The sequence below is a fragment of the Planococcus sp. TJ-307 genome (genome assembly GCF_058268435.1).
In genome coordinates this window covers 56,697-114,367 of sequence record NZ_JBZDOJ010000005.1, presented here as the reverse complement: position 1 = coordinate 114,367, position 57,671 = coordinate 56,697, and the positions used below count along the sequence as shown (strand labels likewise).

Below are 57,671 nucleotides of genomic sequence, written 5' to 3'. Positions count from 1 at the left end.
TCCTACGGGAGCAGTGGCGAAGCAAAGCGACAGAGCGACACGAGCTGGAGCCACTGGACTGAGCGCAGCGAGGGAAGCGGCAGAAGCCGTGCCCGTGGAAAGCGTCCGCCTAAAGCGAAATGAAAACCTAAAGACTTTTTTGACAAATTGTGAAAATAGAAACAGTAGCCTCTATTTTATTTTTTCAAGTTGTAGAAAGTTTTTAGACCTAAGTATTGGCCTGTTTCAAATAGCTGATCTTCGATGCGCAACAACTGGTTGTATTTCGCAACGCGGTCCGTACGTGATGGAGCGCCTGTTTTGATTTGTCCAGCATTTGTTGCAACAGCGATATCGGCAATTGTCACATCTTCAGACTCGCCTGAACGGTGGCTGATGACAGCTGTATAGCCGGCACGTTTCGCCATTTCAATCGCATCGAAAGTTTCAGTCAATGTACCAATTTGGTTTACTTTGATCAGGATCGAGTTGCCGATGCCTTCTTCGATTCCTTGCGCCAATTTCTTCGTGTTGGTAACGAAAAGATCGTCTCCAACTAATTGAACGCGGTCACCGATTCGTTCAGTTAATAATTTATGTCCAGCCCAGTCGTTTTCATCCAATCCATCTTCGATTGAAATGATTGGGTATTTGTTGCAAAGCTCTTCGTACCAGTCAACCATTTCGGCAGAAGTTTTCACCGTGTTGTCGCCTGGCAAGTTGTAGACGCCTTTTTCTTTGTCGTAGATTTCAGAAGAAGCAACATCCATTGCAAGCAATACGTCTGTTCCCGCTTTGTAGCCAGCTTTTTCAATCGCTTCTAAAATTGTAGTCAATGCTTCTTCGTTAGATCCCAAGTTCGGAGCAAATCCGCCTTCGTCTCCGACTGAAGTGTTGTAGCCTTTTTCTTTCAAGACAGCTTTTAAGTTATGGAAAATTTCTGCGCCCATTTGAACCGCTTCACGGAACGATTTTGCGCCAACTGGCATTACCATGAATTCCTGGATGTCCACGTTGTTGTCAGCATGTTCGCCGCCGTTTAAGATGTTCATCATTGGAACCGGCAATTGTTTTGCGTTAAAGCCGCCCAAGTATTGGTAAAGTGGAACGTCCAAGTAGTCAGCGGCAGCGTGTGCCACGGCCAATGAAACGCCCAAAATTGCGTTTGCGCCTAAACGGCCTTTGTTTTCTGTTCCGTCCAATTCGATCATTGCGTTGTCGATGGATACTTGGTCAAGGACCGAGTATTTTTCTTCTATTGCTTCTGCAATTTCAGTATCAACAAATTCTACAGCCTTTAATACGCCTTTACCAAGGTAGCGGCTCTTGTCGCCATCGCGAAGCTCAACTGCTTCGTGTTCGCCTGTAGACGCGCCTGAAGGTACGATTGCACGGCCAAATGCGCCGCTTTCTGTGAATACCTCAACTTCGATTGTCGGGTTTCCTCGTGAATCTAAAATTTCGCGTGCTTGAATTTGTGTAATAATTGGCAATTAAAACAGCTCCCTTTTAATATAATGGTTTTCCAGTCATTTCGACTGGTTGTTCAACATTTAGCATTTTTAAAATTGTTGGTGCCAAATCGGCAAGAATGCCGTCGGTGCGCAGTACGTGATCTGACTTTGTCAGGATCACCGGTACTTGGTTGGTCGTATGTGCCGTCATTGGCAAGCCGTCAACTGTGCGAACTTCATCTGCGTTGCCGTGGTCAGCTGTAATCACTGCTGAGCCTCCCTGGGCGTGCAGCGCGTCTACAATGCGGCCCAAACATTCATCCACTACTTCAATGGCACGAATGGTTGGTTCCAGCAAGCCGCTGTGCCCGACCATATCCGGATTGGCAAAATTCAAGATGATGGCATCGTGTGCCCCTGCTTCAATTTGCTCTACCAGACGGTCGGTCACTTCGTAAGCACTCATTTCAGGCTGTAAATCATATGTCGCAACTTTTGGCGACGCCACAAGAATGCGGTCTTCTCCAGGAAAGACGTTTTCACGCCCTCCACTCATGAAGAAAGTCACGTGCGGATATTTTTCTGTTTCGGCAATCCGCAGCTGTGTCAATCCATTGGCTGAGATCACTTCTCCAATAGTGTTCTCCAAGTTCAGCGTTTCAAATGCGACGCGTGTCGGCAAATCCTCACTGTATGAAGTAAAAGTAACGTAAGTTAAATTTACTGGGTGTTTGGCACTTAGCGGAAAGCCGGTAAAATCTTCCCGAATAAACGCAGATGTTAATTGGATCGAACGGTCCGGCCGGAAGTTGAAGAAAATAAGCGAATCGTCCGAATCGATCGTTGCTACCGGTTTGCCGTCTTCAACGATTGCAAATGGTACGACAAATTCGTCAGCCACATCCAGATCATACGAATGTGTGATGCCGGCATTTGCAGAAGGAGCCGTTTGGCCAATCCCATCAACCAGCACACGGTACGCCAGATCGGCGCGTTCCCAGCGTTGGTCGCGGTCCATCGCATAATAACGGCCGCTGATCGATGCAAATTTACCAATACCGATTTCGTTCATTTTTTGCTCGGCTTCTTCTACGTATTTGAGTGCCGTCCGTGGCCCTACATCTCGGCCATCCAGGAAACCATGTACGTATACCTCTGTTAATCCCTGCTGCTTAGCCAATCTCAGCAAAGCAAAAAGGTGCTCGTAATGGCTATGGACCCCGCCATCAGACAGTAAGCCCAAAATATGAAGCGCTTTGCCGCGGCTTTTTGCATTGGCGATCGCTTCAAGAAACGCAGGGTTCTCATAAAAGTCGCCTTCACGAATTGCTTTATTGATGCGTGTCAGGTTTTGATAGACCACTCGTCCGGCACCAATATTCAAATGCCCTACTTCCGAGTTGCCCATTTGCCCGTCCGGCAAGCCAACCGCTTCACCTGAAGCCGTCAACCTTGCGTGTGGGTAAGTATTCCATAACCGATCAAAATTAGGTTTTTTTGCTTGTGCAACGGCATTACCGAAAGTCTCTTCACGGCAGCCAAATCCATCTAAAATGATGAGTGCCGCTGGATGTTCGGTTTTACGCATGTGAACCCGCCTCCAACAATTTGACAAAAGAATCAGCTTCTAAGCTTGCGCCTCCAACTAATGCTCCATCAATATGCTCCATGCCCATTAGTTCAACAATATTGGCTGGTTTTACGCTGCCGCCGTACTGTACGCGAAGCTCTTCAGCTGCTTGATCGTTATACAATGCTGCCACTTTTTTGCGGACAATGCCACAGACTTCGTTAGCGTCTTCAGCAGTAGCAGTTTTGCCAGTTCCGATTGCCCAGATAGGCTCATAAGCAATAACCAATTGAGCAATTTGTTCTTCACTCAGACCGGCAATGCCTTTTTCTACTTGTGCTTCAACAACCGAACCGGTTTCTCCACTTTCGCGATGCTCAAGTGTTTCACCGACACAAAGAATCGGCACTAGACCATGGTTGAAAGCAGCTTTGACTTTTTTGTTTGCAGACTCATCGGTTTCATTGAAATACTGGCGGCGCTCTGAATGGCCGATAATTACGTATTTCACGCCAATGTCTGTCAATTGGACAGGACTGATTTCTCCAGTAAATGCACCTTCATCTTCTTCGGACATTGTTTGTGCGCCGATTTGAAGCGGGCTGTTTTCTGCAGAAGCAACTAGCTGTGTTAGGAAGATCGCAGGAGCACAAATGACTGCATCCAATTTTTCAGCATCCGGCACTAATCCATTTACTTCTTCGACAAATTGTTTTGCCTCTGTTGCTGTTTTGTACATTTTCCAGTTTCCTGCAATAATTGGTTTTCTCACAAAAGCACTCCCTTTCAAGTAATCGTCTTATTTATCTGTTAATGCACTGACACCCGGCAAGTCTTTGCCTTCCATGAACTCTAAGGAAGCGCCGCCGCCTGTAGAGATGTGATCCATTTTATCGGCCACATGGAATTTTTCAACTGCCGCAGCAGAATCTCCGCCGCCAATTACGGTGTAGCCTTCAGTTTCAGCCATTGCTTGCGCAACAGATTTTGTACCATTTTCAAACGAAGGCATTTCAAAAACGCCCATTGGTCCGTTCCAAATGATCAATTTCGAGTTTTTAATAACGTCTGCATACAACTCCACAGTTTCAGGACCGATATCCAATCCTTCCCAATCTGACGGGATTTCCTGGATGTTGACACTTTTCTTCTCTGCATCATTAGAAAAGTCATTGGCGACGATCGCATCAACCGGCAAATAAAGTTTTACGCCTTTTTGCTCTGCTTTTTCAATGAATGATTTAGCCAAGTCCAGTTTGTCATCTTCCACCAGCGAATTCCCGATTTCAAAGCCTTGCGCTTTGATAAAGGTATAGGAAAGTCCGCCGCCAATCAGCAAGTTATCAACCTTATCCAATAAATGGTCAATGACACCGATTTTATCTTTTACTTTCGCTCCACCGATAATTGCCGTAAACGGACGATCAGGTTCTGACAACGCTTTGCCCAATACATCCAGCTCTTTTTCCAGCAATAAGCCTGACACGGACGGCAAGTGGCTGGCAATACCGGCTGTTGAAGCATGTGCACGGTGAGCTGCACCGAACGCATCGTTAACGAACACATCGGCAAGATTGGCAAATGCTTTTGCCAGCTCTTCGTCATTTTTTTCTTCTCCCGGATGGAAACGGACGTTTTCAAGTAAGACAATGTCGCCTTCTTGCATCGCTGAAATTTCGTTTTCAACATTCTCGCCAATCGACTCATCCAGGCTCTTTACTTCTTTATGTAACAATTCGCCTAACCGGACGCCTGTCGCAGCGAGTCTCATGTCTTCGTTGACTTCACCTTTAGGGCGACCCAAATGGCTGGCCAAAATAACTTTTGCGCCTTGTTCGATCAAGTATTCGATTGTCGGCACGGCTGCACGGATTCTTGTGTCGTCCGTCACTTTGCCATCTTCCATCGGCACGTTGAAATCAACACGGCAAAATACGCGTTTTCCTTTCAAATCCAAATCTTTCATGGTCATTTTCTGCTGCATGAAAATACCTCCTATTTGTATTCAAAAAAATAAGGGACGGGGTATGTCCCCGCCCCTTTTACCCTCTTTTATTATAGGGGTTCATTGGTAATTAAGCTATGATTTTGGAATTACAATCCTGTTTTGTACATGTGCAATGCAAGGTCGATACAACGTGCTGAGTAGCCAGACTCGTTATCGTACCAAGCCAAAACTTTAACCATGTTATCGCCAAGTGCCATTGTTGACAAACCGTCAACTGTTGAAGAGGCAGAGTTGCCGTTATAGTCTTTAGAAACTAATGGAAGGTCGCTGTATTCCAAGTAACCTTTCAATTCGTTTTCAGTTGCATCTTTTAATGCATTGTTAACATCTTCAACTGTAACTTTTTGCTCAAGGTCTACTACCAAGTCAATTAGAGATACGTTTGAAGTTGGTACGCGGATTGCCATACCGTCAATTTTGCCTTCTAGTTCAGGCAATACTTGTGATACTGCTACTGCTGCTCCAGTTGTTGTTGGAATCATAGATTCTGCAGCTGCACGTGCACGGCGGTAATCTTTGTGCGGTGAATCCAAAAGAATCTGGTCATTTGTATAAGAGTGAATCGTTGTCATCATAGCGTGCTTGATGCCAAAACGGTCATTCAATACTTTAGAAATTCCAGCTAAGCCGTTTGTTGTACAAGATGCGTTTGAAATAACATGGTGTTCTTTCGGGTCGTACGACTCATGGTTAACACCCATAACAAGTGTTTTCATGCCGCTTTTGCCTGGTGCTGAAACGATAACTTTTTTAGCTCCAGCTTCGATGTGTTTTGAAGCAGATTCGTTATCTGTGAAGAATCCAGTAGATTCAACAACGATGTCTACGCCAAGATCTTTCCATGGAAGGTTTGAAGGGTCTTTTTCAGAGAATACACGGATTGTTTTGCCGTTAACCACAATGTTATCGCCTTCTGCTGAAACTTCAGCATCCAATGTTCCGTGGATTGAATCGTATTTTAGTAAGTGAGCAAGCATTTTAGCGTCAGTCAAGTCGTTTACTGCGACAACTTCCACTTCTTCGTTTGCCATTGCCCCACGAAATACGATGCGTCCAATACGTCCAAATCCGTTAATTGCTAATTTTAAAGTCATTTACAATTCCTCCAATTTTTTAGTCAATTCGATAATCTTTCTTGCGGCACCCTCGTCTGTGACCAACACTGTCGGGTTTGGTGCGTTTTTGAAATAAGATAAAATCGCTCTTGCTTTGGAACTCCCACCGGCAACTGCTAAGATCGTTGAAGCTTTTTGCACCTGTTCCCATTGAATGCCCGCTGTGCGAATACGATAAACAATTTTTCCATCTTTATCGAAATAATAGCCGAAAGCCTCACTTACCGCTCCACCTGAACGTATCTTTTCTGCTTCTTCCAGAGAAGAGTGGCGGCGAACCGTCATTTCTTCTGCGTTGCCTATGCCATGGACCACTACATCTGTTTGGTCGTACAAGTCCATCATTTCCTTGATCAACGGCTCTTTCATCATCATTTCGAAAGCTTCAGCACTTAAATGATCAGGCAAGTAAAGAGTTTTAAACGAACCGCCAGTTTTTTCGGCAAAAGCGGCTGCAATCGTATTGGCTTGATGCAAGACATCTTCACCTAAGCCGCCGCGGGCTGCAATAAATTGAAGCGCCCGCTTCGGTTTGCCGATTGACAGTTCTTTTGAGATGGCCGCCAGTGTACTGCCGCCAGTGACGGCGATTTTTTCATAACGGCTAAACATCATTTCCAGAAGACGGGCTGCTTCTTTGCCAATATGGAATTTTACTGCTGGAATCTCGTCGCTGTCCTGTGGCAAAATAACCACTTTCGAGATGTTTAAGACTTTTTGCAGCTCTGCTTCCATATCTGTCAATCCAGACATTTCACGAACGAAATCTTTCAGGTTCTCCAGCACTTCCAGTCCTTGCGAAGTAATAGTCATGCCTGCTGTCTTCATTTCAATCAATTGCTGCTTGCGCAGCAAATCGGTTTCTTTCCTGATCTCGCGCTCTGTTGCACCGGCAACTTCACTTAAGGTTCGCCTGCCGATTGGTTGTTCTAAATAAATTGTCTGTAAAATCTGGTATCGCTTTTTCAGGAGTTCGGACATTTCCGGCATCAGTTTTCGCTGAGCGACAGATAATGCATCCATGTGTTCACTCCGTTCTAGCTGGACGTTTTTTGTCCCATTAAATAATTTTGTGTCCCACTAAACTCATTCTACCTAATCCGTCTTTTAATTGCAAATAAAAAGAAGCGTTAACGTTCTAACGCTTCCAACAATTCTACATAACCAATATTGCCGTATAACAATACCGTGTTGTCTTTCTCCAGCACCGGAATCATGAGCATGTATTTCTCATGCAGTGCCTCGTCGCTTTCAATGTCCACTTCCTTATAGGTTATGGGGAAATCTTCATTGACAAGTTCGATCATTAACTTTGCTTCATCGCAAAGCGGGCAGTTGGAACGCGTATATAATGTAAACATCGGTTTGCCTTCTTTCTATAAACAGGATAGGTTTTCAAGCACTCGCTATATAATTGAGGCTATTCATTCAGCTTATCCATAAAAATCTTTCCGTTCAACTTATACTGCCTAGCCCACTAAATTGGCAATAAAAAAACAGCCCCTTTAGCCGGTTAAGGCAAAGGGGCTGCATTATGTTTAGGATGCCCTCGGAAGGAATCGAACCTCCATCTCAAGAACCGGAATCTTACGTGTGATCCATTACACTACGAGGGCGTTTTCGCTATTAGCGACTTTTCTATTATACGAAACCTTTTTAAGTTAATCAAGCTTATTTTTTTGATTCGTTAGATTTGACCTTCATTGACCATGATGTGTATGATAATAGTACAGCTGAGAGAACTTTCAGCATTGTTTGCAAACCACTTAATCGAGGAGGAACTTTTCATGAACTTAATTCCTACAGTAATTGAACAAACTAGCCGAGGCGAACGTGCTTATGATATTTATTCGCGTTTGTTGAAAGACCGCGTCATTATGCTAGGCAGCGGTATTGATGATAATGTTGCCAACTCAATTGTTGCACAGCTCCTGTTCCTTGAAGCAGAAGATCCAGATAAAGATATTTCGATTTACATCAACAGCCCAGGCGGCAGCATCACAGCTGGTATGGCGATTTACGACACGATGCAGTTTATCCGTCCAGATGTTCAAACAATCTGCATCGGCATGGCCGCTTCAATGGGCGCGTTCCTATTGGCAGCTGGAACAAAAGGCAAACGCCTGGCACTTCCGAATGCCGAAGTCATGATTCACCAACCTCTTGGCGGTGCTCAAGGCCAAGCAACTGAAATTGAAATTGCGGCGAAACGCATTCTTCACCTTCGCGAGAAGTTGAACCAAATTCTTTCTGAACGCACAGGTCAGCCGATCGATGTCATTTCTAAAGACACTGACCGTGATAACTTCATGACAGCTGAACGCGCGCTTGAATACGGCTTGATTGACCAAGTCATCACACGTAGCAAGCTTCCTGAAAACCACAAAAAAGACGTTTAAAACAAAAACTCACAGCCTTTGGGCTGTGAGTTTTTTTATGGTACAAAAGCTTTCTTTTTACGATTCTTGTTCAATAATTTCTGATAAAGATTGGACTGCTTTTTCCTCATCCAACCCATCTGCCGAAATTATCACTTCTGTTCCTTTACCAATTGCCAGGCTCATGATGCCCATGATGCTTTTGGCATTTACTTTTTTATGGTCTTTCTCTAAATAGACATCCGCAGTGTACCGGTTTGCTTCTTGAACAAATAACGCGGCTTGCCTTGCTTGAAGACCTGTTTTTAATAGCACTTTTACTTGTTTTTCAACCATGCTTATCCTCATCCTCCTCTGAAACTTAACTCTCTTATATATGAAAGAACAGCCAGCAGTTAGCGGCCGATCATTTCTCCCTTTCTCAGTGACGCTGCAATTTCATCAATTTTTCGCAGCCGGTGATTGACACCTGACTTGCTGACCGATCCACCCGACACCATTTCACCCAACTCTTTAAGCGTCACGTCTTGATACTCTACCCGAAGTCGGGCAACTTCACGCAAGCGTTCAGGCAATTGGTCGATTCCAATTGCACTATCGATAAAGCGGATATTTTCAACTTGCCGCAATGCTGCATCAATGGTTTTATTCAAGTTAGCGGTTTCACAGTTGACGAGACGGTTTACACTGTTTCGCATGTCTCGGATGATTCGGACATCTTCAAATTTCAATAAAGCCGAATGCGCGCCAGTAATGCTCAGGAAGTCGGCAATTTTTTCTGCTTCTTTAAGATAAGTGACAAAGCCTTTTTTCCGTTCAATAGTTTTGCTGTTTAAATGGAAAACATTCATCAAGTCGACCAAAGAGTCGGCATGATCTTTGTAGAGAGAGTAGATTTCTAGATGGTACGATGAGGTTTCAGGATTGTTGACAGATCCGCCCGCTAAAAAAGCCCCTCGCAAATAAGAGCGTTTGCAGCAGTTTTTCTCGATGAGGCTTTGGACGATCTGGTGCTGAAATTGAAAACCTTCCGTCAGAATTTCCAAGTCTTCCAGTACATGCTTGGCCCCTTCACGGATTCGGCAAATGTAGATGTTGTTCTTTTTTAACCGCATTTTTTTCCGGACAAGCAATTCCACCGGATACGCTTTGTAAAAACGTTTCAACAGCGTGTAAATACGCCGGGCGATTGCTGCATTCTCGGTTTGGATGTCGAGGCTCAATTGCCGATTGGAAAATGACAAGGTGCCGTTCATTCGTATCATTGCGGAAAGCTCTGCTTTTCCACAGCAATCATCCACTTCGATTTGCGTCATTTCTTTTTTTGTTTCAGATGCAAAAGACAAAATTCGTTCCTCCTTTCAAAGCATTAAAAGTAAAGATGCTTCGAATCTTCACCAGCACGGCCGCCCGCGTATTCAAATAACCATTCGGCTACTTTCAAAGGCTCGTGCCGGACAATTTCTCCAAAAATATTGGCGATATCTTTTCTATACACTTCAAGACCCATTTGTTTTAATCGCTCTTCATCGTATTCAACCGGGGATGCCAGCTCTTTTTTGTAGCGTTCGGCTACAATCGGTGGCATTTGGACTCTATCGAGCAGAATCGCATCGAGAAAATTTTCACCGACATGATCGTAAATCGCCTGAACATGGTCTGAAGCGGTATATTTATACGTTTCGCCTGCCTGTGTCATTAAGTTGCAAATGTAAATTTTCTTTGCGTTGGCAGCCACTACTGCTTTTTTTATATCTTTCACTAATAGGTTAGGTAAAATGCTGGTATATAAGGAACCTGGACCCACTACAATAACGTCTGCACTTTCAATCGCCGCTATTGTTGCAGGCAAGGTTTTTACGTCATGAGGTTCTATAAACACCCGTTTAATCGGCTGGAGATAGGCTGGAATTTTGGATTCCCCTTTGATGATGGTGCCGTCTTCCAGTTCAGCATTCAGGGTGACAATTTGATTGGCTGCCGGCAATACGGTTCCATTGACGCTTAGTACCCGGCTCATTTCACGGACAGCATGGGAAAAATCCCCTGTAATGTCTGTCAAAGCAGCAAGCATTAAATTCCCAAGGGAATGCCCATCGAGATCCAAGGATTGCTTAAAACGGTATTGGAACATTTCTGCAACCAAAGGTTCTGTATCCGATAATGCAGCTAGTACATTTCGGATATCTCCCGGAGGCGGAATATCCAAATCATTTCTTAAGCGGCCCGAACTTCCGCCGTCGTCTGCCACGGTGACGATTGCAGTCAAGTCCAACGGATATAACTTCAATCCACGCAAGAGTGTGGAAAGTCCGGTACCTCCGCCCAAAATAACAATGCGTTTCAGGTGCTGGTTGCGTTCCATGCACTCATTCCTTTCTTATTTTGACATCCCTGTGCGTCACGATGACTTTATTGTTCTCAGCCAGCAGCTTACCGTAATATTCAGCCAGTGTCACAGATCGATGTTGGCCACCCGTACAACCGAAAGCAATGACGAGCTGTGCTTTTCCTTCATTCTTATACTGTGGAATCATAAATTGCAGAAGATCCGTTAATTTTTCAAGAAGCGTTTGCGTTTCCTGCCATTTCAAGACGTAGCTGGATACTCGCTCATCAAGGCCGGACAACGGATTCAACTCGGGAATGTAATAAGGATTCGGCAAAAAGCGCACATCAAACACCAAATCGGCATCGATTGGCATGCCATGCTTAAATCCAAAAGACATCACGTTGACCGTGAAAACATTGCTTGTCTTGGTTGTAAAATCAGCGTTGATCCGCTCTTTCAACTGACGAGGTGTCATATCGGACGTATTGTAAATGTATTTTGCCCGGCCTTGAAGATCGCTCAGCATATCGCGTTCTTTTTTTATGCCGCCCAGCACCAAACCGCCTGGCGACAAAGGATGGGATCTTCTCGTTTCTTTGTACCGGCTCACCAAGGTTTGATTTTCCGCATCCAAAAACAGAACGGTGATGGAGACGTTCGGTTCTTGCGACAAATGGTCAATGGCATCTACGAGGCTGTCAAAAAAGTCTCCGCCGCGCAAATCCATAACTGCCGCTACCCGCTTCATCGATTTCCCGGAATCTCTCATCAATTTGATAAAAGTAGGCAGCAAAGCCGGAGGTAAGTTGTCGATTGTGAAAAACCCAAGATCTTCGAAGCTTTGGATCGCCACGGTTTTCCCTGCGCCTGACATGCCTGTAATGATGATTAATTCTGTTTCTTCTTGACGGTTATCCATTCTGATGATTCACCTCTTCGTTTGATGATTGGATGGTTTCTTTGATCAGCTGAAACTCAGGTGTGTAATAAAAAGTACCGTATTGAATGCCTTGTTGGTTCACTGCAAACTGAAGATTGGTTCGGTCGCCTTCTGCCATTGGCAAGAATGCCAGCTCTTCCACTGGATGCCATTCCAGCAATCCTTCATTTGTTTCTTCAAATAGATCTCCAGTCAGATTGTTTGCTGCAAATGTAAACAGCATCCATTCGTCCACAATTTTTTCCTGTTCCTGGATCATCATTGTATAGATGCCTTTTAAATGTGTGCCAATTGGCGTGGCATTTGTTTCTTCTTGAAATTCCCGAACAGCCGCTTCGTAAATAGACTCTCCGGACTCCATTTTTCCGCCGGGAGCAACATACCAGTCGCGGCGGGGTTTCTTTAATAATAAAACTTGTCTATCTTTAATAACTAATAAATTCGCGATTCGCTGCACATTCGACACTCCGCATCTATTGTAAACTTACTCCATTATACATCTATCCTGGTGTGCCATGCAAAAAAATGCAAAAAAGAGGCCGTCTTCCGAGTTGCTCGAAAAACGGCCATCAAAATTTCTTTATAAAAAGGGGGTCAACTTACTCTTCTTACTATAGCCCCTATTCATGACAAGCGCGTTACAAAATGATTAAGAAACAATTAAGCTTGTGCTTTCGTTGCTATTTTTTCAACTAGCTCTTCGATATAATGCTGTGCAGCCTGTGCTGCGATGCTGCCGTCACCTGTCGCTGTAACCACTTGGCGCAAGGTTTTTTCACGAACATCGCCCGCGGCATAAATTCCAGGTACTTTCGTCTCCATTTTTTCATTGGTGACAATATAGCCTTCGTCATTCAAAATGCCCAAATCAGTAAACGGCTTTGTTAATGGCAGCATGCCGATGTAGATGAAGACGCCGTCTGCTTTGAATTCTGTTTCTTTTTCATCTTCTGTCGATACCAGTGTAACACTGCCAACTTTGCCATTTCCATCATCGTGAATTTCCTTGACTGTATTACTCCAGATAAAGTCGATTTTGTCATTGGCAAATGCGCGGTCCTGAATGATTTTCTGTGCACGGAGTTCATCGCGTCTATGGACGATTGTGACTTTGTCTGCGAAACGGGTCAGGTAAACCCCTTCTTCAACTGCAGAGTCTCCGCCGCCGACAACAACCAATTCTTTCTTTTTAAAGAAAGCTCCATCACATACGGCACAATAGCTGACACCGCGGCCGCCCAGTTCTGTTTCACCAGGAATGCCCATTTTTTTGTACTCTGCGCCTGTTGTAACGATAATGGCGCGTGTTTTGTATTCTTTAGATCCGGCTTTGATGGTTTTGAATTCTTCACCGTCAATAACTTCGGTTACGTCCCCATATGCGTATTCAGCACCAAACTTTTTCGCATGTTCGAACATTTTTGTTGAAAGGTCCGGCCCCAAAATGTGTTCAAAGCCTGGATAGTTTTCAATTTCTTCTGTATTGGCCATTTGGCCGCCTGGAATGCCGCGTTCTAACATTAGCGTTGTTAAGTTTGCACGAGATGTATAAACAGCGGCAGTCATGCCTGCTGGTCCTGCTCCAATAATTACTACGTCATATATTGTTTCTGTTTCAGTCATAATGATAGACCTCCTATTTCTCAGTAGCTAAATCGTATAAGATTCCGGCTAAAGCTTCAACTTTTATGCCTGTGAATCCGGATCTGCCAAATATCCAGTCATCTCCTTAACGTACTTGGTTAAAGTCGAGACCGATATGCCAAAGCTGTCTGCTAATTCTTTTTTGGTCGTTTTTTCATTTTTTGCAGATTGAATCATATACTCTGCTGCTGAAGCTAAAGCAGCCGGATTTTTAAATGGATAATTTCGGCTAAATGCTTTTTCGACAAGCAGAAACCACAGCTGGAAAACATCGGCTTGCTGTTTCGTCACCATGCCATGCCGGACATAAAGGCGTTCTGCCGTTTCCATCGCCCTCATAAATGCTTGTTCAGTTGGAACTTCTTTTTTAAATGGATGACCGAGGGCATACCCCAGCAGAAAGGTTTCCAAAACAGAAGGCTGATCAGATTCCAGCCAATTTGGATGCGAGATAATTTCCTGTTTGTGCGCTGATTTGCCAAGCAGGAACAAGCCGAACAAACGCTCACTTTTTTTCTTGTGATCCAGTTTTTTCACTAAATAATCCCGGTCGTGTTCCAACGCATCGGCGTGAGGCATTGCCGAATGATCACTCCATGGCTCATAGCCATCTTTGCCGGGATCCATCTTTTTCAATTGATCCCAAGCTTGACGGGACGCTTCTTCATGCCCTGAATGGTACGCAGCGTGCGACAGCCAGAAATAAAAAGCAGGATCTCCATCAAAGCCACGTTTTTGAAGGCTTTTTAGCCAACGATAGGCTTCTTTGTATTTGCCGACCAACGCAAACGTCGCACCCAATTTATAGCGATGCTCAAAGACATAAGGCTGAATCTTTTTCAGCAGATCCAGGACGTCATCCAATTCTGCATTTTTTTCATAGTAATGAAAGACTGCCAAGTTGCAGAGTGCATGCAAATTGCCGGTATTTTTTCGCAGCACATCGTGAAGCAGCGCTTTCGCCATTTCCGCTTCGCCAATATAAAAGTATGCCAAGGCCAGGTTGTTGTAGGCTCCCCAGAAATCCGGCTTTTCTTCAACCAGCTTTTCGAGCCTTTCGATGGCGCCGGCAAAATCACCTTGCTCCATCATTTTGCGGGCTTTTTCCTGGCGGTAATAGTATTCGCTGTTTTGCGCTTCCCCATCATCGTCAAAAAGCTGCCAGTCTTCCTGTTCTGCAAAATCGACAATTTCCATTGCTTCTGCCGAATATTTGCCTTGGGTTTCATAAATCAAGTATTTTTTGGCGTATTTCCGTGCATCCCAAAACAAGCCCATGTGTGCATGGACTTCTGCGAGGAAAAACAGGATGTCCGGTTCTTTCGAATCCAGTTCATGTGCTGTATGCAGCATGTCCATTGCCTGTTCAAACTCATGCATTTCCATCAAGACAATGCCATACTGCGTCAGAATAAGCGGGTCTTTCGGACTCAGTTCTGATGCGCGGCGCAAATACTTGTGGGCTCTTGGATAATTTTCCCGCTGAAGTTCTTTCAGCGCTTTTCTGTAATAATATTCCCCGGTTGGAATAAAAGACAGCACGTTCTTATAATTTGTTTTTTTATTCTCCAAAATATGCCTCCGAAAAAGTAAAAGGAACGATCGAAATCGCTCCTATACTCAAATGTGCTGTAATTATAGCATATTTCCTTATTATTTACTTGTCGTTTTTTGTAGCATGGCGCTCTTTTAACACATCTACCACTTGGCTAAACTCCACTTTTTGTTCCTGCAGGAGCACCAATGTGTGGTAGAACAAATCGGCTGTTTCCATGGCCAGTTCTTTGGCATCCCGATTTTTTGCGGCAATGATTACTTCAGACGCTTCTTCGCCTACTTTTTTGCAGATTTTGTCTACGCCTTCTTCGAACAGGTATGTGGTATACGCGCCTTCAGGCATTTCCTCTTCACGTGTTTTGATCAGGGAGGTCAATTGACCGAACATGTCTCCTGGAGATTCGTTGCGTTCTCCGTGAATGGTTTCAAAGAAGCAGCTGTCTTTGCCGGTATGGCAAGCCGGTCCGTTTGGAATCACTTCGTAGATCAGGGAATCGCCGTCACAGTCCAAGCGCACAGCGGTTACTTGTTGGGTGTTGCCACTTGTTGCACCTTTGTTCCACAATTCGCTGCGGCTTCTTGAATACAACCAAGTTTCGTTTGTCTCCATAGTTTTTTTCACAGCTTCTTCATTGGCATAAGCTAGCGTCAGCACTTCTTTTGTTTCAGCATTTTGGATAATGACAGGAATCAGCCCGTCTTGGTCGTATTGGATCGTTGTCATCGGACATTCACTCCTTCTTTACGCAAGTATTCTTTTACTTCAGCTACACTGGTTTCTTTATAATGAAAAATCGATGCAGCCAAAGCAGCATCAGCATCAACTGTTTTAAACACTTCACTAAAATGCTCTTTGTTCCCTGCCCCGCCGCTGGCAATAACCGGCACTTCTACCACTTCGCGCACAGCTTGCGTCAGCTCGAGATCAAAGCCGTCTTTCGAACCGTCTTTGTCCATGCTCGTCAACAGCAGTTCCCCGGCTCCAAGCTCCACGCTTTTTTTCGCCCATTCAATGGCATTCCATTCGGTCTTGTTGCGGCCGCCATGTGTATAAACGTCCCAGCTATCGTTGTTTTTCTTGGCGTCAATGGCCACTACGATGCATTGCGAGCCAAAAAAGTCCGCGCCTTCTTTGATCAGCTCTGGCCGGTCAAGAGCTGCGGTATTCAAGGAAACTTTATCTGCGCCGGCACGCAGCATGCGTTTCATATCCTCCAGGCTGCGGATTCCGCCGCCCACTGTAAAAGGAATCGAAAGTTCCGTGGCCACGATTTTGACCACTTCAACCATGGTTTCTTTGCCTTCATGAGAAGCGGAAATGTCTAAAAACACCAATTCGTCCGCTCCTTGCTTGTCGTAAAAACGCGCCAGTTCTACAGGATCTCCTGCGTCACGCAGCGAGACAAAGCTGACGCCTTTGACGACACGCCCTTCTTTAACATCCAAACACGGAATAATGCGTTTTGTCAGCATGACAGGGCCTCCTCCAAGGTAAAGCGTTTTTCATATAGGGCTTTCCCTATGATAACACCCGCAATATTGCTGTGGGTAGAGGCTTGTTTGACATTCTGTACATCTTCCAGCGACCCGATGCCGCCTGAGACGATCACTTGTGCATGTTCAGAGTCAGCTAACGCTTTGTTCGCTTCGATATTTGGTCCGGCTAATGTGCCGTCTGTCGCTATATCTGTATAAATGAAATGCTTCGCGCCCTTAGAAGCAAAGTAATTTGCCACTTCGGTCGCAGCCTGCCCGGAAGTCTCGATCCATCCTTCGGTTGCGGCCATGCCGTTTTTGGCATCAATGCCGATTACGATGCGGTCAGCGCCGAACTCCTCGATAAATGATACTGCCAGTTCCGGATTGCGGATTGCCAGGCTGCCGATGATGACACGCGCAACGCCGTTCGATAAGTAATGCTCGATGTCTTCACGTGTCCGAATGCCTCCGCCTACTTGCACGTTAACACCTAGTTTGGCGGCTTCGATGACCACTTGATCATTGATGCGCACGCCGTCTTTAGCACCATCCAAATCGACCATATGTATCCACTGTGCACCGGCTTCAACGAATTTCTTTGCCATATCTACTGGTGAATCACCATAAATGGTTTCCTGGGCGTAATCTCCCTGGAATAGGCGCACACATTTTCCATCCCGCAAGTCAATGGCGGGATAAATCTGAAACTTAGTCATTGAGGTTCCTCCTGACATTTGCAATCCACTGCTCTAATAAATAATGGCCAAAATCACCGGATTTTTCCGGATGAAATTGCATGCCCGTAATCAGTCCGTTCCCAACTACTCCTGGAACGTCGTGATTGCCGTAGCTTGCCGTAGCTAGCACTTCTTGCTCTTTTGTATTGACCGCCAAAAAGGAATGGACAAAATAAACATGTGTATCACTTAATACACTGTCCAGCCAATAAGGCACATGTGAAAATTCGAGGCGGTTCCAGCCCATATGCGGAATGCGGTGCGCGCCTTTTTCAAAGCGGCGGATTTCTCCCGTCAACAAACCCAGCCCTTTAGTTGGTTTTACTTCAGAGCTGTCTTCGTATAATAGTTGCATGCCGAGGCAAATGCCTAAAAGCGGAATATTTTTCTCTGGAAGCGATTGGATAAATTCAGATAAGCTTTTTTGGTTCAACAGCTCCATTGCATCCGGGAAAGCACCGACGCCCGGAAGAAGAATTGCTTCTGCTTCCAATAAGACAGCTGGATCGTCCGAGATGATCACCGTACATTCCAGTTTTTTTAGCGCCTGTTCAACGCTGAATAAATTGCCCATGCCATAATCGATAATGCCAATGATCATGTTAACAGCCCCTTTGTCGATGGCACTCCTTTAACCCGTGGATCGATGCTTGTTGCTTCATCAAGCGCCCGGGCCAATGCCTTGAACACCGCTTCAATAATGTGATGCGTATTTTTCCCGTAATGGACGATGACATGAACATTCATGCGTGATTCAAGCGCAAACTTCCACAGAAACTCATGGACCAGCTCAGTATCAAAAGTTCCAACTTTTTCATTTGGAAGCTCGCAGCGGAATTCCAGATGCGGACGGTTGGAACAGTCAATGACTACTTGTGCCAGCGCGTCGTCCATTGGCACAAATGCGTTGCCGTAACGGCGGATGCCTTTTTTGTCGCCAAGCGCCTCTTTGACTGCCTGGCCGAGCACGATGCCGATGTCTTCAGTCGTGTGGTGATCGTCAATATGCGTATCGCCATCTGCTTGGATGTCGCCATCAAACAAGCCATGCTTGATGAACAAATCCAGCATGTGGTCCATGAACGGAACACCGGTATCAATTACTGACTTGCCTTCTCCATCCAAGGAAAAGTTGATTGCTATTTTGGTTTCATTGGTATTTCGTTTGATTTCAGCTGTTCTCATTGGTTACTCCCCTTTTCCCACGACCGCGATTCGACTGCACGCGCATGGCCTTCTAAGCCTTCTAGGCGTGCCAGACGAGCGATTTTTTCTTTGTTATTATTCCAAGCCTGTTCGCTGTAGCGGACAATGCTCGTGCGTTTTACAAAATCATACACAGATAACGCACTAGAGAAACGCGCCGTACTGTTGGTTGGCAAGACGTGATTGGTGCCCGCAAAATAATCACCAATCGGTTCAGACGAATAGCGGCCGATAAAAATGGCTCCCGCGTGGCGAATTTTGTCTGCCACTGCTTCCGCGTCTTCTGTCATAATTTCCAAATGTTCCGGAGCCAATTGGTTCGCAGCCTCGATCAGCTCTTCCAGTGTCTCGCCCAAATAAATCATGCTGTGGTCTGCAATTGCGGGACTGGCAATGGCTTGTCGCGGCAAAGCGGCCAATTGGCGATCTACTTCTTTAGAAACAGCGTCAGCCAAGTTTTGGCTGGTCGTCAATAACACCGCACTGGCCATTGGATCGTGTTCCGCTTGTGACAATAAATCCGCTGCCACTTCGTCTGCATAGGCGGAATCATCGGCAATGATGGCAATTTCACTGGGTCCGGCAATCATATCAATGGCAACGTCGCCATTCACTTCACGTTTTGCTAAAGCCACAAAAATATTGCCAGGGCCGGTAATTTTATCAACGGGCTCGATAGATTCTGTGCCATAGGCCAACGCCGCAATCGCTTGTGCCCCACCCGATTTATAAACTTCCGTGATGCCCAAAATATGAGCCGAAGCCAAAACGCCATCTGATAATGCACCATCTTTGCCTGGAGGCGAGATGAGCACAATGCGTGAGACGCCTGCCACTTGAGCTGGAATAACATTCATCAGTACGGACGATGGATAAGCTGCGGTCCCGCCCGGCACGTACAGCCCAGCAGATTCGATAGCCGTGACGCGTTGAGCCACATAAGATCCATCTTCGCTGTCTTGCCGGTAGCCTTGCTGTTGCTGGCTTTCGTGGTAGCGGCGGATATTTGCTGCCGCTTCCGTCAAATCTTCCAGCAGTTGGCCGTCAAAGCGCTCGACCGCCTGTGCAATTTCTTCCTGCGCTACACGCAAAGAAGACAGTTTGGCGCCGTCCCATTTTTCTGTGTAGCGGAACATCGCCTGGTCTCCATGATCCCGTACGTCCTGGATAATGTCCCTAACTGCCGCAATTTGCTGGCCGGTTCCTTCTGCAATTGTTCTTCTGATGGAAATTCCGGCAGATAAACGGGTGACGTTCATAAGCTCGCCTGCTTTCTTAGTTTTTCCACCAATTCCGTGATGCGCTGCTGCTTCAAACGGTAACTTACCGGATTGGCAATTAGGCGCGATGTAATATCAACAATTTTTTCATATTCGACCAAGCCATTTTCTTTTAAAGTTTTTCCAGTTGACACAATATCCACAATGCGATCAGCCAAACCAATCATCGGTGCCAATTCAATTGAACCGTTCAACTCAATAATTTCGACCTGTTCGCCTTTGCCTCTGTAATACTGCGAAGCTACTTTTGGATATTTCGTTGCTACACGCGGCGTCACTTCATTCATTGGTGTATCCGGCATACCGGCTGTCGCAATATAACAGCGGCTGATGCCAAGATCCAGCAGTTCGTAGACATCCCGCTCGTGCTCGAGCATAACATCTTTACCGGCAATTCCGATATCTGCCACCCCGTGTTCAACATAAGCAGGGACGTCCATTGGCTTGGACAAGATAAAGCGAATGTTTTCATTTGGTGCTTCCACAATCAGCTTGCGTGAGTCGTCCAGTTCTTTTGGCAAGTCATAGCCGGCCTTAACCAGTAGCTCATAAGCTTCTTCAAATATTCTTCCTTTTGGCATTGCAATCGTTAATGCATCCATTAGTTGGCACCTTCCAATCGTAAAACATTACTGAACAGTCCACTGAATTTTTCGACCGCCAAAACGGCTGGCGCAAATTGCAATGTGACGCGGATTCCTTGCTCGCGAAGCTGTTGAGCTCGATCAAATGCATTGTCTTCATTTTGCTCATCAAACAGGATGAGTGTATGAGCTTCTTCTTCTGGTGCAGCAGAAATGATTTCCAACAACCGGTCAACGCGCAGGCCAAATCCTGTGGCACCGACCTGCAAACCAAATTGTTTCATCAGCCCGTCATAGCGCCCGCCATTTCCAAGCGGAAACCCACTACCTGCTCCGTATACTTCAAACACCAAGCCGGTGTAATAAGTCATATGGCTGTTAAAGGACAAATCGTAAGTTACCGCATCCGACAGTCCGCTGCGATCCAGTATTTTTTTTAATTTTTTCATGTCTTCAAACAAAGAATTTTGTTTGGCATTGTGAGGATCGATCCATTGCTGCCACTCTTCAACTGTAGACGTGGACATTAATCCAATAAACGATTCACGGCGTGATGGTTCAATCGGCAATTGATGAGCTAAGCTTTCAAAGCCAACACTGTTTTTCGAAACAAAAGCGGCGTGCACGTTCTCGATTTGCTCTTGGTTTAAGCCAAAATCCTTCAGAATCAGCTGCAGCAATTGTGTATGGCCAATTACAAACCGGCTGGATTTGATATCCAGGTTTTTTAAGATGTTCCATGCCAAAATAATGACTTCTGCATCAGCGTATAAAGAATCGTCGCCAATCAGCTCGACGCCCATCTGCTCAAATTCAGCTGGACGGCCGCCTTCCCGTTTTTGGGCACGAAAAACATTTGAATAGTACCCAAGCCGTACCGGCATTTTTTCTTTCAGCAGCTTTGACGCTGCAATGCGCGCGATGGGTGACGTCATATCGGGGCGCAGCACCAAAGTCTCTCCCTGGCTGTCCAATAATTTGAACAAGGCATTATCATCGATTGCCGAGATTTTGCCGATCGTTTCGTAGTATTCCAAAGTTGGAGTCTGCAGCAAATCGTAACCCGCTTGTTGAATAATAGAGGTTCCGCTTGCCCGCAGCTCCGCCTTCTTTTTTGCGATGAATGGAAAATCGTCTCTCATGCCTAATGGTTTTTCGAACATTTGTATCGTCATTTTATAAAACTCCCTAATATTGGTTATTTTACTTTAGTTCGCTAATGTGGTGAAGTAATATTATTTTAGCGCATTTTTCCATCCATCGTCAAGGGATATACTCGAAAAAATCCTGAAAGCAAGGACTGCTTTCAGGATTTTGCTTGGCGCTCTGCCATTTGTTCAGCTGTAAAGATGATGCTCATCGGATTTCCACCGACAAACGCCCCAGCTGGCACATCTTTATGGACGAGCGTGGCAGCGGAAACAATGGCGCCGTTTCCGATGGTGATGCCGGGCAAAATCGTGGTGTTTGCTCCGATCATGACGCCGTCTCCGATGACCACGTCGCCGAGCCGGTATTCATCTATTAAGTATTCGTGTGCAAGAATCGTTGTATTATAGCCAATAACCGAATTTTTACCGATTGTGATTCGCTCCGGAAACATGACGTCCGGCATAACCATCAACGCAAAAGAAGAATGCTCTCCGATTTTCATTTTAAGAAAAACTTTATACATCCAATTTTTCATCGGCAAAAATGGGGTATAGCGAGCCGTTTGAATCACCGCAAAATTTTTGGCTACTTTCCAAAAAGGAACAGTTTTATAAATGTGCCAAAGCGAATTGGGACCTTCTACAAAATGACGTTGAGTGTTTCTCATTCCGCTTCCACTTTCGTCAGTTCCAGCAAATCACTAATGTGTTGAAGCATAAAATCCGGATTAAAACTGGCTAAAAAATCTTCTCCTTTTGCGGTCCAAGCAACACCAGCTGTCCGGACGCCGGCATTTTTTCCGCCTTCGATATCATGCGAATTGTCGCCAATCATCAAGGCTTCATCATGTGATGCCCCCAATTGTTCTAATGCCAAATGCAAAGGCTCCGGATCGGGTTTGGGATTGCTGACATGATCCAGGCCCACCAACACGTCAAAAACATCGCTGACGCCCATCAAATCCAGTCCGTGGCGAATGGTTTCGCTTCTCTTTGTCGACACAATTGCCATTTTCAAGCCTTGTGCTTTTAACAGGCGAAGCGTTTCGACTACGCCAACGTATTCTTCTACCAGTTCATCGTGCATGGCACGGTTAAGGGTACGATACTGAACAGTCAGCTCTTCCACCCGTTCCGGATCAATCGCGGTAAATGTCTGCTCCAGCGATGGGCCAATAAAATGCAGCGCATCTTCGCGTCCAAAACGTCCTGGATAATGTTCGCCCAAAACGGACAGAAAAGTCTGGATGATTAATTCATTGGTATCCAGCAAAGTTCCATCAAAATCGAATAATAACGTATTGATCTGTTTTACCGTCACGTAGAAACCACTTCCTTTTGTTTGTCTTCCGCTTTACGCCACATATAAGAAATAAAGATGGTCAATACCAAAGCGGTGATGACACGAATCGCCAGCAATGGCCATATTGGAATGCCCAATGGAATAAAAATAAGTGTATCTTCTACAATGGCATGGCAGGCGACAAGGAAAATGAACACCAATGTGGCATCTCTTTTACTGACACCATCTTCCTGAACTGCCTGGATCATCACACCTGCTCCCATTGCGAGTCCAAAAACCAAACCGGAAGCAAGGGTTACGGAAGCATTTTTTTCTACTCCCAGCAAGCGGGTCAACGGCCCCATCCAGTTGGATATCTTTTGCAAATAGTGTTTGTCTTTTAAAATTTGGATGATGAGCATTAATGGAATAACGATCATGGCCAATTGCAGGACGCCAAACGAAGCTTTTTCCAGCCCGATCAGCAAAATGCCCAACCAGCTTTCAGGTGCAGCCGCCACTTCAGGCGCGAAGCCATATTGCGCGACTTCACCGCCGCCTTTCCATAATAAATTAATAATAATTCCAGATAGTGCCGCAAGACCAAAACGCACCACCAGCACTACCCAAAGCTTGACGCCCACTTTCAGCGCTACACCGGTTTCAATGAAAATATTATGTGAAAAGGACAGCATCACGGCCAGTATAAAAACTTCCTTGACGGTTAATTCCAGTGACAAAATGCCGGCGATTCCAGCATAGAGATTCAGCGCATTGCCGAGCACCAGCGGAATTGCAGCATCGCCGCTTAAACCGAACAAGCCCATGATCGGTGCCACTAGATCGATGATAAACGGCAAAACCGGTGTGTATTGAAGCATCGTGACAAGCAAGGTAATGGGAAAAATGATTTTCCCCAGTGACCAAGTCGTTTTCAGCCCCGCTTTTAATCCATTTTTCAATGTCGACATCTGATCGCTCTTTTCTTCGTTATTTGTCTTTGTAATGCGGTGGGTTTTTGATTGCCACCCGGCGGTACACAATAAATACTACGGCAATAATGATTGCAAGAACCGATACCAGCTGAGCGGCGCGAAGTTCGCCAACCACATAGAGGCTGTCTGTCCGCATGCCTTCGATAAAGAAGCGGCCGACCGAATACCAGATCATATAGAAGAAAAACATTTCGCCGCGTACTAAATTGACTCTCCGGAGCAGCAGCAGAATGATAATCCCTACCAGGCTCCACATAGATTCGTATAAAAAGGTCGGATGGTAGTAAGCTCCATCTATGTACATGTGATTAATAATCCAATCAGGAATAAACAAATTCTCAAGGAATGTACGTGACACTTCTCCGCCATGTGCTTCCTGGTTGATGAAATTGCCCCATCTGCCAATTGCTTGGCCAATCAAAATGCTGGGCGCCAAAATATCTGCTACTTTCAAAAATGGTGTATTGCGTTTTTTGGTAAACACATACGCAACAATTACTGATGCGATCAATGCCCCGTGAATCGCGATGCCGCCATTCCAAATGGCAATGACTTCACCGAGATTGTTCTTGTAGCTGTCCCACTCAAATGCGACATAATAAATGCGGGCGCCGACAATGGCCAGCGGCACCGCCCAAATCAGCAAATCTGTTAAGTATTCAGGATGCAGTCCCCGTTTAACCATTTCACGCTGCCCCACCAAAAAGGCAATGACAATGCCGGCAGCGATGATGACGCCGTACCACCGAACCGAAAGCGGTCCGAGTGAAAAAGCGATTGGATCTATTGTAGCAAGTAAAGAAAACATCTGGTGCACCTTCCCATTCGCTTAGTTTGTATCTTGTGCAATGACATCATTCAGACGATTTGAAAACTCTTCAGCCGCGTTGATGCCCATTCGTTTAAGGCGATAGTTCATCGCAGCAACTTCGATGATGACAGATAAATTTCGCCCAGGGCGAACAGGAATTGTCAGCTTCGTCAAATGCGTGTCGATAATTTTCATCTTCTCTTCTTCCAGTCCAAGACGATCGTATGTTTTTTCCTGATCCCAAATCTCCAGGTCAATCACCAAGGAAATCCGCTTGAAAGTGCGGATTGCGCTCGCACCGAACAACGTCATAATATCGATAATGCCAACGCCTCGAATTTCAAGCAAATGCTCAATCAGTTGAGGAGAATGGCCAACCAATGTGTTCTCCCCTTCTTGATGAATCTCCACACAGTCATCCGCTACAAGACGGTGGCCTTTTTTGACAAGTTCCAGCGCTGTCTCACTTTTGCCGACTCCGCTTTTTCCTGTTAACAAAACGCCTACACCATAAATATCAACCAGCACGCCATGGACGGCTGTTGTTGGGGCCAATTGGCTCTCGAGAAAATTCGTCAGCAAACTGGAAAAACGAGTTGTTGACATTGGAGTCGTCATAACCGGAACATGGCGGTTGCTTGAAGCGATCACCAATTCTTCCGGAACCGGTACACCATGTGAAACGATGATGGCCGGTGTATCATCCGTACATAATTTCATCATGCGATCCAGACGTTCTTCCGGCAATAACATGGAAAAAAAAGAAAGCTCGGTTTTGCCGAGCAGCTGCACACGGTTCGCCGGGTAATGAGTAAAATATCCGGCCATTTCCAAACCAGGTCTTGATATATCGCTGATGGGAATGTGGCGGCCAATGCCTTCATCTCCACTGATTAAATCCAGTTCAAACTTTTCCATCACTTGCTTTGTTGTTACTTGTCCCATTTGTTACCCCTCATTCCTTATCCACACATTATTTCGAATTTTCGTCGAAGTTGTTCTTTTTGCATGCGGTTTGCTCTTATTTTAACATGGAAAAAATAAAATTGAAGATTTTTGTCCCCTTTCCTGATCCCAGCATCTATATACATCCCAAAAGGAGGTTTTCGAAATGAAGATTATGATCGACGCTGGACATGGACCAGATACGCCCGGAAAGCGATCACCGGATGGCAGACTAAGGGAATTCCATTTTAATTCAGCCGTAGCGGATGAAGTCAAAAAACGCCTCGTACTGGATGGCCATACTGTCTTGTTCAGCCATCAAAGCGATCAAGACGTTCCGCTGCATGAACGGACAGCTTTGACAAACCGGTTAAAAGCAGATTTGTTTGTTTCCATTCATGCCAATGCCCATGGCCAGACGTTCACTACCGCCAATGGCTTGGAAACGTTTATTTACAGCCATCCCCAGGCAGCAACCCGCAAGCTTGCGGAGTCGATCCAACGTTCGTTGGTGCTGGCAACCGGACGAAAAGACCGCGGAGTCAAACAAGGTGACTTTGCTGTTCTTCGCGACACGCACATGCCGGCCATCTTAGTAGAATGCGGTTTTATGACGCATAAACAGGAAGTGGAACTCCTCAAATCTGCTGCATACCGCAAACGCTGCGCCCTTGGCATCTGCTTTGGCATTGCTTGTTTCGATGCCAACCGCTAATTATGGACCAATTAACTCTAACTTATTTGAACGCGAAAGCCGCATCGGCTTTCGCGTTTTTCGTGTTTCAGCCGCGCACTCTGCTAAAATAGAACGAAAGAGGTGATCACATGAACAAAACCATCGGAATTCTTGCGCATGTCGATGCCGGCAAGACCACGTTCTCCGAACAATTGCTTTATCATACCAAAAGCATCCGGCAACGCGGGAGGGTCGACCATCAAAATGCCTTTCTCGACAGCCATGCCATCGAAAAAAGCCGAGGCATTACAATTTTTGCCGATCAAGCAAGCTTCGTCTTTAACGACTCTACGTATTTCCTTATCGATACACCAGGCCATGTCGATTTTTCTCCTGAAATGGAGCGATCCATTCAAGTCATGGATTACGCCATCATAATCGTCAGTGCAGTAGACGGCATCGAAGGACATACCGAAACCGTTTGGCAGCTTCTTCGAAAACATCACGTGCCGGTCTTTTTCTTCATTAATAAAACCGATCGCGAGGGGGCAGATCCCAATCAGGTTTTAGAAGAAATTCGGCAAAACTTTTCCGAAGATGCCTGTAACATTAAAGATCTTTACCAAGATGGACAAATGGCCGAAGAGTTGATTGAATTTATTGCGGAGCGGAATGATGCTTTGCTGACTCAGTACGTGGAATCCGGTTATGACAAGTTGTTATGGCAGGAGACTTTTCGTGACATGATTGCAGCGGGCCAAATTTTCCCGTGTGCCAGCGGTTCTGCTTTGCAGGATATTGGCATTTCAGAGTTTCTCACCCAGCTCGACCAGTTGACTGCCAGCTCCTACCTTGACACCGAGTTGTTTGGAGCCCAAATCTACAAAATTCGGCATGATGAAAACGGCAACCGCATTTGCTTTTTAAAAGCATTTAGCGGAACTCTGCAAGTGCGTGATAAACTGCGATACGGTCCCAACAAGCTCGAAGAAAAAGTTACCCAGATCCGTTCATACAACGGCCAGAAATTCCAAATTGTAGATCAGGCAAAAGCAGGTGAGTTATTCGCCATCGCCGGATTAACCGAAGCGTCCATTGGCGATACGATCGGCGTTCGGCAAGATAATGCTGGATTTAATGTCATCCCGACCTTAAAATCAACGGTTCTTTTTGATTCTTCCATTCATCCAAAAGAAGTGTTAGCCAGCTTCAATATGCTTGGTGCCGAAGATCCCTCTCTTTCTGTCTACTGGGATGAATACTTTCAACAAATCCACATTCAAGTCATGGGCGCTATCCAGTTGGAAGTCTTGGAACAAGTTGTTTTGGAACGCTTTGGACATTCTATCCAATTCGGTGAACCCCAAATTTTGTATAAGGAAACTATTGACAAGGCTGTTACCGGCTATGGCCATTTCGAACCGCTTCGGCATTACGCGGAAGTTCACCTGAAAATCGAGCCAAACGAACGCGGCAGCGGCTTGCAAGTAGAAAATGCTTGCCATGCAGATGCCTTGTCTGTCGGTCACCAAAACCTCGTGCTCCATCATTTGACAGAACGCGATCACCACGGCTTGCTGACCGGCTCTCCCGTGACCGATGTCAAAGTGACATTAGTGACCGGGCGCGGACACAACCAGCACACCTCAGGCGGTGACTTCCGTGAAGCCTCTTTTCGTGCATTGCGCCAAGGGCTGGAGCAAACACAGAACCGCCTACTTGAACCGATCTACCGTTTCAAAATCAAAGTCGACCTCGAACAAATGGGGAAAGTATTATCCGACATTCAGCAGGCACATGGCAGCTTTGACGCGCCCGAAACAAAAGACGGGAAGACAATTATCGAAGGACGCGTACCCGTTGCCACTTTCATGAACTACAGTTCGGAACTCGCTGCTTATACTCACGGCAAAGGAGCACTCAATCTGCTATTCGATGGCTACGATTTCTGTCATAATGAAGAAGAAGTCATTGCCCGAATCGGCTATGTTAAAACGGCAGATCCTCTTTATACATCCACTTCCATCTTCTGTGCAAAAGGACAAGGCTACAAAGTGCCATGGGATAGAGCAGAAAAAGCGATGCATTGTTTGTAAGATCATACCTAACAGAAAAGAGGGCTTGGCATGTACGAACAAAAAACAAAAGAAACCGATGCCGATGTTATTGAATTTCTTGAAGCGATCGACCATCCTAAGAAACGGCAGGATGCCTATAAGTTACTGGAGCTATTCGAGCAAACCAGCGGCTTTCCGCCCAAAATGTGGGGAGCCTCTATCATTGGCTTTGGGTCCTATCATTATGTATACGAAACAGGCCATGAAGGCGATGCACCGCTTGTGGGGTTTTCCCCTCGAAAAGCCAAAATTAGTCTTTATTTTGCAACTGGCGATCAAGAACGCGAACTCTTACTTGAGAAACTCGGCAAACATACCAGCGGAAAAGCTTGTGTTTACATCAACAAAACCGAAGACATTGACCTTAATGTGTTGCAGCAATTGATCAAGCAATCTATTGATTTTCTGCAAAAGTTGTATCCACCGATACAAATCTAAAAATCCGGACAGCCATCAAAGGCTGTCCGGATTTTTTCTAAAGCAATGGCGGGCTGACTTTTTCAACACCAACCAGTCCTAAAATCGTCATCAAGCTTTTTTGAATGGCCAAGTGCCCATTAGCAGGATCATGCCACTCTTCTAATGTGTGCGCTTTGTCAAACTCACCGCCGAGCCCAATGGTGATCGCCGGTATGCCGATGCTCATCGGATAATTGGCATCTGTGCTGCTCGGTTCTTTTAATTCGGGTTCTGCACGAAGTGCACGAATTGCGGCACTTGCAACCTGCACGATTGACGCTTCATGCGATTGGCTTGCTGGGGGGCGATTGCCAAAACGATCGATTTCCACTTGCAGACGGTCATCATTCCAACGTGCATTTTCTGCTTGTGACGCTTGTTCTACAATTTCCAAAAACTGCTGTTCCAGTTTGTCCAGCTCCTGTTGATCGTTGGAACGAAGGTCGACCAGCATCGAAGCTTCCTGCGCTATAGCGTTAACGGACGTTCCCCCAGAAACCTCACCGATTGAAAAAGTGGTCTTCGGTTCGCTCGTCGTATGCAAATCAGCAATTGCGGCCATCGCCCGACCTAACGCATGCGTCGCACTCGGTGTACCGAAAGCTGCAAAGCTATGGCCACCAGGTCCTTTGTATGTAATTTTATAGCGATAGCTTCCTGTTCCTAAATACGTAATATAATTAAAGCCCGGCCCATCCAGTGACAGAAATGCATCAATGTCCTGATGCTCGGTAAAAAAAGCTTTGACGCCACGCAAATCGCCTGCACCTTCTTCGCCTACTGTTCCGCCAAAAATAATATCTCCGCTGTTATCAATGCCAGCTTCGGCAAAAGCTCTTACCACTGCCAGCAATTCGGCCAAGCCACGCGTATCATCTCCAATTCCAGGCGCATGGAGCACACCATCTTTTTGGTGGACTGTCGTGTCGGTTCCTTCAGGAAACACAGTATCAAGATGAGCAGACACAAAAACTTTCGGGCCAGTCCCTTGTCCTTTTCGCACGCCATAGACGTTGCCTTCTGAATCCATGCGAACATCTGCCAAGCCCAGGTCCTTCAGGCGCATCATGAAGTTTTCAGCACGCCGCTGTTCTTTAAACGGGGGAGCCGGAATTTCTGTCAAGGCAATCTGTTCTTCGATTGTCCGCGAATGATTTTGTTCAATAAATGCAAGTGCCCGTTGAATCTTCGTGTCATTCATCAATTGATCGAACATCTTTTCGGTGTGGGAATCTATACTGTCATTCATCATCTTCGCCCTCCTGGCTTTCTACTTCTTTATCGCTTTTATTTCCTTGGCCATCTTTTTCCCCACTGCTCATTTCACTGAACGCTTTTACAAAGTAAGCAGATGGCAAAAGCAACCCTAATGCCGCTTGAACGATGGCAAAAAAGCGAGCAGAGCCGATTGGTACCAAGTCGCCATAACCGACGGAGAGCATGGTTGCGCCGCTAAAGTATAAATAATCCCAAAAATCATCTCCTGCTGGCCTTCCGGTTTCATCATTGAGCCTGAGAATGTCCGTGTTTAACGACAGTAAGTAATAGATAACGGCAAATCCAAAAGTGATAGCAGTCATGACAAAGAATAATTTTGTAAATAATGACGGATGAATAAAACTTTCCTTATGCTGCTTGTTTGTAAAGAAATAATACAAATTGAGCAACATCAACAAAATGGTAAATCCCATTAAAATAGCAGCTATCATGTCTCAAAACCTTTCCTTTATTTAAATGGTAAGACAAAACCACTAAAAATACCAATTATGTGAATTTCATAAAAAAGCCTGCACAAAATAAATGTGCAGGCTTAACAGTTGTTTATTCGATTGTTAAATAGCGAAGCAGGACCGAACCTGTTTTGGTTTCGCCGTAGACCAATAATGGAGCGGCAGCTGGCTCAGTTCCCTGTTTAGAGAACCGGATTGACTTCTGCATAAATTGTCCTTGCTCATGCGTGCTGTCAATATCGGAAAGCAAGACATCCATTTTGCCAAGATTTGATGAAACTTCCCCTTTAAGCGGCAAATGCGCTGGAATGTAAATTTCCACATTTCCTGCCAAAGTTTTGGATTCCAATTTGCGTGCGTCTTTGCATCTGGTTGTAGCAACGATGTTGCCGTTCAACGATTTTGACACGATTGTCTGAATATCCCCATCGATATAGATGCGGCCGTTCAAAGTTTCGGCTTCGAGCACTTTGCCTTTGGTTTCCTGAACATGAATCGCACCATTAGCTGTTTCCAATTCTGCGTCATCAAATTCCACATGCTTCAAATCGATTTTGCCATTTGCTGTCTTCACCTTGATTAGCGCTGCATTGATGCGCTTCATCGTGAAACCGCCATTGAACAAGCGAGCCGTAATGTGCTCATAAGAAGCTTCCGGTACGTACAAAATTACATTTACTTGAGTCGTTTTGAAATCACTGATGATCCGCAGTTTGTGGTCATCGGCAATAAAAACAAACTTATCAAGAAAATCTTCTTTAGCTTGCGCTGGAGATTCCGAGCGGTACGCTTTCACGCTGCATTCCGCACGCAGCAAGCCATCTTGCGATGGGAAGATTTCCAATTGCCCATTGGCAATATCTGCAATAATGGTATTTAGATCCGTCATTTCATCTGTAAACGTATGGCTGAATTGAACAGCTTCACCAAATGGCGAGTCAAATTCCATTGTTTTCAACTTGCCTACAGAAGATTGCATAAAGTCCATCATTCGAGTGCCGAAGTCATTAAAATCACGTGAGACATTTTTGGAGACATTTTTCGAAACATTCTTCGAAAAATCCTTGGATACTTTTTTCACAATGTCTTCCGGTCTGAAAAATCCGCGTTTGCTCGATTTGTCTCGTTGGTTGTTGCGGCCATAATTCGGTTCGTTCGAAGAAGCACTGTTGCCATCTACAGCGCGCAGCAACTCAACTGCTTCCCGCGCTGAAATTGTACCGTTCTCTACCATGTCTAAAATGCGTTCTTTTTCGCTTTGCATGTATTTTGGCCTCCTCTTTGCCTGAATGCCGATAAGCAGAAGCTTACCGGACCAAACAGATCTGTTCTTCTAATTGTTACGTTTGCCAGCGGGAAAAGTTTCATTTCACCGCTTTTTTCTTGCGGCTGGTCCCTTTGACCGTTGCTTCCATTCGTGCACGATCCCGTTCCAGAATCGGCTTTAAGTAATTCCCGGTATAAGAATTTTCAACAGCTGCAATTTCTTCCGGAGTGCCCGTTGCCAAGATGGTTCCGCCTTTGTCGCCGCCTTCAGGTCCCAGATCAATAATGTAATCCGCCGTTTTGATGACGTCCAGGTTGTGTTCAATCGTCAACACCGTATCGCCGTTTTCAACGAGGCGCTGCAGAACTGTCAGCAACCGAGAAATATCATGAGCATGCAGACCGGTCGTTGGTTCATCCAAAATGTAGAACGACTTGCCGTTTGATCGTTTATGAAGCTCGGATGCCAGCTTGACGCGCTGCGCTTCACCACCGGATAAAGTCGTGGCGGGTTGTCCCATCGTAATATATCCGAGGCCTACGTCCACAATCGTTTTTAACTTCCGGTTGATCTTTGGAATGTTTTCGAAAAATGAATAGGCGTCTTCCACTGTCATTGCCAGTACATCAGCAATGCTTTTGTTTTTGTACTTCACTTCCAGCGTTTCACGGTTGTAGCGTTTGCCGTGGCAAATTTCGCAAGGCACGTATACATCCGGCAGGAAATGCATTTCTATTTTTATAATACCATCTCCGCGGCAAGCTTCACAGCGACCGCCCTTGACATTGAAACTGAACCGCCCTTTTTTATAGCCGCGGACCTTTGCTTCGTTTGTTGTGGCATAGACATCCCGGACATCGTCAAAGACGCCGGTGTAAGTTGCTGGATTAGATCGCGGTGTCCGGCCAATCGGCGACTGGTCAATTTCAATGACTTTTTCAAGTTCTTCGGTGCCTTCGATCGAATCAAAATGGCCCGGTTTCGCTTTGGCGCGGTTCAAGCGGTGCGCAAGCGTCTTGTAAAGAATTTCGTTAATAAGTGTACTTTTTCCTGAACCGGAAACGCCCGTTACCGCTGTAAACAGACCAAGCGGAATATCTACATCCACTTTTTTCAAATTGTTTTGGTTGGCGCCCCGGATTGAAATCTTCCGGTCACTCGGCGTTCTTCGTTCAGCAGGCAAGGGAATAAATTTCTTGCCGCTTAAATATTGTCCGGTTAAGGATTTTTTGTTTTTCATCACTTTATCAGGTGTTCCTGCTGCAATGATTTCTCCTCCATGAACGCCGGCTCCAGGCCCAACGTCAATCAGGTAATCAGCTGCCAGCATCGTATCTTCATCATGCTCAACTACAATCAGCGTATTGCCGATATCGCGCATGCTTTTCAATGTCTCAATCAACCGGTCATTGTCGCGCTGGTGAAGGCCGATTGACGGCTCATCGAGAATGTACAATACACCGGTCAGTCGGGACCCAATTTGGGTAGCCAAACGGATGCGCTGTGCTTCCCCTCCGGAGAGCGTGCCAGATGCACGGTTTAAGGTTAAATAATCCAACCCGACATTGATCAGGAACCCGACGCGTTCCTGAATTTCACGAAGGATCAACTTGGCAATCTGCATGTCTTTCTCAGACAGCACCAATTGATCGAAAAACTGGTTGGCTTCGATAATGGAAAATTCAGCAACCGTACCAATATGCAGACCGTTGACTTTAACAGCCAGCGTTTCGGGTTTCAAGCGATAGCCTTCACAGACGGTACAAGGCTGCTCGCCCATGTATTTCTCCATTTGTTCACGAATATAGTCCGATGAGGTTTCACGGTAGCGGCGGTCCACATTGGAGAGCACCCCTTCAAAATTGATGTGGTTGTCGCGAATCTGGCCATAGTCGTTTTCATAGCGGAAACGGATTTTGTCACTCCCTGAGCCGCGCAGGATAATGTTGATATGCTCTTCCGGCAAATCACTGACCGGCACGTCCATATCAATTTTATAATGCTTGCAAATCGCTTTCAGCAGTTGCGGATAGTATTGCGAACTGGTTGGCTGCCACGGAACAATGGCTCCTTTATTGAGCGATACGCTCCAGTCTGGAATAACCAGTTCCGGATCAACTTCTAGTTTCATTCCCAATCCGTCGCATTCCGGGCAGGCCCCGAAAGGCGAGTTGAACGAGAACATTCTCGGCTCTAATTCACCGATGGAAAATCCGCATATTGGGCAGGCATGGTGTTCACTGAACAACAATTCTTCCTGATCCATGACATCCACCAGTACACGGCCGTCTGCTAGCCGGAGAGCCGACTCCAAAGAATCGCTCAGACGTGGTGCAATGCCTTCTTTAATGATGATTCGGTCAATGACCACTTCAATATTGTGTTTCTTGTTTTTGTCCAATGTAATGTTATCATCCAAATCAATCAGTTCACCATTCACACGAACGCGCACATAGCCTTGCTTTCGGATATCTTCAAGCAATTTGACATGTGTGCCTTTGCGGCCTGAGACGATAGGCGCCAAAATTTGCATCTTGGTGCGCTCCGGATAATCCACGATGCGGTCAACCATTTGTTCAATTGTCTGAGAGGAAATTTCAATTCCGTGGTTCGGGCAGATTGGTTTGCCAATCCGCGCAAACATCAAACGCATATAGTCGTAAATTTCTGTGACCGTTGCTACTGTAGAACGCGGGTTTTTGCTGGTGGTTTTTTGGTCAATCGAAATGGCCGGTGATAAGCCTTCAATCAAATCGACATCCGGCTTGTCCATCTGGCCCAAAAACTGGCGGGCGTATGCAGACAGCGATTCTACATACCGCCGCTGCCCTTCTGCATAAATCGTGTCAAATGCCAAAGAAGATTTGCCGGATCCTGATAGTCCGGTCATGACAACAAGCTTGTCACGCGGAATGACAACATCAATATTTTTTAAATTATGCGCACGTGCGCCTTGTATCCGTATTTCCTGTTTTTTCACTTTCTATCATCCTTCCGCTTTCAATTCAAGCACGGTATCACGCAGCTCTGCAGCCCGTTCGAAATCGAGTGCTTTTGCCGCATCCTTCATTTCTGTTTCCAACAAGCTGATCAGTTTCAAGCGATCTTCTTTTTTGAGCTTTTTGCCTGATACTGCTTTTGAAATGTATTCTTCCGACTCTTCCGCCGCAGCCGTAGCACGGATGACGTCGCGAATTTTCTTCTGAATCGTAATCGGTGTAACTCCATGTTTTTCATTGTAGTCGCCTTGGATGGTGCGGCGTCGCGTCGTTTCATCCATCGCTTTTTGCATGGAATCCGTTATTCGGTCAGCGTACATAATAACATGGCCATTTGAGTTTCGTGCTGCCCGGCCCATTGTTTGGATCAAAGCACGTTCAGAACGCAGGAAGCCCTCTTTGTCGGCATCCAAAATAGTTACCAATGAAACTTCCGGAATATCCAATCCTTCGCGCAGCAAGTTGATGCCGACCAATACATCGTAGACACCCATTCGCAGTTCCCGGATAATTTCAATCCGCTCCAGCGTCTTGATTTCAGAATGGAGGTAATTGACTTTGATGCCGGCATCTTTCAGATAAGCCGTCAAGTCTTCTGACATTTTTTTCGTCAATGTGGTTACCAGCACGCGCTCATTCTTTTCAGCACGCTGACGGATTTCATACATCAAGTCATCAATTTGGCCTTCAATTGGCCGGATTTCGATTGTTGGGTCAAGCAAACCGGTTGGCCGAATAATTTGTTCCACCATTTCCGGTGTGTGTTCCAGCTCATAAGGGCCAGGCGTTGCTGACACAAAAACAGCCTGGCTGATATGTTCTTCAAACTCATCAAAAGTCAGCGGCCGGTTATCCATTGCTGAAGGCAGACGGAAACCATGGTCAACCAGCACTTTTTTGCGTGCCTGATCACCATTGAACATGCCGCGGACCTGTGGCAGCGTCACGTGGCTTTCATCTACGACCAGCAGAAAATCTTCCGGGAAATAATCAATCAATGTATAAGGCTGTGCACCAGCAGGACGAAGCGTCAAATGCCGGGAATAGTTTTCAATGCCGGAACAAAAGCCCATTTCCCGCATCATTTCCAAATCATAACGTGTCCGTTGTTCCAAGCGCTGCGCTTCCAGCAATTTATCTTCTGCACGCATCTCTTTCAAACGTTCTTCCAATTCCGCTTCGATGTTTTCAATCGCTTTGACCATTTTGTCTTCACGTGTAACAAAGTGGGATGCCGGGAAAATAGCGACATGTTCGCGTTCGCCAATAATTTCACCAGTTAAGGCATCAACTTCGCGGATTCGATCAATTTCATCGCCAAAAAATTCGACGCGCAAGCATCGTTCATCGCGTGACGCCGGGAAAATTTCCACGACGTCTCCACGGACACGAAATGTCCCGCGAATAAAATTGATGTCGTTGCGTTCATACTGCACATCCACTAATTTCCGCAGCAATTGATTGCGCTCGATTTCCATCCCTTTGCGAAGAGAGACAACCAGTTCACGGTATTCTTTTGGTGAACCCAGACCGTAGATGCAGGAAACGGATGCAATAACAATGACATCGTCCCGTTCAAACAATGAACTCGTGGCGGAGTGGCGCAACTTATCAATTTCATCGTTGATGCTGGCATCTTTTTCAATGAATGTGTCTGATTGCGGCACATATGCCTCCGGTTGGTAGTAATCGTAATAACTAACAAAATACTCAACGGCGTTATCAGGGAAAAATTCCTTGAATTCGCTGTAGAGCTGTCCTGCCAATGTTTTATTGTGAGCCATGACGAGCGTCGGCTTTTTTACTTGTTGAATGACGTTTGACATCGTGTACGTTTTACCTGTACCCGTTGCTCCGAGCAAAGTCTGGCAACGCTTGCCGTTGATGATGCCTTGTGTCAGTTCGGCAATGGCTTGGGGCTGATCGCCGGCTGGTTCATAAGGGGCTTGAAGATTAAATTCTTGTTTCATAATAAGACGTCCTCCCGTTCTTTCACTATCTCTACTTTACCATATGCCCTAAAAAACCACTAACAAAAAGCGAACGTATGTTTTTTATGTAAAGATGCGCATATATAACGATAGTATATGAAAATAAAAATGGATTTTTGGCACTCACAAATGGCCAAGAGCGGTTTTGCTCGATGACATTTTGTCTTCAACAGAATAAAGATTTACAATAACTAGTTTTTGCAAAGATCCTCTTCTGCAGCTTGCATGCCTTATTTTGGATGGGACACAAAAAAGAGAAGCCGGATGTATTCCGACTTCCCCTTTTCAAGGCTCTTATTGTGCAGCCATTTATTCAGCTTCTTCGTGCTTTAAAGTTTGTAGTTGGGCAGCATATATGATGAAAGCTTTTTGGTCGTGATGATCCAGGGCTTCGTCAATAAGGGTTAACAGCTGTGCTTCTTGTTGGGAACGGTGGACATGCTTTAAGAAGAGATCCAGGTAGATGTCATTCAGCAGTTTTTCCGCTTCTGTAATTTTTTTCGTTTGAGCCATCGCTTTCATGAAATCAGCATAAGAATAATAGTTTTCCATTTCTCTTCACCCCGAATGCTTTTCATTAGTATACATTAGGCAATTAGAATAAATCAAGATTTATTTGAAAATTCCGATGAAATAGAAAAAATATTATTTTCAATCTAATGTCCATTGCGCAATTTCCATTTTTTATTATAATAAGGTATGTAAAGTAAATTTAGGGGGTTAATTTCCATGAGTAAAAAGAATCACCGACCGCATTCTTACACAGTCTGCGCGAATACGTATGCCTTATTGCCCTATACAGATGGCCATCGCACTTGGATGCGCGTAATTGAAGACCGCAGTGAATTCATAGTTGAAGAAGCGGTATACAAAACGGTGACCACTTCCTGCAGGTTCTATCGCGCTTCGCTTGAAAGTGCAACACTTTACGCTCAAAAAGCCGTCGGCGTAAAACACAAACCCCCAATCATCGTAGGCGAGTATTATGGCAACCCACTCTTATTCTTTCCGACCCACTCTCCCAAAAACAAAGAATGCGTTTGGTTTAATTACGATGCCATCGATTTGATTGAAAGCGACAGCAGCGGCAAAGGCAGCATTATTTACTTGAGCAATAGTGAAACGGTGTACCTGGATGTTTCACCCATTGCATTGCGAAACCAGCATTCTTTTGCCGGATCGCTTCGCCGATACTTCAAAAAGGCTCAGCGCGTCCATAATCACTCTATGGCTTATGTGACAAAACGTTCTTTCCCTCCACGAAAACAGCAGCCGCTCGAGTAAGTTTTCTGCACCGATATCGACCTCTATCTTTTACTGCAAATTTTTGTCTTCACCATCATTTTCTACTATCATAATAGTAAAAAAGTTGCTGCTCAACATCCATACGGATGTTGAGCGGCAACTTTTTGTTTACTTAATGGATCGGTAAGCCCATAACGATCCGACAAAGAATACTGACGAAACCCACAGGTAAGGCTCATTCCAAAACCAAACCGAAACAGAAATTCCGGTAAAGGAAATAATGGTGAAAATTCCGGCAAACATCCGGGACTGCAAATCACGCCGATACTCCCGTTCCCGGCCATCCCGATTTTCAAGATAATGCCGGAGACGTTCCGGTTCTTCCAAGTAGTTGATGACTTTTTGCGGGAAAGCACGGAAAGGTCCAGAAGCATTCAACGCCCAGCGCAGAACATCTTCTTTTCCAAAGATGCCTTTGCCTTCTTTTTGTGAAGAGGCCCATTCCAATATGCGCGGTCGGGCAAGAGCCAATAAGTCCACTTTCGGATCCAACACATGCAACACACCGACGAAAATGGAAGCCGCGCGCCCGAAAAAGGCAAACTCTGCCGGCAATTGAACCGGTTGTGTGCGGACAATTTCCTGCATATCGTTCAACAAACGTTCGACGACAAAACTGTCCATTTGCGACAGTTCATTCGATTCATAAGCTGTAATCAAGCGTGAAATGGCATCTCCCAATACTGCACGATCGGCCTGCGGCAACAAGAACCGAAGCTCTTCTAGGGAATCGAGCACTTGGTCGTAGTTTTTGAAGATAATTCCTTCTGCAGCACGCAATACCGCCTGGGAATCTTTCTTGCTGATATTGCCAATCATTCCGAAATCAATCAGAACAATGCCTCCGTCCGGCTCCAAGAGAATGTTTCCTCCGTGTGGATCGGCGTGGAATTGTCCGCCATATAAAACTTGTTCCAAAAATAAAATAAACAGACGCTCTGAAATTTCGTGGCGGTCCAATTCATTTTTTTCGATAAATGCCAAATCTGTAATGCGCGCCCCTTCAATCCACTCCATCACCAATACTCGGCGTGTGGTGTATTCATCAAAGTACAGCGGAATGCGGACACCTTCCATCGAGTCGAAGCGATCGGCAAATGCACGGCCATTCTGAAGTTCTTTCAGAAAATTCAATTCCGCACCGATCGTCTCTGTCATTTCCGCATACAGCAATTTAAAATCAATTTGCTTGGCATACGGTGTGAATTTCTCGACCAACCAGATAACAATGCGGATGGCTTTAAAGTCAGCACGTAAAATACGGTCTGTTCCCGGCCGTTGTACTTTAACAGCCACTTCCATACCGTTTTTCAGTACGCCCTTGTAAACTTCACCAATAGAAGCTGAAGCCACTGCCGAATCCGACAATTGATCCAAGTAATTGGTATGCGGTGAATTCCATTCTTCTTCCAGCACCGAGACGATGCTTGTTCTTGAGACAGAAGGTACGCGGTCGGTCAGCCCTTCCAATTCTGCAAGAAATGAAGGCGGCATAATATCTGCCCGTGTGGACAAGAACTGACCCAGTTTGATCATGAGTCCACCAAGCTTTAACGCCAAGTTTTTATATTCTTTGGCTTGTTTTGTAATCATCTCGTTCCATCTTTTTTCAACGAGCGGGTTCCAGTTTCCACGATTGCGTCTTTGGAAGAACGTCACTTGCAAAAAGATTTTGACTGCCAGCCAGACAATCCGGAAGATGCGGATAAACGTAATTTGATTCATAAGTGCAGTCCCTCCCATGGCTTTCATTATAGAGTCTGATAGCGAAATAGTCCAAAAAGTGGTATGTTTTTAACGGATGGAACGACACAAGGGGGATGAAAATGGACACAATTCATTACGAACAACGAAACAACTTGGCTTTTATTACCTTAAATCGGCCAGAAGCCATGAATGCTTTTAACTACGACATGCTTCTCGAACTTGGACAAGTTGTAGAAGCGATTCGCATCAATCCGGATATTCGGCTTGTTGTATTTACTGGAGCCGGAGAAAAGGCATTCAGTGTTGGAGCAGATTTGAAAGAACGCAAAAACCTGACAGAGCAGCACGTCAAACGTAATATCTTCAAAATTGGTGAAGTGTTTTCTACCATCGAGAGCTTGCCGCAGCCGACCATTGCGATGATCAACGGCTTTGCATTCGGCGGTGGCATGGAGCTGGCGCTGGCTTGTGATTTCCGCATTGTCGCCGATGACACGCTGCTTGGACTGACTGAAACCAGTCTTGGAATTATTCCAGGAGCTGGCGGGACTCAGCGTCTGCCGCGCTTGATTGGGGAGTCCAAAGCGTTGGAATTGATTTTGACAGCCCGCCGTTTGGAGTCCGCTGAAGCGCTGGATTATGGCTTGGTGACGCGCGTCGCAACGCGGGACCAACTGGCAGAAGTAACTGGTGCCTTTGCCGATGCGATTTTGGCGAATGGGCCAATCGCTTTGCAGCAGGCGAAGTTCGCTGTCAAAAATGGCATGAACACCGATTTACAGACTGGGCTACAGATTGAACGAAAAGCTTATGAAATTACCCTTCCAACGGAAGATCGAATGGAAGCACTTGCTGCTTTCGGCGAAAAACGTAAACCGGTATTTAAAGGAAAATAAGGAAGAGCGAAACCTATGCTTTTCCAAACTAAAAACGGAGCGGCTTTATGAGCCGCTCCGTCGAGCTTGTAGACAAATGAATACTCATTTTAGCTTGGTTATCCTGGACCCTGCGCTCCAGGCGGACGCTTTCCGCGGACGAAGCGCTGAGCCTCCTCGTCGCAAGCTCCTGCGGGGTCTCATCACTCCGTTTTTACGCAGGAGTCACCGCCTTGCGCTCCGGATCCTAGAGTAGCGTAATAACTAGGCTTGTTAAAGTTCTTTTTATTGGAAAAGAACTGATGGTTCTCCCTTTGATTAAAGCAGCATGCTCCCAACCGGGCTGGCCACGGAGACTCCTGTGGCCCAGCGAAAGCTGAAGACCCCACAGGAACGCAGTGACGAGGAGGCTGAAGCTGAGCCCACGGAAAGCGAAGTGGCCAGAACGGTTGGGACGATACACAGCTATTCATTTTGGTTAGATTCTGTCTACAGTCTTAACGGAGCGGCTTTATGAGCCGCTCCGTCTTTTTGTGGTTATAGATATTTTTCCATCCAGCCTGTAATCTGCTCCAGACGTGCAAAGCGAAGATTTGGTTTGCCGGTACGCGATAAATTGTGGTCGGCTTCTGGGAAACGGACAAATTCTGTTTCTTTGCCCATGCTTTTCAAGGTTACATATAACTGTTCCGACTGTTCAATCGGGCACCGGTAATCATTTTCTGAGTGAAGAATCAGCAACGGTGTTTGGACATTCTTCGCGTATTTCAAGGGCGAATGCTGCCACAGCTTGTCGACATCCGTCATATCTGCACCAATCTGCCAGTCACTGAAATAATAGCCGATATCCGATACACCGAAGAACGAAATCCAATTGGAGATGGAACGCTGTGTCACTGCTGCTTTAAAGCGGTCTGAATGGCCAACAATCCAATTGGTCATAAAGCCGCCGTAGCTGCCGCCTGTTACGCCTAACCGATCGGCATCAATCCAGTCGTTCGATGCCACTGTCTCCGTAACAGAATTCATGATGTCTTCGTAATCGCCGCCGCCATAATCGCTGCGCACAGCGTCTACAAACTCCTGGCTATAGCCATGGCTGCCGCGTGGGTTAACATACAGGACACCAAATCCATGGGCTGCCAACAATTGCATTTCGTGAACAAACGTATTCGCATACATCGCATGCGGACCTCCGTGAATATTAACGACCAATGGATACTTTTTCCCTTCTTGGTAACCATATGGCTTGATTAGCCAGCCATGGACTGCCCAGTCTTTCGCGCCTTTTGCAACAATTGGCTGTGCCTCAGCCAACTCTGTTTGTTCCAGAAATTGCTGATTGAAAAAAGTCAAAGGCTGACGTTCTCCTGCCGCGATTGTCAAGCTATACAATTCGCCCGGATTAACCGGGTTGCTGATTGCCGCAATTGCAAATTGGCCATCCTGCGAAATGTCATAGCCATAAACATGCTCCATGTCCGGAGATGCTGGAAAAATCATACCATCAAGCGAAGCAAAATACAGACGCACGTCGCCCATTGTCGATACTTGGAAATACAGATGATCGTCCTTTGTCCAAACAACATCCGGTGCAGCTGCTCCTTGCTGATGATCAGCTACAACAAAATCACCGATAGGCGCATCCAGACCCTCCGTCAGGCAAACCCGAGTATTTTCAGTGACATCCGTTACATACACTTCTGTATGGGTCGCATTTTCATACTGTCGGAAGCTTCCTGCAAAAGCCACTTTCGAATCATCAAATGAAAAAGCTGCACCACCGAAATACCCTTCTTCCTCTATCAATACCGATTCTTTTTCTGTTTCTAAATCGTAAAAATAAAGAGGCTGACGGAAGACAAAATCCAGATTTTCTTCACGCGTTACACCGTAAATCAGTTTTTTCCCATCATGCGAGACAGCTTCGAGACTGTGATGGTAGCTTCCCTTTGTCAACTGCTCTACATTCTTTGAATCGATCTCCACCGACCCGATCTGGCGATGAAAGTCTTTTGGCAATAACCCCGTGCCATCCATTTTGTATTTCATTTTGTCCACACGATAAGGCTCCGGCTGTTTCTTTTCTTCTTTTTCCTCTTTGTCTATGAAAGTTTTCCCGTCCTTCGCCAAAGCAGCAAACCAAATTTTAGTTCCGCAAGGCGACCATTCAAAGCCATGGATCCCTTTTTCGAACTCAGTCAGTGATCGAGCTTCTCCACCAGCTGCCGGTATTACGAACAACTGATTTTTTTCATTTCGATCCGATAAAAAAGCAACAGCGGTTCCATCTGCCGACCATCTTGGCGAACTCACGCGTTCCTTGCCATGCGTCCATTGGGTGTGCTTCCCCGTTGCCAAGTCAATATGGTAAAGATGAGCTCTATATGTATTTTCCTCTTCATCAATTTTCGTATGGACAAACACCGCTCTTTTGCCATCCGGTGAAATCCGCGGGTTTGTGACTGACACCAGTTTGGTTAAATCTTTAATTTCCATTGCTTTTTTTGCCATTCCATTTCCTCCTCGGATCCAACTATTTCGAAATTCGTAATACTGCTCCTTAACTATAATGAAAAATGTCAGTTTTTTCAATCATATTCTCATGTACCTGTTTTACAATCAGAAAAAAGGCTCCGGATTTTCACCGGAGCCTTGCGTAATTAGTTATTTTTGCATTGCTTGGTCTTTCAGTGATCGCCGCAAAATTTTTCCTGTCGTGTTTTTTGGCAATTCTTCCAGCACTTCAAATTGTTTAGGAACTTTGTATTTTGCCAAATGCTGAGCACAATACGTTTTCAGATCTTCCACTGACACAGTCGGATCTTTCAACACGACGTAAGCACTGACTTCTTCTCCAAAATCAGGATCCGGCAAGCCGACTACTGCGGCTTCTAAGATTGCTGGATGTGCAAACAGCACTTCTTCGACTTCGCGCGGATAAACGTTGTAGCCGCCCACGATAATCATATCTTTCTTGCGGTCTACGATATAAAAGTAGCCTTCTTCATCGACACGAGCCAAATCGCCCGTATACAGCCAACCGTCACGAATTGCGGCGGCCGTTTCTTCCGGCATTTTGTAATAGCCCTTCATGACGTTCGGTCCACGGACAATCAGTTCACCAACTTCATTTGCCGCCACTTCTTCGCCCAGCTCGTTAACGACTTTATTTTCAACGTTGATGATTGACGTTCCGATCGAACCGGCTTTCCGCTCACGGTCAATCGGGTTAAAGCAAGTAACCGGCGAAGCTTCTGACAAACCATAGCCTTCGGAAATTCGGACATTAAACTTATCTTCAAAACTATGAAGCAAAGCTACAGGCATTGCAGAACCACCGGAAACCGCAAGACGGACAGATGCAAAATCTGCTGGATCCACATCCGGCAATTGATTCATGAAATTGAACATGGTTGGCACTCCAGCGAAAACACTTGCCTTTGACGCCTTAATGGCTTGGAATACCTCTTTTGGATTAAAGCGCGGAACCAAAACAATCGTTGCTCCTTGTAAAAGAGGTGCATTTACAACAACTGTCAGTGCAAAAACATGAAATACTGGCAACGTGGCTACCACACGATCATTTGCTCCAATTTGGAGGTATTCCCCCACATCACGTGCATTTGAATATAAATTTTGATGTGTCAGCATGGCGCCTTTGGGTTTGCCTGTTGTACCCGATGTGTACAAAATAACTGCATTGTCATCTGCCTGAACTTCTGCAAATGCCGCATGTGGCGCTGAGTTCCCCAACAATGCCGTAAACGAATGGACTTTCCCTTTCACTTCCTCAGGAAGTTGTCCCATCTTTTCAGGCGTTGATGGATCGGTCTCACAAATGACATACGATTCAACGGCTGGCAACGCTTTGTGCACTCCTGCCACAAGCGGCAGAAGCATATCCAGTGCCACCACTACCTTGGCATCACTGTTATTAACGATGTAAGCGATTTCATCCGGGCTGTAAATAGGATTGATTGGCACTGCTGTAGCCCCTAGACGCATGGTGGCATACAAAGAAATTAAGAAATGCGGTGTGTTGCCTAACAGAAATGCGACATGGTCCCCTTTTTCCACGCCCAGTCCTTGTAACGCACCAGCAAAAACAGCAACAGACTGATCAAATTCCCCATAATTTGTGTCTTTCCCCATAAAACTGTAGGCAACTCTGGCAGAATCTTGTTCAGCAATTTCGTGAACGCGTGACATTAAATTCATTTCCATCCCTCTTTCGTGTTGAATGAATACTCATTCATATTTTACCTTTTCTCATTATAAAATAAATCTTCAGACAATACAACAGGCACCGTAAATTTACGGTGCCTGCAAATGCGCGACATAGCGCCAACGAATTAAGAAAAAGTATAAAATTTGTGCAACGGTAAAGCCACCTAGCACTATAGCCATTTCTCCCAAAATGGATAGTTCGGCAAACTCTTCCCATACCACCTGCAGTGAAATAAAAGCAAATGCACTATGCAGCAACGCTAAACTCCACGGCAAGAAAAACTGCGGAACCAATTGCCGATTGACGATTTTGCCCAGTTCCTTATCGGTCATACCTAAACGAACCAGCAACTTGTATTGTTTTCGGTCGCGTTCAAGACCCGTATACAACTTAAAGTAAATAAAACTGCCAGCTGCCAGCAGAAAAACAGCCGCTACCATTACTCCAATAAACAACAGCAAAGCAAAAGACGAACGGAACCAACGATAGTCATCGCCTGGGTTTTCAAAGAAGAAGTTGACGCCATTAAAATTTGCGGTTTCTACCGCTTCACTTACGGTATCCGTAAGCTGATTGCCAATATTGACCGTTTCTGTCCAGTTCAGCACATCAAAAGCATAATAAGAAAAGTCCGATGTGCCAGCCTCGTAACCCAGCAACGGTTGATCAATCGCTTCGTAATCAGCGTCACTGACTACAATGGTATTAACGTTCAGCGTGTGGATGGGAAAAACAACATGCGGATAAGTTGATTGGATGGTTAAAGACACGTCACTCTCAAATAGCACCGTGTCGATGCTGGTACTTTCCAGCGTCTTTAGAGAATCCAGAGAAAAAGGCACGAACATTCCTTCGCCTTCCTGCAATTGTGCGGGATCAAAATCAAGCGCTCCTGCTAAACGATTAAACTGAGAAAGCGACAAGATATCCACATCATTTCCGGTAGCACCGGAGGTTTGGCGTTTAACGTTCAATTCTACCAGATCGTAAGACAATTGCTCGCTTTCCAACTGGTTCGTTAATCGTTCAATATGCTCCGATTCCTGATCATTGCCATTGAACGAAATGTAAACAAGGCCAAGCGGGTTGGACTCGCGGAAGTCGCCTGTATAGGACATAAAAGACGCTAAAGTCCCTACCGTCAAAAATGCAACGGTTGATACGATGGTCACAATAAAGAACATTTGGGCACTGTCTTTTAGTTTGACAGAAGCTTCTGCCAGCGATACTAAACGCGTTTTTTTCCAATACACATTTTTTTTGCGTTTATACAGCCGCAGCAGCGAATGAATCGTATGTGTAAAAAACAAATAGGTGCCGAATGTAGCGAGCGGCGGTACGATAAAAATCATCTGGTAGACGGTTCGGTCAGAAACATTCGCAGCAAATGTATAAGCGACAGCCAAAAAGACAATTCCCATAATCGACAGAATCGTTGACGATTTGGTTTCTTCTTCTACTTTCCAAAAGCCTTGCAACAAGTCAACAACTCGCTTCGTACGGATAAATCCGACACTGACAAACGATATAATGACGAACAGGCTGGCAAAGGCGGCAATGGTCAACAGGAACGGTTCCCACGAAACATACAGCGGCAAAGACTCCAGCTCCATTATTTCCCGGCCAATCATAAAAAAGAACTTTGAAAAAGCAAAACCGAATGCAATGCCCGTTGCAGTAGAAATTGTGCCGATAATAAGCATTTCAAAAAAGATCAGTTTATTCAATTGTTTTTTCGTCATCCCTAAATGCATCAGCACACCGAATTCCTTCGACCGGGCTTGCAAAAATGCACTCATGGAATAAAACAAAAAGAATAGCGTAAAGATATAAAGGACCACTTCCGCAATCAACATTCCGCGGATAGCGAGCAGCCAAAGACCTTCTTCCTCAAATGCCGGATGAAAAATGAACATCGAGTAGACAAAAAACACCATGACTGAAAAAACACTGGCTAGAAAGAATGCCGCGTAGTTTCTTCGGTTGCGGACAACGTTATGGTAGGCGAGTTGCCGAAAGGTCATTCACGGATCCTCCTAGCAACGACAGGACATTCAAAATCCGCTGATAAAATGTCTGGCGCCGTTCATCTCCATAAATTTCATTGAAAAATTCACCGTCTTTGATAAATAGCACACGGTCGCAGTAACTCGCAGCAATCGGATCATGCGTCACCATAATGATGGTGGTTTCGTTTTCCTTCGCTGCATTTGATAGGATTTCCAGCACATCACGCGACGATTTAGAGTCCAGATTGCCTGTTGGTTCATCAGCTAAAATAAGTGCCGGCTGGTGAATCAATGCCCGCCCTATTGCCGTGCGCTGGGATTCTCCCCCTGAAATTTCATTCGGCCTTTTGTGGAGGATTGAGGTCAACCCAAGGCGTTTGGCAACAAGCAGCACCCGCCGTGCCATTTCGTCTATCGGTACATAATCAAGCGTTAATGGCAGCACCAAGTTTTCCTCCACCGTCAACATTTGCAATAAGTTAAAGTCTTGAAAGACAAAACCCAATTCCCTTCTGCGAAACAGCGCCAGTTCATTTTTATCCAGGAGATGCGGATTGGTGCCGTCGATCAAAATCTCACCGGAAGTCAGCGAGTCAATGGTCGAAATTAAATTCAGCAGCGTTGTTTTGCCGCTTCCTGAAGGTCCCATCACTGCTAAAAACTCACCTTTTTCCACTGTGAAGCTCAGCTGGTTGACTGCCCGGTGGGTTACTTTCCCCTCGTATACTTTTGTCACTTCGTCGATTTTCACTACTGTCATCATTTTCCTCCTGTGTTGCAAGATCTTGGTTGAAGAACAGCACAGAGACCGTTGTCCCTTCTCCTTGAACGGAAGAAATTGCCAGTTCATGTCCCAGTTTTCGGCAAACTTCTTTTGCCAAGAACAGCCCCATGCCTGTAGACTCTCCCGTTTTCCGTCCATTTTCTCCAGTGAAAAAGGCTTTGGTTACACGCGGCAAATCGGATGAGGGAATGCCGATTCCTTCGTCTCGAATGGTAAGAAGCGTATTGCCGTTGGAACATTCAGCTGATATCATGACTTTTTTATTGGGTTCAAACGTATATTTCACCGCATTGGTTAAAAACTGCCCAATAATAAATTTCATCCATTTCTGATCGGTTGCAACGAGGTGCTCATCCCCGATTGAAATTTCCGGGTAAACTCGTTTCGATATGAACAGCCGCTTGTTTTCAGTCACCACTTCACTGACCAGCGAACGCAAATCAACCTGTTCGATCTGCATGTCCTGTTCAAAGGTATCCAGCCGCGCATTCATCAACACGGTATCCAATCCTGCTTTCAAACGGTCCATTTCTTCGCGGACACTGTTTTTATCGAGTTCCTGCTCTTCTTGAAGCAACAAGTGCATGACAGATAAAGGGGTCTTCATCTGATGCACCCACTGGTTCATAAACTGCAGATGACGATTTTGAGTGGCATATAAAGACTGCACTTCATGCTGGTACAAGCGGTACAATTTCTGAAGATAGATTTCGTTTTGAATTTGTTCAGGTGACTTGCCTTCACGCTGAAGCACATGTTCCATGCTTTGCGGGGTCGCTAAAATTCGCTGATAATACTGATAGCGTTTGACAAAGCGGGCAGTCAGAAACGTAATGACGAGTACACTGCTGATGACAAAGGAATAAATAGCGGTATCCAAATTGCGGAAGCCGTCCAGCCAATACAGCAGCATAATGAACGCTACCAATACAATTTGGAAGACGATGAAAGCCGCATGCTCTCTCAGGAATAGTCGCAGCATCACGCTTCCTCCTCATGAAGCAGCAGCCGGTATCCAGCCCCTCTGACTGTTTCGATGGCTGACAGCACGCCGTAGTCGGCCAGCTTTTTCCGGACGCGCGTCATGTTCACGTTCAATGTATTTTCATCGACAAATGCCTGGTCATCCCATAATTCCTCCAGCAGTTGTTCGCGTGACACCACTTTCGGATAACTGGTGAGCAGCAGTTCGAGAATCGTGCATTCTTTTTTCTGCAGGGGGATGGCTTCTGTTTTTACGTGCAGTTCCATGCGTTCCATATACAACACGATCCGTCCTGCTTTGATGGAACGCTCTTCCTGCTTAGGTGCATATTCGCCGTAGGCTCTGCGCAAATGGCTTCTTATTTTTGCAAGGACGATTTCATAATGGAAAGGTTTCGTAATAAAATCATCTCCACCGTTTTCCAATGCGAAGACTTGATCCATTTCTCCGGAACGGGCAGAAATGAATAAGATGGGACACGTGGTTTGCTGCCTGAGTTGGCGGCACCAGTAATAGCCATCATAAGAAGGCAAGTTTATATCCAGTAAAATCAAATGGGGATCAAAAGCTTCGAATTCTTCGATGATTTGATCAAAATCTTTTGCGGTCTCTACTTCGTAATGGTATTTCCTTAACGTCTCTGCCAATAACTCCGCGATTTTCAAATCATCTTCGACAATGAAGATCCGTTGAACAGCCACATTGATTCCCCCTTTCCTTTTTCTTTCCATTTTAACAAAAGAGCCTGCATAAAAGCAGGCTCTCGGATATTCTTAATAAATTAATTTTAAAAATTCGTCCGTTGTGATGCCGCCAAGTAGTTTTGGGATGTCAATTCCCGTAATCGCCTCATCCAATGAAGCACGCTCGTACTTCGAACCGATGATGGCCTGTTCGATTTCAGAGACATCGCCTACCCCAAAAAAGTCGCCATAAATATTGGCGTCCTGCACAATGCCTTTTTCCACCTGCAAACGAACATCAATGCCGCCAACGGGAAAGCGATGAGAATGCTTGATATTGAATTTAGGTGACTTGCCGTAGTTCCAGTCCCAGTTGCCGTAACGCTCTTTCGACAATTCGTGAATGTTGTTCCAATCCTCATCTGTCAGCTCATAGTAGCGAACATTTTCTTCGCCTTCGAAAATCGAGTGCAAGACTGCATTTCGAAATTCTTCCACAGTCATTGGTTCTTTTAAAAACTCAGAAATATTTGCCACACGGCTGCGGATCGACTTGATGCCTTTGGATTCGATTTTTTCTTTGCTGACTTTTAATGCCGACACCACTGCGTCCACTTCTGTATCGAACATTAACGTACCATGGCTGAACATGCGCCCTCTAGTCGCAAATTGTGCGTTGCCGGATACTTTTCGGCCTTCCGCCATCAAATCGTTGCGCCCTGAAAGTTCTGCGTTGACACCAAGACTTTGAAGGGCTTTGACCACAGGCTCTGTGAATTTGCGGAAGTTGCGGAAACTGTTGCCATCATCCACTGTGATAAAACTGTAATTCAAATTCCCAAGATCATGGTAAACCGCGCCGCCGCCGGATAAGCGGCGCACCACATGAATGCCGTTTGAATCTACATAATCCGTATTGATTTCTTCTGACGTGTTTTGGTTTTTGCCGATGATAATAGAAGGTTCATTGATATAGAACAGAAGGAAGGGATCCTTTTCAACATCCATTGTTTTTAATAAATATTCTTCGATTGCTAAGTTGATTCGCGGGTCTGTAATGCCTTTATTGTCTACAAAATACATAATCTCTCTCCTTTTGGCTGCGTTCTTCTCTCCAGTTTAACGGATAATTTAAATAAATTCATTGTTTAGGGTTGACGAATCCAAACTGTTATAATACAATTACTTAAACACACACAGTACTATAACAAAGGAGATGGAAGTTATGATTGAAAACGTAGTCGAATTTTTCAAGAACTTGCCCCCGAAACAATGCGCATCTTGTGGAGAAAAAATGGAAGAGCAGCATGAATGTTATGGTACTAAATGTGATTCATGCAATGAACGATAAGATTCACCAAATCATACTTATAGAAAAGAAGCAGTGCTGGCCAGCACTGCTTCTTTTTGGTAAGGGATAAAAAAACAGAACTCTCTAAAATCCTGTTCCTTTATTTTTCAAACAAAAAAGCACCGCCTAAGCGGTGCTCTCGTGTTCTGTATCAATGACCGGAATGGTCTTCCATTTTATCCATGCCTTGCGAGTCCTCGCTGTCATCGGAAACGATTGAATCTGGATCGGGATTGCCGACTGTGACTTCTTGCTTCGGCATTACGTGCAAGCTTCTTGCTGTTGTGTGTGCCTGCATGTAATACAATCCCTCATCATCAAACGTAGTTTCGGCTTCGTAAACGCCATCTTCGGTATGCTCAGCCGTGATCATTTCACTGTTTTCGCGATCGCCGGATTCCCAAACCTCATAGACGATTTCGTCAGCATCTTCCACAGTTTCGTCTCCTTGTGTCACCGTAACCGACAAAATCACTTTCTCTGCTGGGTCTGCTTGTGTTTCAGTGTTGAATGACACCATCACTTCTTCAATCGGATCGCCAGCTCCAGGAGAATCTGCTTCTCCCGTTCCGCAAGCAGCCAATAGCAAAAACGGCAAACCTAGCCACATAAATTTCTTCATTGCGAACTCTCCTCCGTGCTGAATAGTTCAGCAGTAAATTGTTTAATTAGCTGGTCAGCAGCTGCTTTTCCTTGATCAACGCAGGCAGGCAACCCAAACCCTTCAAAAGATCCACCCGCAATTTGAACCATCGGAAATGCTTCGCGCAATTCTTTTTTGGCCAAAGCAACCCGTTCTTCATGGCCTACGATATATTGAGGCATCGCTTCTTTCATTCGGGAAACGACCGTAAGCTCAGGGCTTTCCCGAATATCCAATAGTTTATGCAAGTCTTCTAAAACGGCTTTGACAATTTCTTTGTCAGAAAGATCCACAACCGCTTCATCGCCTACACGGCCAATAAATGAACGATACATCGTTTTGCCAGGTGGCATCAAACTAGGCCATTTCAAATGAGCTGCTGAACAGGCCGTAATGGTGAAATCACTGTTTCGCGCTACCACAAATCCCATGCAGTCTTTCACTGGAGTTACAGCCCCTTCTGGAAAAGCAATGGAGACCGTTGCAATGGATGTGGAAGGCATATCTTTCAACCCTTTCATCAATCCCAGAGGTTCAAAAACAGGCAGGAGTTTCGTATGCGGCAAGGCAAAAACTACGCCGTCTGCCGCAATGGTAGCTCCATTGTTCAACCACAGTTTTACCTGATGGTGGTGATGTTCCAGTTTTTCAACTTTCACGCCTTTGAGAATGGTACAGCCTTCAAGTTCTTTTTCCAAAGCGCGCACCAGTGTTTCAAGACCGCCTTCAAAGGTTTGGAACGTACCTGCTTGTTCGGTATTGAATGCACGATAATCCGATATCCTGTTTTTTCTTAATCCGCGCATCAAACTTCGATGCTGCTGTTCGGTTTCAATCAGCTCCGGAAAAGTCGCCTTTAGGCTCAAGCGATCAATATCACCGGCAAATACTCCAGAAAACAAAGGTTCAATCAAATTTTCAACCAATTCATTGCCAAACCTGCGTCTTAAAAATTGTCCGAGTGGCTGATCTTCGAGCGACGGGGATACCGGCAGGACAAAGTCTCCCATTGCACGAGCTTTGCCAAACCAGGAACTGATGCCTGAAGCGAGAAATGAGCCGAAGTTTGTCGGCACTCCCATCACGGTCCCGACCGGAATCGAATACAGCTGATTTTCTACAGCAACATGTGTTTTGCCAGGAGCACTTTGAATTAATTGGTTGTCAATTCCTAGTTCCTTGGCCAACTGCTGGATGCTATTTTTTCGTGAGATAAACGAATCCGGACCACGCTCAATTACATAGCCATCTTTTTGCAAAGTCTGGATGTTCCCGCCTAGACGATGGGCTGCTTCAATCAATGTGATTTCAATCTCCAAACCCTGCTCAATCGCTTGTCTTTGTAAGTAGTATGCCGACGACAGCCCTGTAATTCCACCGCCGACGACAACTACTTTATGCGTTTGCTCGGCCACGTTTAATCCTCACTTTCACTTGGTTTATTTTTCTGCCAGCTTTCTCAAGACCACGTCAGCCAAACCATCAATAAATAGGGGCTGAACATTTGGCATTTCCGGGCGGCGATAATTTGCGCCAATTTCATCGCAAACTACTTTACATTCATAATCATTATCGTAAAGAACTTCCAAATGATCGGTTACAAACCCAACCGGTGTGTAGACAAAAGAAGTGTATCCTTTTTGCTCAAACAAGTCGCGGGTCAAATCCTGAACATCCGGCCCAATCCAAGGTTCGCCCGTTTGTCCAGCACTTTGCCAGCCAACTTCCACGTTTTTGACGCCAGTTGCTTGTTGAAGTATATCAGCGGTTTCTTTTAATTGATCCGGGTATGGGTCACCGTTTGCAATAATCTTTTCAGGCAACGAATGTGCAGAAACAATCAAGCACGATTTTGCCAGTTCTTCTTCTGACATTTCAGCGAATGAAGCACTGATCTTTTCGCTCCAATACTGGATGAATTTCGGCTCTGTATACCAACTTTCAACGGATGTCAGTGAAATTCCGGCTTTCTCAGCAGCTTCTGCTGCGCGGCCATTGTATGATTTGACAGAAAAAGTTGAGAAATGCGGCGCCAGTACAATTGAAATTGCATCCGTAATGCCATCTCTTCTCATTTCTTCAACGCCGTCTTCTACGAACGGTTCGATATGTTTGAGTCCCAAATACATTTTAAATTCAATGTCATCTTGAACTTCATTCAAACGATCGCATAAGCCATTTGCTTGGTCCAATGTGATTTTCGCAAGTGGTGACAGCCCGCCGATTGCTTTATAGCGGCTGCGCAGGTCTTCCAGGCTTTCTTCACTCGGCTTGCGGCCTCTGCGGATATGCGTGTAATAACGTTCAATATCGTCTTCTGAGTACGGTGTTCCATATGCCATTACTAATAATCCCATTGTCTTCTTCAACATAATCACCTCAACATGAATTTGGTCTTACTTTAATTTGCTTTTATGTGCCGTGCTGTATTCGTGTACAAATGAAGTCAATCGCTTTAACGTATCCGGGTTTACTTCCGGGAACACTCCATGTCCAAGATTAAAGATGTAGCCATCGCTTTGCATGCCCATATCCAATATCTTTTTCGTACGTTCCTCAATTACCGGCCAGTCTGCCAATAAATAGGAAGGATCCAAGTTGCCTTGCAAGGTTTTGGTCAATCCCATTGAGCGCGCTTCGGAGATTGGCAAACGCCAATCCAATCCAACAACATCCACTGGCAGTTCGTGCCATTCTTTAGCTAAATGGCTTGCGCCCACGCCAAAAATTGTCAACGGTACGCCTTCTGTACGCAATTCAGCAAAAATACGGTCCATTACCGGCTTGATGAAAATGCGGTAGTCTTCCACATTCAATGCGCCGACCCATGAATCAAAAATCTGAATCGCTTTGGCTCCTGCTTTGATTTGCGCTTTTACGTATGGAATGATGGTGTCTGCGAGTTTGTCCATTAATGCAAACCACATGGCCGGTTCTGATGCCATCATGGCTTTCGTTTTGTTATAGCTTTTCGAAGGGCCGCCTTCAATCATATAGCTGGCTAATGTGAAAGGTGCACCTGAAAATCCGATCAACGGTACATTCAATTGCTCTTGGGTCAACAAGCGAATGGTGTCCAGAACAAAATCGACATCCTGTTCCGGGTTAATTTCACCCAAACGTTCGATGTCGGCCATCGTGCGGATTGGGTTAGCAATCACAGGGCCGATTCCTGATTTAATTTTCACGTCAACGCCGATTGCAGGCAATGGGGTAACGATGTCTTTGTAGAGAACTGCTGCATCGTTGTTGTACTGATCGACAGGAAGCTTCGTCACATATGCGCACAGCTCCGGCTGGTGTGTAATTTCCTCCAGCGAATATTTTTCCTTGATTTTGCGGTATTCCGGCTGAGAACGTCCAGCCTGCCTCATATACCAAACCGGTACATGATCCGTTTTTTCTCCACGCGCTGCGCGAAGATACGTGTCATTAAATGTCATGAAATTTTCATCCCTTCAGTTTGCTGCTATGTTGTCTATCTACCTATATCCGTCTATACTATAGACGCTCCGTTCTTTATTGTATAGATTCCCAGCGCAATTGTCATAAATTAGACGCTTCTGCTTTTCACTTGATTGTCATTACCAGTTTCGTGTAGATTTTTATAGGGAAGGATAAAAAGAAGGATGTATCTTAAGGAGGGGTTTCAATGAATTTTTATATGACAACGGGTACCTATGACTACATGAAGAAAATGCGTGAAAAAAATTCGGAAGAAACGATGGTCCTCATGCAAGGAGAAAACACCACCTTGATGATCCACGAAACTGAAGGAAAGACGATTTTCCAAACACCTCGCCGGTATGAAGTAGTTGATGGAACAGGCGAATTCAAGGAAAAAGGATTTTTTGTTTTCAACAACATTCCGGTTTCCGATGAAGGGCGCCCTGTCTTTGAACACCGTTTTAAAAATCGGGCAGGGGCAATCGAAAACGAACCCGGCTACATAGCTTTCCGTGTTCTGAGACCGCTCGATTCGGACACCTATATCGTTTTGACTGAATGGGAATCTCCCGCTTTTTATGAAAAATGGAAAGAGTCGCAAGCTTTTGCACAAGCACATTCGGCTAAGCCAGAAAGTGCAGTGGGTTCTCAGCGCCCGAATATTTTTTCTGGTGTGTCCTACATTAGTACCTATCGAGCAAAACCTGAAGAAGAATGACCTCAAACCTGTTAAGGCAGGTTCGTTGCAAATTTAAGGAGGAAGTTAGTTGGGGAATTACATGGTTTTCATTATTTTCATATTAGCAGCTGTATTAACCGTATTCGCATCTATTAAGCTGTCCCAATACGCTGATGTCATCAGTTCAAAAACGGCAATGGGCGGCATGATGGTCGGTACACTCTTACTTGCAGGGGCCACTTCCCTGCCGGAAGTATCCACCAGCTTCTCGGCAGCAGCGATCGGCAACGCCGATATCGCAGTCGGCAACATGATCGGATCGAACTTATTCAATTTGTTCATCCTGGCTGGATTTGATTTTTTCCTGAGAAGACGCCGTATTTTAAACCGCGCTTCTCGAAACAATATTTACACAGCGCTTCTGGGTATTTTATTGACAGTGCTTGTCATTATGGCCCTTTGGCTGCGCATTGATATCCAAATTCTTGGTGTTGGTCTGGATGCATTAATTATCGCGATTACGTATATTGTCGGTATGGTTGCCATCAACAAACTGCCTTCATTGGATCCTGAAGGAGAAGCTGTTGCGGAGTCGGAAGAAGAGCCTGACAATCCAAGTGGTGCATTATCATCAAAAGCAGCCATTTTCCGTTTTGTTATCGCGGCACTTGTCATCTTGGCTGCTGGTACAGCTTTATCGATTACCGGAGACCAAATTGCAATCATCACTGGCATCGGCTCCAGCTTTATCGGCAGTTTCTTAATTGCTGCTGCAACTTCCCTACCGGAAGCCATTTCTGTTTTTGTGGCATTGAGGCTTAGCAATGTGAACATGGCCGTCGGCGCGATTCTCGGAAGCAACATTTTCAACATGATTATCTTGGCCTTGTCTGACCCAGTTTATACGGCAGGACCGATCATGCTGGATGTTTCCGGAGCAAACATGATTATCGCTGTCGGCGTTCTGATTATGTCGTTGCTGGCTTTGTTTTCACTTTACCGCAAGGAAAGTGCATCAACATTGTCTTACGCTATCCCATCGGTGATTATTCTCATCGTGTACTTTGCAGCATCTTATATGAACTTCACGTATTAACAACCAAAACGCAGCAGATTCCAAAAGGAATCTGCTGCGTTTTTTCTTTTCTTAAGTTCTGTTATTCTGCCCACCATCCTATGGACCGGCCTCTCTGCTCCCATTTATAGCCATGTATGATATGCTTAATGCCAGAAAGGGGTTTTGAAAATGATTGATACACTATACGCTGAGTTAGATGCTGCTTATCCGGAAATGGTGGAAATCCGCCGCCACCTGCATATGAATCCTGAACCATCGTTTCATGAAATCAAAACAGCCCGTTACATTCACAACTATTATGAACAACTAGGCATTGATGTTAAACATAGCGTTGGCGGAAACGGAGTCGTTGCAACGATTCAAGGAGCCAAACCCGGTAAAACGGTTGCGTTGCGTGCCGATTTTGATGCTTTGCCAATCCAGGACCAAAAAGAAAATGTCCCTTATAAATCAACTGTCGATGGCGTCATGCATGCCTGCGGCCATGACGGCCACACAGCCACGCTTCTCGTGCTAGGCAAAACTTTATACAATCTGCGGGATCAATTATCAGGAACTTACATACTGATCCACCAGCATGCCGAAGAGCTTGTTCCTGGAGGTGCAAAATCGATGATCGAAGCAGGTGTACTGGACGGGGTTGATGCCATTTTCGGCACTCACCTTTGGTCCACAACCCCATTTGGCAGAATCGATACGCGTGTCGGCCCAATCATGGCTGCTGCAGACAGCTTTGAACTCAAAGTCCAAGGACGCGGCGGCCATGGCGCCAGCCCACATGAAACGATTGATGCGGTTGTCATCGGTTCCCAGATTGTCTCGAACCTTCAGCCGCTCGTATCCAGACGTGTCGATCCACTGGAATCTGCCGTTCTTTCCGTCGGTTCGTTCGTAGCGCAAAATCCATTCAACATCATTGCAGACCAAGCCATTCTGGCGGGTACTGTCCGTTCGTTCAAGGAAGATGTTCGAAGCTTGATGGAAACAGAGATGGAGCGTGTTATCGAAGGAACGAGCATGGCCAACAACAGCCGCTATGAATTCAATTTCAAGCGCGGATACCCGCCGGTTGTCAACCATGAAAAAGAAACTTTGTATGTAAAAGATATCGCACAAACGGTTCCTGGCGTTGAAGAAGTCTATGACTGTCCGCCTCAGATGGGTGGAGAAGATTTTGCGTATTACTTGGAGGAAATTCCAGGAGCGTT

At 45.5% G+C, this 57,671-nt stretch carries 55 protein-coding genes and 1 tRNA gene (1 of these 56 only partly in view); 10 read left to right on the top strand and 46 right to left on the bottom strand.

Translation table 11 applies throughout. From position 1 onward, the window contains the following. Positions 1 to 176: 176 nt before the first annotated feature. The 8 genes from eno to AC4EHK_RS16530 all read right to left on the bottom strand — a co-directional run bounded on the left by eno (position 177) and on the right by AC4EHK_RS16530 (position 7,742). Positions 177 to 1,472, bottom strand: coding sequence for a phosphopyruvate hydratase (gene eno, locus AC4EHK_RS16565; RefSeq protein ID WP_308788270.1), 1,296 nt, complete (start codon positions 1,470 to 1,472; stop codon positions 177 to 179). Between the two features lie 16 nt (positions 1,473 to 1,488). Continuing rightward, positions 1,489 to 3,021 (bottom strand): 2,3-bisphosphoglycerate-independent phosphoglycerate mutase, encoded by a 1,533-nt coding sequence (gene gpmI, locus AC4EHK_RS16560; protein WP_490979873.1) that lies wholly within the window; start codon positions 3,019 to 3,021, stop codon positions 1,489 to 1,491. Continuing rightward, on the bottom strand, positions 3,014 to 3,775 hold the full coding sequence (gene tpiA, locus AC4EHK_RS16555; protein ID WP_490979872.1) for a triose-phosphate isomerase: 762 nt from the start codon (positions 3,773 to 3,775) through the stop codon (positions 3,014 to 3,016). Before tpiA ends, gpmI begins: the two co-directional genes overlap by 8 nt. A 27-nt stretch (positions 3,776 to 3,802) precedes the next feature. Beyond that, positions 3,803 to 4,987 carry a phosphoglycerate kinase gene (locus AC4EHK_RS16550; protein ID WP_490979871.1) on the bottom strand — a complete coding sequence of 395 codons (1,185 nt, stop codon included), beginning with the start codon at positions 4,985 to 4,987 and terminating at the stop codon, positions 3,803 to 3,805. A gap of 110 nt (positions 4,988 to 5,097) precedes the next feature. Continuing rightward, complete coding sequence (gap, locus tag AC4EHK_RS16545; RefSeq protein ID WP_490979870.1) at positions 5,098 to 6,105, bottom strand: type I glyceraldehyde-3-phosphate dehydrogenase; 1,008 nt, start codon at positions 6,103 to 6,105, stop codon at positions 5,098 to 5,100. Beyond that, a complete protein-coding gene (locus AC4EHK_RS16540; RefSeq protein WP_490979869.1) occupies positions 6,106 to 7,149 on the bottom strand; it encodes a sugar-binding transcriptional regulator in 1,044 nt (347 codons plus the stop codon). Between the two features lie 107 nt (positions 7,150 to 7,256). After that, on the bottom strand, positions 7,257 to 7,487 hold the full coding sequence (locus tag AC4EHK_RS16535; protein ID WP_490979868.1) for a glutaredoxin family protein: 231 nt from the start codon (positions 7,485 to 7,487) through the stop codon (positions 7,257 to 7,259). Positions 7,488 to 7,670: 183 nt separating this feature from the next. Next, positions 7,671 to 7,742 (bottom strand) — tRNA-Arg (locus AC4EHK_RS16530). A gap of 171 nt (positions 7,743 to 7,913) precedes the next feature. On the opposite strand from AC4EHK_RS16530, the gene clpP reads away from it, so the two are divergent. Further along, on the top strand, positions 7,914 to 8,525 hold the full coding sequence (gene clpP, locus AC4EHK_RS16525) for an ATP-dependent Clp endopeptidase proteolytic subunit ClpP (protein WP_490979867.1): 612 nt from the start codon (positions 7,914 to 7,916) through the stop codon (positions 8,523 to 8,525). A gap of 57 nt (positions 8,526 to 8,582) precedes the next feature. Here clpP and AC4EHK_RS16520 read toward each other — a convergent pair whose 3' ends face one another. The 20 genes from AC4EHK_RS16520 to hprK all read right to left on the bottom strand — a co-directional run bounded on the left by AC4EHK_RS16520 (position 8,583) and on the right by hprK (position 25,447). Further along, the gene (locus AC4EHK_RS16520) at positions 8,583 to 8,840 is read right to left on the bottom strand and encodes an HPr family phosphocarrier protein (protein ID WP_490979866.1); all 258 of its coding nucleotides are present in this window, start codon (positions 8,838 to 8,840) and stop codon (positions 8,583 to 8,585) included. 59 nt (positions 8,841 to 8,899) lie between these two features. Beyond that, positions 8,900 to 9,850, bottom strand: coding sequence for a DNA-binding protein WhiA (whiA, locus tag AC4EHK_RS16515; protein WP_490979865.1), 951 nt, complete (start codon positions 9,848 to 9,850; stop codon positions 8,900 to 8,902). 23 nt (positions 9,851 to 9,873) lie between these two features. Further along, positions 9,874 to 10,869 (bottom strand): gluconeogenesis factor YvcK family protein, encoded by a 996-nt coding sequence (locus AC4EHK_RS16510; RefSeq protein WP_490979864.1) that lies wholly within the window; start codon positions 10,867 to 10,869, stop codon positions 9,874 to 9,876. 4 nt (positions 10,870 to 10,873) lie between these two features. Then, positions 10,874 to 11,755, bottom strand: a complete 882-nt coding sequence (gene rapZ, locus AC4EHK_RS16505) for an RNase adapter RapZ (RefSeq protein WP_490979863.1) — start codon at positions 11,753 to 11,755, stop codon at positions 10,874 to 10,876. Next, positions 11,748 to 12,233 carry an NUDIX domain-containing protein gene (locus AC4EHK_RS16500; protein WP_490979862.1) on the bottom strand — a complete coding sequence of 162 codons (486 nt, stop codon included), beginning with the start codon at positions 12,231 to 12,233 and terminating at the stop codon, positions 11,748 to 11,750. Before AC4EHK_RS16500 ends, rapZ begins: the two co-directional genes overlap by 8 nt. Before the next feature lie 203 nt (positions 12,234 to 12,436). Beyond that, positions 12,437 to 13,399, bottom strand: a complete 963-nt coding sequence (gene trxB, locus AC4EHK_RS16495; RefSeq protein ID WP_490979861.1) for a thioredoxin-disulfide reductase — start codon at positions 13,397 to 13,399, stop codon at positions 12,437 to 12,439. A gap of 63 nt (positions 13,400 to 13,462) precedes the next feature. Beyond that, positions 13,463 to 14,992, bottom strand: a complete 1,530-nt coding sequence (locus AC4EHK_RS16490; protein WP_490979860.1) for a tetratricopeptide repeat protein — start codon at positions 14,990 to 14,992, stop codon at positions 13,463 to 13,465. Positions 14,993 to 15,077: 85 nt separating this feature from the next. Continuing rightward, entirely contained in the window at positions 15,078 to 15,701 is a 624-nt protein-coding gene (hisIE, locus tag AC4EHK_RS16485; RefSeq protein ID WP_490979859.1) for a bifunctional phosphoribosyl-AMP cyclohydrolase/phosphoribosyl-ATP diphosphatase HisIE, read from the bottom strand. Next, the gene (gene hisF, locus AC4EHK_RS16480; RefSeq protein WP_490979858.1) at positions 15,698 to 16,450 is read right to left on the bottom strand and encodes an imidazole glycerol phosphate synthase subunit HisF; all 753 of its coding nucleotides are present in this window, start codon (positions 16,448 to 16,450) and stop codon (positions 15,698 to 15,700) included. The genes hisIE and hisF overlap by 4 nt, the downstream gene beginning before the upstream one ends. After that, positions 16,444 to 17,172: a 1-(5-phosphoribosyl)-5-[(5-phosphoribosylamino)methylideneamino]imidazole-4-carboxamide isomerase gene (gene hisA / locus AC4EHK_RS16475; protein ID WP_490979857.1), complete on the bottom strand. Its 729-nt coding sequence runs from the start codon at positions 17,170 to 17,172 to the stop codon at positions 16,444 to 16,446. Before hisA ends, hisF begins: the two co-directional genes overlap by 7 nt. Next, the gene (gene hisH, locus AC4EHK_RS16470; protein ID WP_490979856.1) at positions 17,165 to 17,794 is read right to left on the bottom strand and encodes an imidazole glycerol phosphate synthase subunit HisH; all 630 of its coding nucleotides are present in this window, start codon (positions 17,792 to 17,794) and stop codon (positions 17,165 to 17,167) included. The genes hisA and hisH overlap by 8 nt, the downstream gene beginning before the upstream one ends. Continuing rightward, entirely contained in the window at positions 17,791 to 18,378 is a 588-nt protein-coding gene (gene hisB, locus AC4EHK_RS16465) for an imidazoleglycerol-phosphate dehydratase HisB (protein ID WP_490979855.1), read from the bottom strand. Before hisB ends, hisH begins: the two co-directional genes overlap by 4 nt. Then, positions 18,375 to 19,658 carry a histidinol dehydrogenase gene (gene hisD / locus AC4EHK_RS16460; protein ID WP_490979854.1) on the bottom strand — a complete coding sequence of 428 codons (1,284 nt, stop codon included), beginning with the start codon at positions 19,656 to 19,658 and terminating at the stop codon, positions 18,375 to 18,377. Before hisD ends, hisB begins: the two co-directional genes overlap by 4 nt. Continuing rightward, positions 19,655 to 20,281 (bottom strand): ATP phosphoribosyltransferase, encoded by a 627-nt coding sequence (hisG, locus tag AC4EHK_RS16455; protein ID WP_490979853.1) that lies wholly within the window; start codon positions 20,279 to 20,281, stop codon positions 19,655 to 19,657. The genes hisD and hisG overlap by 4 nt, the downstream gene beginning before the upstream one ends. Next, a complete protein-coding gene (hisZ, locus tag AC4EHK_RS16450; RefSeq protein WP_490979852.1) occupies positions 20,281 to 21,438 on the bottom strand; it encodes an ATP phosphoribosyltransferase regulatory subunit in 1,158 nt (385 codons plus the stop codon). The genes hisG and hisZ overlap by 1 nt, the downstream gene beginning before the upstream one ends. A gap of 131 nt (positions 21,439 to 21,569) precedes the next feature. After that, positions 21,570 to 22,082, bottom strand: a complete 513-nt coding sequence (locus AC4EHK_RS16445; RefSeq protein ID WP_490979851.1) for an acyltransferase — start codon at positions 22,080 to 22,082, stop codon at positions 21,570 to 21,572. Next, a complete protein-coding gene (gene ppaX / locus AC4EHK_RS16440) occupies positions 22,079 to 22,735 on the bottom strand; it encodes a pyrophosphatase PpaX (protein WP_490979850.1) in 657 nt (218 codons plus the stop codon). Before ppaX ends, AC4EHK_RS16445 begins: the two co-directional genes overlap by 4 nt. Then, complete coding sequence (locus AC4EHK_RS16435; protein WP_490979849.1) at positions 22,732 to 23,667, bottom strand: nucleoside recognition domain-containing protein; 936 nt, start codon at positions 23,665 to 23,667, stop codon at positions 22,732 to 22,734. The genes ppaX and AC4EHK_RS16435 overlap by 4 nt, the downstream gene beginning before the upstream one ends. A 19-nt stretch (positions 23,668 to 23,686) precedes the next feature. Further along, entirely contained in the window at positions 23,687 to 24,499 is an 813-nt protein-coding gene (gene lgt / locus AC4EHK_RS16430) for a prolipoprotein diacylglyceryl transferase (protein WP_490979848.1), read from the bottom strand. A 21-nt stretch (positions 24,500 to 24,520) separates the two neighbouring features. Continuing rightward, on the bottom strand, positions 24,521 to 25,447 hold the full coding sequence (gene hprK, locus AC4EHK_RS16425) for an HPr(Ser) kinase/phosphatase (RefSeq protein ID WP_490979847.1): 927 nt from the start codon (positions 25,445 to 25,447) through the stop codon (positions 24,521 to 24,523). 166 nt (positions 25,448 to 25,613) lie between these two features. On the opposite strand from hprK, the gene AC4EHK_RS16420 reads away from it, so the two are divergent. From AC4EHK_RS16420 to AC4EHK_RS16410, 3 genes are all read left to right on the top strand, one after another. After that, positions 25,614 to 26,162, top strand: a complete 549-nt coding sequence (locus tag AC4EHK_RS16420) for an N-acetylmuramoyl-L-alanine amidase family protein (protein ID WP_490979846.1) — start codon at positions 25,614 to 25,616, stop codon at positions 26,160 to 26,162. 110 nt (positions 26,163 to 26,272) lie between these two features. Continuing rightward, entirely contained in the window at positions 26,273 to 28,219 is a 1,947-nt protein-coding gene (locus tag AC4EHK_RS16415; RefSeq protein WP_490979845.1) for a GTP-binding protein, read from the top strand. Between the two features lie 30 nt (positions 28,220 to 28,249). Continuing rightward, the gene (locus tag AC4EHK_RS16410; RefSeq protein ID WP_490979844.1) at positions 28,250 to 28,678 is read left to right on the top strand and encodes a DUF1801 domain-containing protein; all 429 of its coding nucleotides are present in this window, start codon (positions 28,250 to 28,252) and stop codon (positions 28,676 to 28,678) included. A gap of 37 nt (positions 28,679 to 28,715) precedes the next feature. On the opposite strand, the gene AC4EHK_RS16405 is transcribed toward AC4EHK_RS16410, so the two are convergent. The 6 genes from AC4EHK_RS16405 to AC4EHK_RS16380 all read right to left on the bottom strand — a co-directional run bounded on the left by AC4EHK_RS16405 (position 28,716) and on the right by AC4EHK_RS16380 (position 37,238). Beyond that, positions 28,716 to 29,951, bottom strand: a complete 1,236-nt coding sequence (locus AC4EHK_RS16405) for a M20/M25/M40 family metallo-hydrolase (RefSeq protein ID WP_490979843.1) — start codon at positions 29,949 to 29,951, stop codon at positions 28,716 to 28,718. Further along, the gene (locus AC4EHK_RS16400; RefSeq protein WP_490979842.1) at positions 29,941 to 30,408 is read right to left on the bottom strand and encodes a potassium channel family protein; all 468 of its coding nucleotides are present in this window, start codon (positions 30,406 to 30,408) and stop codon (positions 29,941 to 29,943) included. The genes AC4EHK_RS16405 and AC4EHK_RS16400 overlap by 11 nt, the downstream gene beginning before the upstream one ends. 112 nt (positions 30,409 to 30,520) lie before the next feature. Beyond that, a complete protein-coding gene (locus tag AC4EHK_RS16395) occupies positions 30,521 to 31,693 on the bottom strand; it encodes a DUF4097 family beta strand repeat-containing protein (protein ID WP_490979841.1) in 1,173 nt (390 codons plus the stop codon). Between the two features lie 100 nt (positions 31,694 to 31,793). Continuing rightward, positions 31,794 to 34,676, bottom strand: coding sequence for an excinuclease ABC subunit UvrA (uvrA, locus tag AC4EHK_RS16390; RefSeq protein ID WP_490979840.1), 2,883 nt, complete (start codon positions 34,674 to 34,676; stop codon positions 31,794 to 31,796). A gap of 6 nt (positions 34,677 to 34,682) precedes the next feature. Then, positions 34,683 to 36,665: an excinuclease ABC subunit UvrB gene (gene uvrB, locus AC4EHK_RS16385; protein WP_490979839.1), complete on the bottom strand. Its 1,983-nt coding sequence runs from the start codon at positions 36,663 to 36,665 to the stop codon at positions 34,683 to 34,685. A 330-nt stretch (positions 36,666 to 36,995) separates the two neighbouring features. Beyond that, positions 36,996 to 37,238, bottom strand: a complete 243-nt coding sequence (locus tag AC4EHK_RS16380) for an IDEAL domain-containing protein (RefSeq protein WP_490979838.1) — start codon at positions 37,236 to 37,238, stop codon at positions 36,996 to 36,998. 177 nt (positions 37,239 to 37,415) lie between these two features. Here AC4EHK_RS16380 and AC4EHK_RS16375 point away from each other — a divergent pair, with 177 nt between their 5' ends. Beyond that, on the top strand, positions 37,416 to 37,970 hold the full coding sequence (locus tag AC4EHK_RS16375) for a competence protein ComK (protein WP_490979837.1): 555 nt from the start codon (positions 37,416 to 37,418) through the stop codon (positions 37,968 to 37,970). 129 nt (positions 37,971 to 38,099) lie between these two features. Here the strand turns inward: AC4EHK_RS16375 and AC4EHK_RS16370 are convergent, their stop codons facing one another. Continuing rightward, positions 38,100 to 39,716, bottom strand: a complete 1,617-nt coding sequence (locus AC4EHK_RS16370; protein WP_490979836.1) for an ABC1 kinase family protein — start codon at positions 39,714 to 39,716, stop codon at positions 38,100 to 38,102. Positions 39,717 to 39,817: 101 nt separating this feature from the next. Between AC4EHK_RS16370 and AC4EHK_RS16365 the strand changes: the two genes are divergently transcribed. Beyond that, a complete protein-coding gene (locus AC4EHK_RS16365; protein WP_490979835.1) occupies positions 39,818 to 40,594 on the top strand; it encodes an enoyl-CoA hydratase-related protein in 777 nt (258 codons plus the stop codon). A 516-nt stretch (positions 40,595 to 41,110) separates the two neighbouring features. Here the strand turns inward: AC4EHK_RS16365 and AC4EHK_RS16360 are convergent. The 7 genes from AC4EHK_RS16360 to lplA all read right to left on the bottom strand — a co-directional run bounded on the left by AC4EHK_RS16360 (position 41,111) and on the right by lplA (position 50,348). Then, a complete protein-coding gene (locus AC4EHK_RS16360) occupies positions 41,111 to 43,087 on the bottom strand; it encodes a S9 family peptidase (RefSeq protein WP_490979834.1) in 1,977 nt (658 codons plus the stop codon). Positions 43,088 to 43,240: 153 nt separating this feature from the next. Beyond that, the gene (locus AC4EHK_RS16355; RefSeq protein ID WP_490979833.1) at positions 43,241 to 44,794 is read right to left on the bottom strand and encodes a fatty acid--CoA ligase family protein; all 1,554 of its coding nucleotides are present in this window, start codon (positions 44,792 to 44,794) and stop codon (positions 43,241 to 43,243) included. Positions 44,795 to 44,890: 96 nt separating this feature from the next. Continuing rightward, positions 44,891 to 46,828 carry an ABC transporter permease gene (locus AC4EHK_RS16350; protein ID WP_490979832.1) on the bottom strand — a complete coding sequence of 646 codons (1,938 nt, stop codon included), beginning with the start codon at positions 46,826 to 46,828 and terminating at the stop codon, positions 44,891 to 44,893. Beyond that, positions 46,800 to 47,573 (bottom strand): ABC transporter ATP-binding protein, encoded by a 774-nt coding sequence (locus AC4EHK_RS16345; protein ID WP_490979831.1) that lies wholly within the window; start codon positions 47,571 to 47,573, stop codon positions 46,800 to 46,802. The genes AC4EHK_RS16350 and AC4EHK_RS16345 overlap by 29 nt, the downstream gene beginning before the upstream one ends. Then, positions 47,476 to 48,579 (bottom strand): sensor histidine kinase, encoded by a 1,104-nt coding sequence (locus AC4EHK_RS16340; protein ID WP_490979830.1) that lies wholly within the window; start codon positions 48,577 to 48,579, stop codon positions 47,476 to 47,478. Before AC4EHK_RS16340 ends, AC4EHK_RS16345 begins: the two co-directional genes overlap by 98 nt. Further along, the gene (locus tag AC4EHK_RS16335; protein WP_490979829.1) at positions 48,579 to 49,283 is read right to left on the bottom strand and encodes a response regulator transcription factor; all 705 of its coding nucleotides are present in this window, start codon (positions 49,281 to 49,283) and stop codon (positions 48,579 to 48,581) included. Before AC4EHK_RS16335 ends, AC4EHK_RS16340 begins: the two co-directional genes overlap by 1 nt. A gap of 72 nt (positions 49,284 to 49,355) precedes the next feature. Next, positions 49,356 to 50,348, bottom strand: coding sequence for a lipoate--protein ligase (gene lplA, locus AC4EHK_RS16330; protein WP_490979828.1), 993 nt, complete (start codon positions 50,346 to 50,348; stop codon positions 49,356 to 49,358). 142 nt (positions 50,349 to 50,490) lie between these two features. Between lplA and yhfH the strand changes: the two genes are divergently transcribed. Continuing rightward, on the top strand, positions 50,491 to 50,616 hold the full coding sequence (gene yhfH, locus AC4EHK_RS16325) for a protein YhfH (RefSeq protein ID WP_490979827.1): 126 nt from the start codon (positions 50,491 to 50,493) through the stop codon (positions 50,614 to 50,616). Between the two features lie 151 nt (positions 50,617 to 50,767). Here the strand turns inward: yhfH and AC4EHK_RS16320 are convergent, their stop codons facing one another. From AC4EHK_RS16320 to hemE, 4 genes are read right to left on the bottom strand one after another with little or no spacing between them, the layout of a single operon-like run. After that, positions 50,768 to 51,238 carry a FixH family protein gene (locus AC4EHK_RS16320; protein WP_490979826.1) on the bottom strand — a complete coding sequence of 157 codons (471 nt, stop codon included), beginning with the start codon at positions 51,236 to 51,238 and terminating at the stop codon, positions 50,768 to 50,770. Continuing rightward, positions 51,235 to 52,674, bottom strand: a complete 1,440-nt coding sequence (hemY, locus tag AC4EHK_RS16315; protein ID WP_490979825.1) for a protoporphyrinogen oxidase — start codon at positions 52,672 to 52,674, stop codon at positions 51,235 to 51,237. Before hemY ends, AC4EHK_RS16320 begins: the two co-directional genes overlap by 4 nt. Before the next feature lie 24 nt (positions 52,675 to 52,698). Further along, positions 52,699 to 53,631 carry a ferrochelatase gene (gene hemH / locus AC4EHK_RS16310; protein ID WP_490979824.1) on the bottom strand — a complete coding sequence of 311 codons (933 nt, stop codon included), beginning with the start codon at positions 53,629 to 53,631 and terminating at the stop codon, positions 52,699 to 52,701. A gap of 24 nt (positions 53,632 to 53,655) precedes the next feature. Further along, the gene (gene hemE / locus AC4EHK_RS16305; protein ID WP_490979823.1) at positions 53,656 to 54,702 is read right to left on the bottom strand and encodes a uroporphyrinogen decarboxylase; all 1,047 of its coding nucleotides are present in this window, start codon (positions 54,700 to 54,702) and stop codon (positions 53,656 to 53,658) included. Positions 54,703 to 54,911: 209 nt separating this feature from the next. Between hemE and AC4EHK_RS16300 the strand changes: the two genes are divergently transcribed. The 3 genes from AC4EHK_RS16300 to AC4EHK_RS16290 form a co-directional block, all read left to right on the top strand. After that, positions 54,912 to 55,424 (top strand): antibiotic biosynthesis monooxygenase family protein, encoded by a 513-nt coding sequence (locus tag AC4EHK_RS16300; RefSeq protein WP_490979822.1) that lies wholly within the window; start codon positions 54,912 to 54,914, stop codon positions 55,422 to 55,424. Positions 55,425 to 55,485: 61 nt separating this feature from the next. Continuing rightward, positions 55,486 to 56,481: a sodium:calcium antiporter gene (locus tag AC4EHK_RS16295; RefSeq protein ID WP_490979970.1), complete on the top strand. Its 996-nt coding sequence runs from the start codon at positions 55,486 to 55,488 to the stop codon at positions 56,479 to 56,481. 150 nt (positions 56,482 to 56,631) lie between these two features. Continuing rightward, a protein-coding gene (locus AC4EHK_RS16290) for an amidohydrolase (protein ID WP_490979821.1) crosses the window boundary here: on the top strand, positions 56,632 to 57,671 show its 5' portion. It continues 130 nt past the right edge of the window; 1,040 of the gene's 1,170 nt are visible here — the first part of the coding sequence; it begins with the start codon at positions 56,632 to 56,634; its stop codon lies beyond the right edge, outside the window.

Bases quoted from the DNA above. Each gene is read 5' to 3' on its own strand.
- gpmI (WP_490979873.1), bottom strand. From the start codon at position 3,021: ATGCGTAAAACCGAACATCCAGCGGCACTCATCATTTTAGATGGATTT.
- AC4EHK_RS16550 (WP_490979871.1), bottom strand. From the start codon at position 4,987: ATGCAGCAGAAAATGACCATGAAAGATTTGGATTTGAAAGGAAAACGC.
- gap (WP_490979870.1), bottom strand. From the start codon at position 6,105: ATGACTTTAAAATTAGCAATTAACGGATTTGGACGTATTGGACGCATC.
- AC4EHK_RS16540 (WP_490979869.1), bottom strand. From the start codon at position 7,149: ATGGATGCATTATCTGTCGCTCAGCGAAAACTGATGCCGGAAATGTCC.
- AC4EHK_RS16535 (WP_490979868.1), bottom strand. From the start codon at position 7,487: ATGTTTACATTATATACGCGTTCCAACTGCCCGCTTTGCGATGAAGCA.
- clpP (WP_490979867.1), top strand. From the start codon at position 7,914: ATGAACTTAATTCCTACAGTAATTGAACAAACTAGCCGAGGCGAACGT.
- AC4EHK_RS16520 (WP_490979866.1), bottom strand. From the start codon at position 8,840: ATGGTTGAAAAACAAGTAAAAGTGCTATTAAAAACAGGTCTTCAAGCA.
- AC4EHK_RS16510 (WP_490979864.1), bottom strand. From the start codon at position 10,869: ATGGAACGCAACCAGCACCTGAAACGCATTGTTATTTTGGGCGGAGGT.
- rapZ (WP_490979863.1), bottom strand. From the start codon at position 11,755: ATGGATAACCGTCAAGAAGAAACAGAATTAATCATCATTACAGGCATG.
- trxB (WP_490979861.1), bottom strand. From the start codon at position 13,399: ATGACTGAAACAGAAACAATATATGACGTAGTAATTATTGGAGCAGGA.
- hisIE (WP_490979859.1), bottom strand. From the start codon at position 15,701: ATGACAACGATCCAATACGACCAAGACGGGCTGATTCCTGTCATTATC.
- hisF (WP_490979858.1), bottom strand. From the start codon at position 16,450: ATGCTGACAAAACGCATTATTCCGTGTTTGGATGTTAAAGAAGGGCGT.
- hisA (WP_490979857.1), bottom strand. From the start codon at position 17,172: ATGACTAAGTTTCAGATTTATCCCGCCATTGACTTGCGGGATGGAAAA.
- hisH (WP_490979856.1), bottom strand. From the start codon at position 17,794: ATGATCATTGGCATTATCGATTATGGCATGGGCAATTTATTCAGCGTT.
- hisB (WP_490979855.1), bottom strand. From the start codon at position 18,378: ATGAGAACAGCTGAAATCAAACGAAATACCAATGAAACCAAAATAGCA.
- hisD (WP_490979854.1), bottom strand. From the start codon at position 19,658: ATGAACGTCACCCGTTTATCTGCCGGAATTTCCATCAGAAGAACAATT.
- hisG (WP_490979853.1), bottom strand. From the start codon at position 20,281: ATGGATGCATTAACGATTGCAATGCCAAAAGGAAGAATATTTGAAGAA.
- hisZ (WP_490979852.1), bottom strand. From the start codon at position 21,438: ATGACGATACAAATGTTCGAAAAACCATTAGGCATGAGAGACGATTTT.
- AC4EHK_RS16445 (WP_490979851.1), bottom strand. From the start codon at position 22,082: ATGAGAAACACTCAACGTCATTTTGTAGAAGGTCCCAATTCGCTTTGG.
- AC4EHK_RS16435 (WP_490979849.1), bottom strand. From the start codon at position 23,667: ATGTCGACATTGAAAAATGGATTAAAAGCGGGGCTGAAAACGACTTGG.
- lgt (WP_490979848.1), bottom strand. From the start codon at position 24,499: ATGTTTTCTTTACTTGCTACAATAGATCCAATCGCTTTTTCACTCGGA.
- hprK (WP_490979847.1), bottom strand. From the start codon at position 25,447: ATGGGACAAGTAACAACAAAGCAAGTGATGGAAAAGTTTGAACTGGAT.
- AC4EHK_RS16420 (WP_490979846.1), top strand. From the start codon at position 25,614: ATGAAGATTATGATCGACGCTGGACATGGACCAGATACGCCCGGAAAG.
- AC4EHK_RS16415 (WP_490979845.1), top strand. From the start codon at position 26,273: ATGAACAAAACCATCGGAATTCTTGCGCATGTCGATGCCGGCAAGACC.
- AC4EHK_RS16410 (WP_490979844.1), top strand. From the start codon at position 28,250: ATGTACGAACAAAAAACAAAAGAAACCGATGCCGATGTTATTGAATTT.
- AC4EHK_RS16405 (WP_490979843.1), bottom strand. From the start codon at position 29,951: ATGATGAATGACAGTATAGATTCCCACACCGAAAAGATGTTCGATCAA.
- AC4EHK_RS16400 (WP_490979842.1), bottom strand. From the start codon at position 30,408: ATGATAGCTGCTATTTTAATGGGATTTACCATTTTGTTGATGTTGCTC.
- AC4EHK_RS16395 (WP_490979841.1), bottom strand. From the start codon at position 31,693: ATGCAAAGCGAAAAAGAACGCATTTTAGACATGGTAGAGAACGGTACA.
- uvrB (WP_490979839.1), bottom strand. From the start codon at position 36,665: ATGAAACAAGAATTTAATCTTCAAGCCCCTTATGAACCAGCCGGCGAT.
- AC4EHK_RS16380 (WP_490979838.1), bottom strand. From the start codon at position 37,238: ATGGAAAACTATTATTCTTATGCTGATTTCATGAAAGCGATGGCTCAA.
- AC4EHK_RS16375 (WP_490979837.1), top strand. From the start codon at position 37,416: ATGAGTAAAAAGAATCACCGACCGCATTCTTACACAGTCTGCGCGAAT.
- AC4EHK_RS16370 (WP_490979836.1), bottom strand. From the start codon at position 39,716: ATGAATCAAATTACGTTTATCCGCATCTTCCGGATTGTCTGGCTGGCA.
- AC4EHK_RS16365 (WP_490979835.1), top strand. From the start codon at position 39,818: ATGGACACAATTCATTACGAACAACGAAACAACTTGGCTTTTATTACC.
- AC4EHK_RS16360 (WP_490979834.1), bottom strand. From the start codon at position 43,087: ATGGCAAAAAAAGCAATGGAAATTAAAGATTTAACCAAACTGGTGTCA.
- AC4EHK_RS16355 (WP_490979833.1), bottom strand. From the start codon at position 44,794: ATGAATTTAATGTCACGCGTTCACGAAATTGCTGAACAAGATTCTGCC.
- AC4EHK_RS16350 (WP_490979832.1), bottom strand. From the start codon at position 46,828: ATGACCTTTCGGCAACTCGCCTACCATAACGTTGTCCGCAACCGAAGA.
- AC4EHK_RS16345 (WP_490979831.1), bottom strand. From the start codon at position 47,573: ATGACAGTAGTGAAAATCGACGAAGTGACAAAAGTATACGAGGGGAAA.
- AC4EHK_RS16340 (WP_490979830.1), bottom strand. From the start codon at position 48,579: ATGCTGCGACTATTCCTGAGAGAGCATGCGGCTTTCATCGTCTTCCAA.
- lplA (WP_490979828.1), bottom strand. From the start codon at position 50,348: ATGTATTTTGTAGACAATAAAGGCATTACAGACCCGCGAATCAACTTA.
- yhfH (WP_490979827.1), top strand. From the start codon at position 50,491: ATGATTGAAAACGTAGTCGAATTTTTCAAGAACTTGCCCCCGAAACAA.
- AC4EHK_RS16320 (WP_490979826.1), bottom strand. From the start codon at position 51,238: ATGAAGAAATTTATGTGGCTAGGTTTGCCGTTTTTGCTATTGGCTGCT.
- hemH (WP_490979824.1), bottom strand. From the start codon at position 53,631: ATGTTGAAGAAGACAATGGGATTATTAGTAATGGCATATGGAACACCG.
- hemE (WP_490979823.1), bottom strand. From the start codon at position 54,702: ATGACATTTAATGACACGTATCTTCGCGCAGCGCGTGGAGAAAAAACG.
- AC4EHK_RS16300 (WP_490979822.1), top strand. From the start codon at position 54,912: ATGAATTTTTATATGACAACGGGTACCTATGACTACATGAAGAAAATG.
- AC4EHK_RS16295 (WP_490979970.1), top strand. From the start codon at position 55,486: ATGGTTTTCATTATTTTCATATTAGCAGCTGTATTAACCGTATTCGCA.